Origin of the sequence: Limosilactobacillus reuteri subsp. porcinus (assembly GCF_036621895.1) — a bacterium.
GTDB lineage: Bacteria > Bacillota > Bacilli > Lactobacillales > Lactobacillaceae > Limosilactobacillus > Limosilactobacillus reuteri_J.
On the sequence record NZ_LN887421.1, the window covers coordinates 1 to 57,279 of the forward strand.

Sequence of the window (57,279 nt, forward strand, 5' to 3'; positions counted from 1 at the left end):
ATTTTTGAAGAAGAACCGGGTTGGTTTAGTATACTCTTCTTTTCTAAATATTTTTCTTGACTAATCGTAGGAAAAAGGAGTGGGACTAAACTCGCTTGCGAGTTTAGTCCCACCCCCCGCAAGGATGGCTAGGTGTTCTGGACGTTGATTTATCAACGTTCAGAATCCAGCCAGCTACTGCGTTCTGGCAGTTTATACTTTAAAATGGTAAAGAGGTTGGATTATTTTTCCAGCCTCTTTTTTAACAGAGAAGATATTTAATTACTTTTTAGTAACTTCCATGACGATATCAATAGTAGTTACCTTTTCACCAGCATCTTTCAATAATTTAATATCGAAGTCTTTACTGTTAGTAACTGTTACCATGACAGTATCATCAAGGCCAGCTTTCTTGATTGCCGGGTCCCAGAATTCCATTAATTCGTCACCTTTGTTAAAGTGTTGATCCTTATCAAAGTAACTAATGAATCCAGTACCACGAAGCTTAACAGTATCAATACCAACGTGGATCAGTAACATAATACCATTGTCAGATTCAAGCCCGATTGCGTGACGAGTAGAGAAAGTTGCTCGTACTGTTCCGCTAAATGGAGCAATTACTTTACCATCAGATGGTTTTATAGCGAATCCTTTACCCATGTTCCCAGAAGCAAAGTTTTCATCGTTAACGTCTTTTAAGTTAACAAGTGTACCGGCAACTGGTGATGTAATATCAGTAACGCCAGGTTGTGGGGTAGAAACAGATACTGTTTGAGGGTTGTCGCTGTCAGCATCTTCAAGGTGATCTCCCCAAGTCTTTTCAAGTTCAGCAACGATCTTGGCGTGCATCTTTTCATCAAGTTTAACCTTTTTTGCAAAGATAAATACACTAATGAGGATCAAGATAGCAGGGGCCAGGAACATTACTAGCTTAAACTTAGCAGCACCTGCAGCAGTAACTGTTGCTGCAGTGGCACCAGCAGTCATTCCAGCAATAATAGTAGTTGGTCCAATAATCCATCCAGAAACAGCACCAGCGAACTTATCTAGCAGTGGACGAACTGATAATGTAAGTGATTCGTCACGGTGTCCTAATTTTAATTGACCATATTCAACAGAATCAGTAATAGTCATTAAAACAACTAAAAATACTAATGGTTGTGGAATGAAGAATAATTCTGCACCAACTAAAACTAAAATGAGTGATTTACCAGCAAATGCAAAGATTAATAAGCCAAGGAAAAGTACTGAAACTGACCCGTAAAATAATTTACGCCGACTAATTTTACCAGTAAAGAGAGGGAAAGTAAGAACTGAAATAACACCAATAACAGTGTTTAATCCACCTAGAATAGAGAAAGCCTTTGAATCACCTAAAATATAAGTAAAGTAGTAAAGCTCCATACTGTTAACTAATGTGATTCCTGTTGTATAGAATAGATATGAGAGAGCTATAGCGAATAATTGGTCATTTTTGACAAGAATTTTATAAACGTCTTTTAGTTTAGTTTGTTCTTTGTTTTCACGAAGCAATGACTTTTCTTCATGAGTACCAAGCCCGACACCAACAGCAGTAATAGCAGCAACAGCAGCGGCAATTGCAGCAAAAATAAACCAACCACGATCATCACCGGTACCGCCATTTTGATTTGCTGAGAAGAATAAAACCATTGGCATAATAACAAAACCAACAATATTTCCTCCAACAGTAGAACCAACCCGTGCAAAAGTAGCTATTTTATCACGTTCATGTGAATCAAATGATAGCGCAGGAATCATTGACCAAAAGGCAACATCATTAAATGAATAGAAGATATCCATAATGATATATAAAATAGCAAAGATCAATAGGTATAGGTAAGGATTAGAAAGACTTAAACCGCCCATTGGGGTGAATAAGATGGCTAAAATAATTGCTGAAATGATTCCACCACCGACAACCCACGGCTTAAATTTACCCCAACGTGTGTTAGTACGATCAATTGCGTTTCCAATTAATGGGTCAACTAACAACTCCACAATTCGTAATACAGCGATAATTGATGTAACCCATAGAACCATGTGATTGTTGAATGCTTTGTTACTAGAATTGAATAAGTGTCCAGTAACATACATAATGAAATACGTTGAAAGTAAAGCATAAAAGACATCATGCCCGAAGGCTCCCATTGAATAGGCAAAACGGGAACGGGCAACATGCTGTTTACTTTTTGCAGTATCGATTTTTGTATCCATGTTAACTCCCCTTTTCTACAACAACATATAATAATATCTTACACGAATAATAGTAAGCGTTTTCATAGAAAAAGTCAATGCAATTTTAGTAAAGTTTTACGAAAAAGGAAGTAATATCAAAATAATTATTGGTTGAAAGCGATTGCTATAACTTGGGCCTGAATAGTTTCTAACCCATCAGCATTTAAAATTAATATACTTATTTACAAGGCGTTTATTTGCATGAAGATCGTTGACAAGAAAATCATGGATTGATGTAATGTTTATTCCAGCATGACGTAAATGGAGGATTGTCATCGTAATTGCTAACTGTTCTGTTTTAGCAGCCGAAAGAGTAGTAGGGGCTGTTTCGATGACACCTTGGTAATAGCCGCTCATAAATGTTTTATTCATTATACTCACCTCTATGCTAATCAAACCACGTTTCTATTTTCTTGTTAAGAAATTTAAAATAAAAAACGACCGAGAATAGATCTCAGTCGTTAAATCAAAATTTATTTGATTATTGTTCTTCGTACCAGCTGTAGTGGAAGTTACCAGGACGGTCAGTACGTTCGTAAGTGTGAGCACCGAAGTAATCACGTTGAGCTTGAAGCAAGTTAGCAGGAAGCACTTCTGAACGGTATGAGTCGTAGTAACTGATAGCAGCACTAAGTGAAGGAACAGGAATACCAGCCTTAACAGCAAGAGTAACAACGTCACGAGTTGCCTTTTGGTACTTCTTAGCAATATTCTTGAAGTAATCATCAAGAAGCAAGTTCTTCAAGTCTGGGTTCTTAGTGAAGGCATCAGTAATGTTTTGTAAGAATTGTGCACGAATAATGCATCCTGCACGCCAGATTTGAGCCAATTCACCATACTTAAGGTTCCAGTCGTAACGTTCGGAGTCGATCCGCATTTGTTCGAAACCTTGTGCGTAACTCATAAGCTTACCGAAGTAAAGAGCTTGACGTACCTTTTCAATCATTTCCTTCTTGTCGTCGATTGAAATAGCTTCAGTTTCAACAGGCAATTCCTTGCTTGCTTGTACACGTTCGTCCTTCATCATTGAAATGTAACGAGCGTAAACAGCTTCTGTAATAACTGATTGAGGAGCACCACCATCAAGGGCAGTCATTGAACTCCACTTACCAGTACCCTTGTTAGCACCACGGTCAAGGATCATGTCAACAATAGGCTTGTTCTTGTCGTCACCAAGGTCATCCTTACGAGTAAGGATATCAGCAGTAATATCAACAAGGTAACTGCTTAATTCACCCTTGTTCCATTCAGCAAAGGTCTTAGCAATGTCATCAACAGGCATCTTTAATACGTTACGCATGATGTTGTAACTTTCGTCGATTAATTCTTCATCACCGTATTCGATACCGTTGTGAACCATCTTAACATAGTGACCAGCACCATTTGGTCCAATGTAAGCAACACATGGCTTGCCATCTTCTTCAGCCTTAGCAGCAATCTTAGTAAGGATTGGAGCAACTAAGTCATAAGCTTCTTTTTGACCACCTGGCATAAGTGAAGGACCGTGAAGGGCACCTAATTCACCACCGGAAACACCCATTCCGATGAAGTTGATACCAGACTTGTCTAACTTAGCGTTACGAGCCATAGTATCGTGGAAGTTAGTGTTACCACCATCGATTAAAACATCACCCTTGTCAAGTAATGGCAATAATTCGTCGATAAGAGCATCAGTTGGCTTACCGGCCTTAACCATCATAAGAATCCGACGAGGCTTTTCTAGTGAGTCTACGAATTCCTTAACAGTGTAGCTAGGTACTAACTTCTTATCGCTGTGGTCACGCATCATATCGTCAGTACGGTTACGGTGACGGTTGTATACACCAACCGTGAAGCCACGACTTTCGATGTTTAGTGCAAGGTTCTTACCCATAACAGCTAAACCAACAACACCAATTTGTGCTTTTTGATCAGACATTAAAGTCACTCTCCTCAATACTTATGTAATATAATTCACAACCTCGATTATAACAAAAATTAAAGATAGTGCAAACGCTAAATATCAATTTTTATTATAAAAAAATAATTTACAGCAAGAATGCTATAAATTACTTTTATTAACTAATGATTTAAACGATAAACCCACTTACGTCCATCACGAGCCAAGAGTTCGTCAGAAGCTGCTGGACCCATGGAACCAGGAGTGTAGTTAGGGAATTGAGGCTTTTCAATATCCCAAAGCTTACGGATAACATCGACGAACTTCCATGCATAAGCAATTTCAGCCCATGAGGCAAAGTTTGTGTGGTCACCTTCAAGTGCATCATGGAAAAGACGTTCATATGGTTCTGGAGATTCCTTCTTATCAGAATCACTTTGCAAGAAGCGTAAATCAACAGGTTCTGTTGTGAAGCCTTGACCTGCGCGCTTAGCATTTAATTGGATTGCAAAACCTGAGTTAGGTTCAACAAAAATAGTTAATACGTTTGAGTTAAGGGATTGGTCACTTTCAGAACGTGGGTTAGCAAAGATATCGATTAATGGCTTCTTGAAGACAACATCAATACGAGTAAACTTGTCTGCTAACTTCTTACCAGTCCGAACGTAGAATGGTACACCAGACCAACGATAGTTATCAAACATTAACTTAGCAGCAACAAAGGTTTCAGTACCAGATTCTGGATCAACACCATCTTCATGACGGTAAGCGTTAGTTCCTTCTCCAGCATCATATTGTCCACGGACAAAGTTAGCAGCTGCTTCTGATGGCGTGTAGAGGCGAAGACTACGAAGAGCCTTAATCTTTTCAACTCGAACATCAGCATCAGTAAATGCAACTGGTTGTTCCATTGCTAATTGAGCAACGATTTGCATGATGTGGTTTTGCACCATATCACGTAATGCACCAGATTGGTCATAGTAACCGGCACGTTCTTCAACACCAAGCTTTTCACTTAAAGTTACTTGGATGTTATCAATGTAACGATTATTCCAGAGTGATTCAATCATGGTGTTACCAAAACGTAATGCTTGAATGTTTTGAACCATTTCCTTACCAAGGTAGTGGTCAATCCGGAAAATTTGATTTTCACTAAATGTTTGTGATAATTCATCGTTAAGCTTCTTAGCAGATTCAAAGTCACGACCAAATGGCTTTTCAATAACAAGACGGTTAAAGCCATTGTCAGTTAATAATCCTTGCTTCTTCAAGTTCAATGCAATAGTACCGAAGAATTGTGGTGCCATTGACATGTAGAAGAGACGGTTGCCTTCAGCGCCAAATTGTTCATCTAATTCGGCAAGGCGTTGCTTAAGGATTTTGTAATGTTCTGGTTTAGTAACATCATGTGACTTGTAGAAAAAGTGTTTTGAGAATGCTTCTGCTTGGTCATCCTCAGTTTCTGGAATGTTGCTAATAGATTCACGAACGATTTGTTGGAATTCTTCGTCAGTCAATGGACGACGGGAGGTTCCTAGTAATGCAAAATGGTCAGCTAGGTAACCCTTTTGATATAACTTGAACAAAGCAGTATAAAGTTTACGCTTTGCAAGGTCACCAGTCGCACCAAATAATGTAATGACAGCCTTATTTTCTGTAGCCAAAATGTTCACTCCTTCTGAAATTTCAGAAAATTCTTATACCGTGACAATTATATACTCTTAAAGCACAATCTGCACTATCAAAGGAAACGTTTTCTGAGAAGATGTCTTAGAAAATTAAAATGGACCACTACTGCTAAATGGCTTGTTGATTAGTCTTTGGCAAACGCTTATCAATTAATGGTCTAGATCAAAAAAACTTTTAAAAGAAATTTGGAATCGGTTATAATTATAGCTTATGAAAACAAAACTAACTAAAAAAGCTGGGAAAAATTCCGCAGCTTTGAAAGATATCTTAAACAAATTGTTTACGTTCTGCTATTACACCACAGACTGTGAAGAAGATAGCTGCAATAGCAATCACGATTAAACTTGCAAACCAATTATGTGTTTGTGAATAAAGGTTTCCAACAACGATAGGACCTAATGCAGAAATTAAGTATCCTACTGATTGGACCATTCCAGAAAGGTTTCGGGTATCGGCAGAACTCTTAGTCTTTAGTCCGAACAAGGTCATTGCAAGAACGAAAGTAGTAGTTGTACCGGCACCAAGAAATAGGGCAACAAATATATAGTAAACAAGAGAATTTACAGGGAAGAACATCATTCCAGTTCCAATTAAAGAAATGATTCCTGCAAATAGCATAATTGGTTGCCGATTTTTCATCTTAGTGGCAATCACTGGGATTACAAAGGCGAATGGCATTGATAATAGCTGTAGTAATCCAGCAACTAAACTTGCATTATCACTGCTTAATCCAGCGTCCATGGCAATTGTAGGTAACCAGGCAACGATACTATAGAATACGAAACATTGTCCCCCGAAGAATAAGAGTAACCACCATGCATTTGCATTTTTCCACATGTTAGTTCCACGCTCAGTAGAACTGCTTTCTTTAGTGGCACGTTGATTATAGCGTAAGTTTGGTACCCAGATAATTGCTGCAATTAAAGCAACAATACTAATAATGATAACAGCGGTTTGCCAACTAGTAGCATGGGTGATTGGAGTAATTGCGTAAGCGCCAATTGCAGCAAATAAAGTCATCGCGACATTATACATCCCGGTCACACTTCCGATTTGATTAGGAAGTGTGTCAGAAATAATCGCAGGTAATAAGACGTTAATACAAGTGATGGCAGCCCCGATTAATATTGTTCCGATCATTAACGAGGAGAAATTTAAAATTCGTAGGTAAGAACCAATAAACATTAAAATCATTGCTAATTCAATCGTTAGTTCATTACCAATTTTTTGAGCGAGTGCTGAAACTACTGATGATAATAATCCAAAACAAAGGAGGGGAATAGTGGTTAAAATTCCTAAGCTAGTAGTTTCTACATTAAAAGTTTGTGCAATATCTTTAATGACAGACGGTATTGCTGTAATCGGCATCCGCATACAGATCCCAAGGAAGAATAATCCAAGGATTAGAAGCGGACTATGTTTTTTGAGTTTTTTCAAAAAATCCATCCTTTCATCTTAAAATTAGCTTGATAATAGACTAGACAATTATATCATAATGGGGCCTTAGTTATGATTAATATACGGTTAGAAGTAGCTAATCCAATTGGAAGCTAGTTTGACGGAAAGCGATTCAAAATATATAATCAACAATGAATATTTTTGGAGGAACACTATGACGGCTATATACCCATACCTAACATTTGAGAATGCGAAGGAAGCAATGGCTTATTATGAACAAGACTTTGGCGCTCAGATTACATATCACGAGTCTCTGACAAAAGAGCAGGCGGAAAGTCTTGGATTACCAGTTGATCAATTGAACCAGACAACAATGCGTGGTGAATTTATGATTGCTGGACAAAAGATTATTTGTGCAGATGCAACGATGGGCAATCCCCAAACGTCTACACTAATTTCAATTTTACTCGATTTTGAAGAAGAGGAAGATAAAGCACGTGATTTGTTTAATCGTTTAGCAAAATCAGACAATCAACGTGTGACGGTACCATTTGGTGATTGGATCCTAAATAATGTAATGGGGCAGATTGTAGATAAGTATGGGATAACATGGCTGATAAGTGCTAATAAACAAGGCTAAAAATAAAAGCGACTTGGATTTCCAAGTCGCTTTTATTTTAGAAGTTAGGCGTTAACTTCGCTCCACCGTTTAGCTAAGATAGTATAAATTCGCTCAATATCTTGTGAAGTGCCTCGTAATTCATAGTCTGCGAGAAATGGTGCGTCAAAGTCTCGCGCGTATTTACGAGCAGTTAAGCAATATTGTTCGTTAAAATTCTTATTACCACTACCTACAACGCCGACACATTTTTCTGCGTTATCGTTGTAGGAAATATATTCACCTAATGCATTTGTCATAATTTCAGTGAAACCAGAATCGATCCCGTTACCACCATTTAAATATGTGGGTACGAAGGCAAAGAAGGGTTCTGTTTCATCGACAGGAAGCGTTTGATCGCTAACTTCTTTTAATTCAATAAGTGGACAATCTTCACTAATACTGTGCTGTTGTTTAGCATATCCCTGCATCCGCGTTAAGAAGGAACGGGTATTTCCCTCAAGCGAGATATAAATAATATTCATTGGTGCCATGTGAATTTCTTCCTTCTAGTTTAGATTTACTTTAATATTACAAAATTATTTTAGTAGAATTAAGTGTTAAATAAAAGGATAATTTTCTTATTGCTGCCAAAATGTAAAATTTTACTTTGATAAAGTGGTAACAATAAAACTATCAATATATGAATGACGATAATCTTGAATTTTTAACTCAAGGTTGGCTAGTTTGATCGTTTCTCCTTCATGAATATTATGATAATTATCTAACACATATCCTGATAAAGTTACTACATCGCTATCTTCAGAATCTTTAAGTTCAACATGGAAGAAGCGTTCAAAATCATAAATGGTCGTTTTTCCATCAATCCGGTATTGATTTTCATCAATTTTAGAAATCATGTTATCTGAAACCTTGTCGATCTCGTCTCTTACTGTTCCAAATAGTTCTTCATAAATGTCCTTGTCAGTAATAATTCCGCTAGTACCCCCATACTCATCAACAACGACTACCATGGGCACCCGAGTACTAATCATTAACTTAAGGACTTCGGTAATTGAGGTAGTCTCAGGAGTAGTAGGCATATGGCGAAGAACTTTTGCTAAAGATACATCTCCGTTGATTTGCTTTTGCCGAATTAGGTCGTAGTTAAAAACATAACCTAAAATCTTATCCTTATCATTATCAGCAACTACCGGTAAGCGGCTATATTTCGTCTTAAGATATAGTTTAATCGCGTCATTTACGGTTTTATTTATATCAATAACTGTTAATTGAGTACGATCGATCATAATATCTTTAGCAACCTTATCGTTAAAGTCAAAGGCTCGTTCCATATATAGCAAGTCATTGTGCTCAAGTTCACCGCCTTTAACAGCGTTTCGAGATAGGCTAATAATCTCACTTTGCGAAAGGACGTCTTGGCTCTCGTCAGCTGGCTTCATGCCTAACATTTTAACAATTCCGTTGGCAGAACTATTAAGCAACCAAACGAAAGGATAAAAAGTAATGTGAAAATAGTGCAGTGGGGTGGTAACGAACATCAGGGTCTTAATTGGAATATCAATACTGATGTTTTTGGGTACAATCTCTGTTAAAACTACTTCGAAATATGTTAGAAGAAGAACTCCCACAATGGCACTTACAACATGGATGACACTATTGTTTAGTGACCAGCTTGGTAACGAAAGTGCATCAGCTAAGAGTGCTTCAATCGTTCCTTCACCGACCCAACCGAGAATAATTCCACAAATTGAAACTCCTACTTGAGTGGTCGAAAGGTATTCTGTTAGATTGGTGACCATTTTGATTGCGCGGTTTATTTTGGTAGATGGTTTATCGCGCTTTGCTTGCATTTCTTCTAGGGCTGTTACCCGTGCTTGCACTAAAGCAAATTCGGCTGCCACAAAAAATGCCGCAAAGATAAATGTAATAATTATAATTACAAAATTAGTGAATAGTTGGCCCTCATTCAAAATAACATTCCTCATTTCGATTGATAAGTACAATTTATGTATATTATTTTACCATTCAAATAAGTCGTTATAAATTAAAGCATATTAAAAAGAAAGACATGTTTATTTCGTTCATTACCTAAAAAATGATAAGATTAGTAAAGGTAGATAGCTTAAGAAAAGAGGTTATATAGTGAGCAGTATTACAATTAATGATTTAGTCTATGATGCTAAATCAGGAGATCAATTAGATAACGTTTCATTAGAACTAAAGTCACCACAAGTAGTCGGAATTTGCAGTAACGATACAGGCGCAGCAACTGCATTAGAAGATTTATTATCTGTTCGTGGAAAAATCTTAAATGGGGATGTAACAATTAACGGGGTTCCATTCAAAAAATATAAGCGCCAAAGCAAAAATGAAATCGGCCGAATTGATGATGTGGTTTTAAAAGGAAAGACAGTGGCAAAAGCTGTTGACCACGCATTACGTCATCGTAAAAATGCTTTGAAGCCAAAACAAGCACTCCAAATGCTTAAATCATTGAAATTTGAACCTGATCAAATGATTGCTTCATTAAACGAGGCACAACAACTAGAACTGCGGATAGCACTTCTCCTTGCTTGGCAATGTCCAATCGTAATTTTGAGTGATGCCTTTGATGGCTTAGAGGAAAATAAACGGCAAATGATTGGTCACCTTGTTAAAGACTATGCTCAAAAGGTCGATGCCTTAGTGCTTTTCACAAGCAAAAATATTTCAACATTGATGCGGTTTGCTCATACTCTTTATTACTTTAATGGCAGTCATTTGACTTCTGCACGTGATTTGTCGATGAATGATGGAGTAGATTGTACTGTGACAGTAATAGGAACTGGTTTCCCAATCGACAATGCAGTAAAGTTAGGGGCACACATGTTGGAAGAAGCAGGTAATGAGACCCGTTTCCTTTTCACTGGAAATATTCAAACATTACTGCCATTACTAGAGCAAAGCACCATTACTGATGTCAGAATTGAAGATGCAACGATTGAAGATGAATTGATGGCTTACTAATAGATTTGGAGGTTGTGATGGGTCGGATAGTTTTTATTAGTCACCGGCATGACGATTTAGTACCAACTATTATCAAAAGGGTTCCAGAAGCAGTTGCTCTTACTAGTTTTAAATTTGAAATTCAGCGTGGGGATATATTATGTTGGCTTCCCACTGTTAATGAGTATGTAGATGATGAAGTCCAAGAGTTAGCCGAATTGATTGATCACTCACTGTTTTTACCGTCAAAAATAGTAATGCTTTCGATTGCAGGAACAGCAGATGATGCGACAAATCAGCAACTACAGAAATGGTATGGGCAACAGGCAACTCAGACTGTCCTTGCTCATCAATATGCGGTTAAAATGATTGATGAATTTGAGTTGCCCTATACTATTATTAGAGCTTTGCCAATTACTAATGAAGAAACTTCACTTAAGGTTGTTAGTGAAGGCAATCCTTTAGAAGGTAAAGAGATTGGATTAGGACAAGTAGCACAGATAATTGAACAGGCAGTTACTACCGATGATTTTCGGAATCAATCGATTGGAATTGCACCATAAGAAAGCAGGTTGTGATATGGATAAATTAGAAGAATATCAACGATGGCAAAATAATTTAGCACGGGTGCGGTTTCCACGATGGAAAGAATTACCTACACTAGGTTTATATGTTGACCAGGTGGTGGCGATTGTAAATGAACAATTAAATCATTTAGGAATTGAGCCACTTACAAAATCAATGGTAAATAATTATGTGAAAAAGAAAGTTATTCAAGCACCGATTAAGAAAAAGTATGCCGTTAACCAATTAGTAGATCTTTTGCTTATTGGATTGTTAAAATCGAATTTTTCACTGGATGATATTCGTGCAGGAATTGCTCAGGTTACTATGAATTCTTACCCGCAAGCTGCCTATGACCGCTTTGTTGAAATTTTGAATGCACTTTTAGCTGGAGAAGAAATTCCAAGCAATAATGTGATTAATACACAAAATGATCGCTTAATGACATTAGCACTGAAATCAATTTTATCGCGAATGGATGCAGCTCAATTATTAACAGCCATGCAAAAAGTTGCTCAGCCTGCGCCGTTGGAAAATAATTAAAGCTAATTATTTTGTTGCAATTACAACAAAAAGAACTTAATATTGTAGTTAAGGAGAATTTTTATCAATGATTGATATTTTACGTGAAATAGGGATGATTGATCGAGCACTCGATTCGATTGCCAATATTGAGTTCAAGCAAATCGACTTAGCACGTGGTCAATACCTGTATGTTGTTCGTATTTATGAGCATCCAGGAATTATTTCAGAACAATTATCAAACTTGATAAAAGTAGACCGAACAACGATTGCCCGTGCTGTAAAAAAGCTTGAAAAAAATGGCTTTATTGAAAGAAAAAGTGATCCAACGAATAAGAAAATTAAACGACTTTATGTTACTCAAAAAGGAAAAGAGATTTATCCTTTTATTATTCGTGAAAACCAATTTTCAAATAGTGAGGCATTGAAAGGCTTCTCGGAAAAAGAGGCTCAGCAGGTTCATGACTATCTAGTTCGTATCCGCCAAAATATTGATGGCGATTGGGATACCGTAAAGCATGGGGGCAAACGTCAATATTAATTTATAAAGAGGAGATTATTTTTATGAAGCAAGTGACGATTGATCCAAGTTTTTGGGAAATTTTTCCAGATGCACAGGTAAACATCTTGTTTGCAAATGGCATTGATAACCATGATACTGATGACAACTATGATGAACGAAAGAAGCTATTAGCAAATGCTACTCATGAGGCTGATAAGTTTCTAACCAATGAGACTTTTCGTTTGAATCCAGTTGTTGATCAATGGCGTCAAGCATTTCAACAATTTAAGAAAAAGAAAGGTGCGCGCTCATCAATTGAGGCCTTATTGAAGCGTGCCAATCAAGGACGGAAATTTGAACCAATTGAACCTCTTGTGGATGTCTACAATAGTATTTCTTTGAGCTACGGTGTTCCAGTGGGCATTGAAGATCGAAATAAGATTGCTGGCAACCTTCATCTTGGTGTTGCAAAAGGTGGCGAAGCATTTCGGCCAGTCGGTGCTGAAGAAGATGAACCTGCTTTGGCGGAGGAAGTTATTTATTATGACGATGAAGGTGCTGTTTGTCGTTGTCTAAATTGGCGTGAAGCTCAACGAACAATGTTGACAGAGGATTCTCAAAATGTAGTTGCAGTTATGGAAGCAATTAATCCAGAACAAATTGAACGCGCTAATGAAGCGATGGAAGAATTGAGTAAGTTAATTAACCAGTACTTTGGTGTAAATACATCGCAAGTTTATCGACTAACTAAGGACCAACCTGTTGCTGATGTTCCAGATAACTTATAAAAAAATGAGTGAAAAATGCTACGGTTTTTCACTCATTTTTTTGAATTGTTATTCTGTTTCTTGCATCAGCACTTAACAATTTATAAAGGGCTGCAAATAAAGGAACAGTGAACATCATTCCAAGAATTCCGGAAATTCCTCCACCAATAATAACTGCAGCAAATACCCATACACTTGGGAGACCAATTGATCTTCCAACAACTAGTGGATAGGTAATGCGGTTATCTAACTGTTGAAGGAGAATAATAAAGATCAAGAAAATACCGGCTTGAAGTGGAGAAACGGCGAAAATGATAATTACTCCGACACTCGCTCCAAGGATTGCCCCAATGATTGGAATTAATGCACCAAATGCAGTTACAACTCCGATCATTGAAGCATATGGCATTCGTAAGATCGTCATCCCAATAAAACACGAGATTCCAAGAATAGCGGCATCTTTACATTGCCCAACAATATAGTTACTGTAACTTTCATCAAAAACTTTCAGAACTTTAATTATTTGTGTCTGGTATCGGCTAAAGTATGTTGAAAGTAATTTAGTAAATTGACGTTGCAACATCTCTTTATAAATCAAGAGGTAGATTGAAAAGAAAAACGCAATAATTGCGGTTGTGGCAACTGAAAATACAGACGAGGCTGTTGAAATAACCGTCCGGAAAGTTCCACCAACACCAGATGTAAGGTATTTACCAATTTTATCCCATTGAATTTTACTGGTATCAAAGCTATTGATGAAGCCCTTAAAATCACTGCTATGTTCAAAGTAATCAATAAAATGGTTGATAATGTGACTATGATTTGCAATAAGTAGTTTTACACACGTAATAAGTTCGGGAATTACCAGAGCAAAGACGATGGTGATTATTAGGAGGATTGTTAAGTAGGACATTATTATTCCAACTGGCCGCCTGAATTTTTGCAAACTTGGTTTCTTAAATAAATGCGAGTAAAGGTATTCATACTGTCCTAATAATAGGTTAACGATATAGGCGACTATTCCTCCTATTAAAAGAGGCATGGTTGCCGAAAAAATTGTTTGGATAAATTTAGCAACAACTTCCCAGTAAGTGATTGCTAAGTAGAGGATAAATAGGGCTAATACTAAAGAAATATGACGGTGATTAATATATTGCTTCACGATTAAACTCCTCTATTATTAAGCTTTTGGTAAAGTTTAACTAAATAATTATGACTGTCAATTTGTTCACGACAATTATTTTGATCGTGTAAGTTAATTTCATAAATACTAGTAGCAGCTGGATTTAAGTGAGGCAAAACGTTAGCCCAGTCAATTTTACCGGTGCCGAGAGTAAGACTATCATGAGTTTCGCCCATTGAATCAACTAGGTGGTAATGAACGGTACGATCTTTTAAATGCGCTAGGGATACGGCCAATTTCTGATTATTCCCATGAAGTTCAATAAAACAATGGGATGTATCAAAGGCAAGTCGATAATCATGTGCAAGAATTTCATCTTCTTGAAGGGGATCGCCATAAGCAAAAACTGGCGCAATTGAGTTTTCAAACATGATATGCTCTCCACCAGCATCTGCAAAACGATCCAACCGCTGATAAACAGCATTTCGGGCGTCTTCTACACTAGGGTAGAGTGAAACAAAGTAACGTGACTCAGGACCAGCATAACCACCATGAACCAAAACTTGAACATCAAGATCATCAGCTAAATAAAGGAGCTTTTCAGTTGTAAATTCGATAAAGCGATATAGGTCGGGGTACTGCTTTTCAGGGGCCACTACTTCTGAATGATGATCCTGAAACTTCATTGGGTGATGTAGAACAATATTTTTAATTCCAGCATCTTTAACGTATTGAATAGCATCATAGAGGCGTTGGTAGCCTTCATCAGTAAAGTCATCAGCATTAGTATAAAATTCATAAATAGTAGGATTATACTGTAAGCGATCCTCAATTTGGCCTAGTTGACTGCTTCCTTTTAATCCTAATTGTGGTAAAAACATAAAAATTTACCTCCTAAAACTAACTACTATTTATCTTACCAGATTTTGAGCAATTTCTTATGGTAAGATACCATATTGAGGAGGTGTTTCACATGGAACAATGGTTGCCGCGTCAGCCATTAATCTTGACACCAACTATTCCATTGATGTGGACAGTGGGATGGCTTTGTACAATGTCAGCATATATTATTTTAGGTGGAGAACCCCCATCCCCAAATCAGTTGCAGGACTCTGTTTTACTGGTTTCAGCTGTCATTTTAGTGATGAATATGTATAACCTGATATTAATTTATCAACGAGCAGAAAAATATCGAAATCTGTCCCCTTATGCACCAAGGGCTTTGTTGTTAGCTATTGTTTTAATTATTTCGATTGTATTGGCCTGGGGACAGCCTAAAGTAGTATTAATTCCTAGCTATTTAAATATATGGGTCATGATATTTATCGTTTTAAATTGCTTGCAAGCTCTTTTGGGACAATTTTTTGCTCTCCTGGAACGACCGCAATCACGCCGAAGATTTGCTTCGATGTATTGGCCAATAGTAGTTTTATGCACTGCAGGGATTGTAACTCCACCAAGTTTAGAACTACACAATGGTTGGACTTTGCCGTTCATTATTAGTGATTGTATTTTACTCAGTTTCTTTATTGTAAGAAGTTGGCAAGAGATCCCGAGAATACTTATTAAGGTTCAGGCTAATAATAGTATTATCTATGAAATGTTAGTTGGAATTAACCTTGCAACAATAATTTCAACAGTGGTGAGTGGAGTCCTTTTTATTATTTTTAACTTTAATAATATCGAAATAAGCATCGTGGCAGCTTGCTTTACTCTTAGTCCAGCGATAAATGGAATTAGTGGATTAATAATAGGAGCAATGCAACGTTACAATAATGATTATCGATATGGACATGTTAAAGGACATCCGCAAAGATATATTTACTGTGGGATTTTCTTGGTGATTATTTTCATAGGACTAGGTTTTATTTTAAGAAAAGCTAATAATTTCTGGTAAGGAACATGATTTTTTTGTGTATTAATTTGTAAAATATTGCCGTTATTGAACAGTTAATACAATAAAGACAATAAAATGCATAATTAATGTGTTAGCATTATATGTATAGAAAGCGCATACAATTTGGGAATAATATAAAAAGGTTGGTGTTTAGACATGCATGGATTTATTGGAGAATTTTTTGGCACCATGGTTTTAATCCTATTAGGAGCAGGATGTTGTGCTGGTAATAGTTTGAATAAAACATATGGGAAACAAAGTGGTTGGTGGTTTATCTGTATTTCATGGGGCTTAGCAGTTACAACGGGAGTTTATGTTGCAGGATTTCTGGGTTCATTAGGGCACTTAAATCCCGCTGTAACAATTCCTTTTGCTATTTTTGGCTTATTCCCATGGAGTAACGTTATACCTTACTTACTTGGTCAATTTCTTGGTGCGTTTGTTGGTGCAGTATTAGTAATTATTCAATTCTATCCACAATTTAAAGCAACCCCAAATGAAGAGGAAGGAAATAATGTTGGTATTTTTGCTACTCGTCCAGCGATAAATAGTCCAATTTTTAACTTTTTCTCAGAAGTGATTGCGACCTTTGCATTTATTTTCATCTTATTAAATCTTGGTAACTTTACACAGGGATTGAAGCCATTTATCGTAGGAATGGTTATTGCAGTTGTTGGTACATGCCTCGGGACAACTACTGGCTTTGCATTAAACCCAGCTCGTGATTGGTCACCACGGTTAGCATATACTATTTTGCCAATTCCTAATAAGGGTGTTTCAGAATGGTGGTATGCATGGGTTCCAATGTGTGGCCCAATTGTTGGGGGCCTTCTTGCTTGTGCTTTACAAACGGCGCTAGTTTAGTGAACCTAGAGAAAAGGAGGCTAATTAATATAGCCTCTTTATTTAGTTTAAATAAAATATGAAATATCTCGTAGGAGAAGATTAATGAAAAAAGAATTTTTAAAAAGTAGTAATGAACAATTAAAAAAATTTGCCGAGATTGTTAATGGGGATAAGCCTTTACGTAAAGTTACGGCTGATGAAAGGCTAAAGGTCGGTGTAGATTTAGGAACTTCTTCAATTGTTTTAACAGTGCTGGATTCCAAAGATAAGATTGTATACGGAGCGTATGAATATGACCATGCAGTTCAAGATGGTATTGTAGTTAATTTCATGGAATCAGTTAATATTTTAAGACGCTTAAAAGAAAAAGCTGAGAAAGTATTAGGACGTGAACTTAAAACGGCATGTGGTGCTATTCCACCGAAGACAGGAGAGAAGAGTGCCAAAGTGGTTGCTAATGTTATCGAAGAGACAGGCTTGCTTTGTACAGGTGTTGAAGATGAACCGACAGCAGCTGCGAAGTTCTTAAGATTGTCAAATGGTACAGTTGTAGATATTGGAGGAGGAACAACTGGGATTAGTATTTTTAAAGATAACAAGCTCATCCATGTTATTGATGAAGCAACAGGTGGATTTCATATGACGCTTGTTCTTGGAGGAAGATATAAAATAAAAAATGATGAAGCAGAAAAATTAAAGCGTAACAAGAATAAAGAATCTGAAGTATATGCTGTTATTAAACCTGTAGTTGAGAAAATGGCAGCAATTGTTCAAAATATGGGAGTAGAAATTATTGATCCAGTAATAGTGGTAGGAGGTGCAACTAACTTTACTGAATTTACAACAACCTTTAGTAAAGATTTAAAGCGTAAAGTTTATAAACCGCTTTATCCTCAATTTGTTACGCCACTAGGGATTGCAATGTTTGATGATTAGAATAAATAAGAGGCTGGGCACCTCAACCTCTTTTTAATTTTAAATAATTTTTTCAGTATAAATCCATTGAATTACTGAACGATCAAATACATTAATCTCACTAGCTGGAATAATAGGTTGAGAACAATCTACTGTATAGACCCAACCTGCTTTATTACTAACATCATTCAGATCATTTATTGAATAGATATATGGATACCCATTTAAATCACGGGCTTTAAAGGAAATATCATTTTTATTGAAAAAATCTTTTGAGATTTCATAAACGGACTTATTTGAGCGCCATTGTAAATCTCTTGGAATAGTATAGATTTTCTTTATTGCGGAATTATGTTTTCGATACTTTGATGGTGTCATTCCTACTTTTTGCTTGAAAGTTTTAGTAAAGTAACTCGTCTGTGAAAAACCAACTTGATGAGCCAATTTATTAATTGGTGTATTTGAAAAAATTAATTTTTCTTGAGCAAGTGCAATTTTTTGTAGATTTATATAGTTAATAAAATTGTCATTAAAATAATTTTTAAAGATTCGACTTAAGTATGATGGTGAGAGATAAATCCTTTGAGAAACGTTTTCTAAAGTAAGCGATTTTTCTAAATTGGAATTAATGTATTTAAGCGCCATGGTTATATTTTTTTCAATATCACTTAGAGTACCATCATTTCTGTTATTAAGAATAGGAGGATTAGTAACGTTAGCTATTGAATCATCTCCAGAAATATTCAAAATCCCATTAAGGACTTTGATTAGTGAACTTAGCTTAGGAGCCTCGAATGGGGTAAGGACAGCTATGCAGTCATTGGAACTGTCAATAAAATTTTTGCAAGAAATTTCAATATATTTACTACATAAATCAATAGTGTCTGATTCTATATGTGATTCATCAAGAACAAAGAAACCACTTAAAGATGAACTTATAACTAGTGGAAAAACAAAGTAATTTTTAAAATCGAGTTTTCGTAAATGTTCAAGTGAAATATTTGAGTCAAAAAGAAGGGTGTTGCAATCAACAATTGCTCCGGTAATGCTTGTGAAAATTATATTATTATTGGTTATTTCCTGAAATGTTTTTGTTACCTTTTGAATGTCATTCAAGAATTTTGAAGAATATTCGTACATTTGAATTTCGCCTACTTTTTACCAAATTTTTAAGAAAGGTGCCGTTTACCTCTATATATTAGCATACATTTACACATAAAAACGCTTTCTTGTAAATTTTGTAATACATAATAATAAATTATTGTTCTTTTTAAGTATCATACATTTTTTAAGATAATATATCATAAATATCATGTTATAGAATTAACATGTACCAAATTGTAAGCGATTTCTCATTATCGCTATTTGTTTTTATACTTAGGAGGCATTCTTATGGGACAAGAAGCACTTGGTTTAATTGAAACCGAAGGACTTGTAGCTTCAATTGAAGCTGCTGACGCAATGGTAAAAGCTGCTAATGTTAAATTAATTGGTCAAGAAAAGATCGGTCATGGATTAGTAACGGTAATGGTTCGTGGAGATGTTGGAGCTGTTAAGGCTTCTGTTGACGCCGGAGTACAAGCTGCCGAAAATATTGGAGAAGTTGTTTCGAGTTACGTAATTCCTCGTCCTCAATCTGAAGTTGATAAGCTCTTACTACATCATGGAGAATAATTTATAAAAAATTAAAGCCCTTATACAGACGGCTAGGTACAGGAATCTGTATTAAGAACTTTATTGTTAAGAGCTTTTATAGTCAGGAGGAAAAATAATGAATGATTTTCTGAATTCTACTAGTACTGTACCAGAGTTTGTTGGTGCTAGCGAAATTGGAGATACAATTGGAATGGTAATTCCGAGAGTTGACCAACAACTATTAGATAAATTGCACGTTACAAAACAGTACAAGACTTTAGGTGTTTTGAGTGATCGTACTGGTGCTGGCCCACAAATTATGGCAATGGATGAAGGAATTAAGGCTACTAACATGGAATGTATTGATGTTGAATGGCCGCGAGATACTAAAGGTGGAGGAGGCCATGGATGTTTAATTATCATCGGTGGTGATGATCCAGCAGATGCGCGTCAAGCTATTCGGGTTGCACTTGATAATCTTCATCGTACATTTGGTGATGTTTATAACGCCAAAGCAGGTCATCTTGAATTGCAGTTTACGGCTCGTGCTGCAGGTGCTGCACATCTTGGATTAGGTGCAGTTGAAGGAAAAGCATTTGGCTTGATTTGTGGTTGTCCTTCCGGAATTGGTGTCGTAATGGGAGATAAGGCTTTAAAGACTGCTGGTGTTGAACCGCTTAACTTTACTTCACCAAGTCATGGTACAAGTTTCTCTAACGAAGGTTGCCTAACTATTACCGGTGACTCAGGGGCTGTTCGTCAAGCAGTTATGGCCGGACGTGAAGTAGGATTAAAGTTATTGTCACAGTTTGGTGAAGAACCAGTTAATGATTTCCCATCATACATTAAGTAGATCTAAAAGGAGGACTACTTTATTATGAAACGTCAAAAACGATTTGAAGAACTAGAAAAACGGCCGATTCATCAAGATACATTTGTCAAAGAATGGCCAGAAGAAGGTTTTGTTGCAATGATGGGGCCAAATGACCCTAAGCCCAGTGTAAAAGTTGAAAATGGTAAGATTGTAGAGATGGATGGTAAAAAGCTCGAAGATTTTGACTTGATTGACTTGTACATTGCTAAGTATGGAATCAATGTTGACAACGTTGAAAAAGTTATGAATATGGATTCTACCAAGATTGCACGGATGCTTGTCGATCCTAATGTTTCTCGTGATGAAATTATTGAAATTACATCAGCTTTGACTCCTGCTAAGGCTGAAGAGATCATTAGTAAGCTTGATTTTGGTGAAATGATTATGGCTATCAAGAAAATGCGTCCACGTCGTAAGCCTGATAATCAATGTCACGTTACCAATACTGTTGATAACCCGGTTCAAATTGCTGCTGATGCTGCTGATGCTGCCCTTCGTGGATTCCCTGAACAAGAAACCACGACAGCAGTGGCACGTTATGCACCGTTCAATGCTATTTCAATTTTAATTGGTGCACAAACAGGTCGTCCTGGTGTATTGACACAATGTTCTGTTGAAGAAGCTACTGAATTGCAATTAGGTATGCGTGGCTTTACCGCATATGCCGAAACCATTTCAGTTTACGGTACTGACCGTGTATTTACCGATGGTGACGATACTCCATGGTCTAAAGGATTCTTAGCATCATGTTATGCATCACGTGGTTTGAAGATGAGATTTACTTCAGGCGCCGGTTCAGAAGTCTTAATGGGTTACCCAGAAGGTAAATCGATGCTTTACCTTGAAGCTCGTTGTATTTTACTTACTAAAGCTTCAGGTGTTCAAGGGCTTCAAAATGGTGCCGTAAGTTGTATTGAAATTCCTGGTGCTGTTCCTAATGGTATTCGTGAAGTTCTTGGTGAAAACCTATTATGTATGATGTGTGACATCGAATGTGCTTCTGGTTGTGACCAAGCATATTCGCACTCCGATATGCGTCGGACTGAACGGTTTATTGGTCAATTTATTGCCGGTACTGACTACATCAACTCTGGTTACTCTTCAACCCCTAACTACGATAATACCTTCGCTGGTTCAAATACTGATGCTATGGACTACGATGATATGTATGTTATGGAACGTGACCTGGGTCAATATTATGGTATTCACCCTGTTAAGGAAGAAACCATTATTAAGGCACGTAACAAGGCAGCTAAGGCTCTTCAAGCAGTATTTGAAGATCTTGGATTACCAAAGATTACTGATGAAGAGGTCGAAGCAGCAACATATGCTAACACCCATGATGACATGCCAAAGCGGGATATGGTTGCAGATATGAAGGCTGCTCAAGATATGATGGATCGTGGAATTACTGCTATTGATATTATCAAGGCATTGTACAACCACGGATTTAAAGATGTCGCTGAAGCAATTTTGAATCTTCAAAAACAAAAAGTTGTTGGTGATTACCTTCAAACATCTTCTATTTTTGATAAAAATTGGAATGTCACTTCTGCTGTTAACGACGGAAATGATTATCAAGGACCAGGTACTGGATACCGTCTATATGAAGACAAGAAAGAATGGGATCGAATTAAAGACTTGCCATTCGCCCTTGATCCAGAGCACTTGGAACTTTAGAGAGGAGGTAATCTGCTATGGCTGATATTGATGAAAACTTATTACGTAAAATCGTTAAAGAAGTTTTAAGTGAAACTAATCAAATCGATACTAAAATTGACTTTGCTAAAAGTAATGGCAGCACTGTAACAGCAACTCAAGAGGTACAACAACCAAATAGTAAAGCTGTTCCAGAAAAGAAACTTGACTGGTTCCAACCAGTTGGAGAAGCAAAACCTGGATATTCTAAAGATGAAGTTGTAATTGCAGTTGGACCTGCATTCGCAACTGTTCTTGATAAGACGGAAACTGGTATTCCTCACAAAGAAGTGCTTCGTCAAGTTATTGCTGGTATTGAAGAAGAAGGACTTAAGGCGCGCGTAGTTAAAGTATATCGGAGTTCAGATGTAGCATTCTGTGCTGTCCAAGGTGATCACCTTTCTGGTTCAGGAATTGCTATTGGTATTCAATCAAAGGGTACGACAGTTATTCACCAAAAGGATCAAGACCCTCTTGGTAACCTTGAATTATTCCCACAAGCACCAGTGCTTACTCCCGAAACTTATCGTGCAATTGGTAAGAATGCTGCTATGTATGCGAAGGGTGAATCTCCAGAACCAGTTCCAGCTAAAAACGATCAACTTGCTCGTATTCACTATCAAGCTATTTCAGCAATTATGCATATTCGTGAAACCCACCAAGTTGTTGTTGGTAAGCCTGAAGAAGAAATTAAAGTTACGTTTGATTAAGGAGGCAGAATGATGAGTGAAGTTGATGATTTAGTAGCAAAGATCATGGCTCAAATGGGAAATGGTTCCTCTACTAATAGCTCTACAAGTACTTCAACTAAAAGTACTAGTAAAGAAATGACAGCAGACGATTACCCACTTTATCAAAAGCATCGTGATTTGGTAAAAACACCAAAAGGACATAATCTTGATGATATTAATTTACAAAAAGTAGTAAATAATCAAGTTGATCCTAAGGAATTACGGATTACACCAGAAGCCTTAAAACTTCAAGGTGAAATTGCAGCTAATGCTGGACGGCCAGCTATTCAAAAGAATCTTCAACGAGCTGCAGAATTAACACGAGTACCTGACGAACGTGTTCTTGAAATGTATGATGCATTGCGTCCTTTCCGTTCAACTAAGCAAGAGTTATTGGATATTGCAAAGGAATTACGGGATAAGTATGACGCTAATGTTTGTGCAGCATGGTTTGAAGAAGCTGCGGATTATTATGAAAGTCGAAAGAAGCTAAAAGGCGATAATTAAGCTTTTTAGTCAGAGTAGGGAGTTTTATATATGTCAACTGAAAAAGTAATTGGTGTTGATATTGGGAATTCTTCCACTGAAGTTGCATTAGCAGATGTAAGTGATAGTGGGCAAGTTCACTTTATTAACTCTGGTATTGCTCCTACTACTGGGATTAAAGGTACTAAGCAAAATCTAGTCGGAATTAGGGATTCAATTACTCAAGTTCTGAATAAATCTAATCTGACAATCAACGATATTGATTTAATTCGAATCAACGAAGCTACGCCAGTTATTGGTGATGTTGCAATGGAAACTATCACAGAAACAGTTGTAACAGAATCAACAATGATTGGACATAATCCTGATACACCAGGCGGTATAGGAACAGGAGCCGGGATAACAGTTCGTTTACTCGACCTCTTAAAGAAAACTGATAAGAGCAAAAACTATATTGTTGTAGTTCCTAAGGATATTGATTTTGAAGATGTCGCTAAGCTTATAAATGCATATGTTGCCTCTGGTTACAAAATTACAGCAGCAATTCTAAGAAACGACGATGGTGTCTTAGTTGATAATCGGCTAAATCATAAAATTCCAATTGTTGATGAAGTTGGTATGATTGACAAGGTTCCACTAAATATGTTGGCAGCTGTAGAAGTTGCTGGTCCTGGGCAAGTAATTTCACAGCTTTCAAATCCATATGGCATTGCTACATTATTTGGACTAACTCCAGAAGAGACTAAGAATATTGTTCCGGTTTCACGTGCCCTTATTGGGAACCGTTCGGCTGTTGTTATTAAAACTCCAGCTGGGGATGTTAAAGCACGTATAATTCCGGCAGGTAAGATCATAATTAATGGTGATACTGGAAAAGAAGAAGTTGGAGTTTATGAAGGTGCCAACGCCATTATGAAAAAGGTTTCTAGTTTCCGCCATATTAACAACATAACTGGTGAATCTGGAACTAATGTTGGAGGAATGCTGGAAAATGTTCGGCAAACAATGGCAGATCTTACAGGAAAGAAAAATAACGAAATTGCAATCCAAGATTTACTTGCTGTTGATACTCAAGTACCGGTTGAGGTCCGAGGCGGTCTAGCTGGTGAATTTTCAAATGAGTCAGCAGTTGGAATCGCGGCGATGGTTAAGTCAGATCATCTTCAAATGGAAGTTATTGCTAATCTTATTGAAAAAGAATTTAATACTAAGGTTGAAATTGGCGGTGCTGAAGTTGAATCTGCCATTCGCGGAGCACTTACAACGCCAGGAACGGATAAACCTATTGCAATTCTTGATTTGGGAGCGGGTTCAACAGATGCTTCAATTATTAACAAAGAAGATGAGACTGTTGCAATCCACTTAGCCGGTGCTGGTGATATGGTAACGATGATTATTAATTCTGAACTGGGATTGAACGATATTCACCTTGCAGAAGATATTAAACGTTATCCATTAGCCAAAGTAGAAAATCTTTTCCAAATCCGGCATGAAGATGGTTCTGTTCAATTCTTTGAAGATCCATTACCGTCTTCACTATTTGCCAAAGTTGTAGTAATTAAACCAGATGGATATGAACCAGTAACAGGGAATCCAAGTATTGAAAAAATTAAGCTAGTTCGTCAGAGTGCAAAGAAACGAGTTTTTGTTACTAATGCATTACGAGCACTTAAGTATGTTAGTCCAACAGGAAATATCCGTGACATTCCGTTTGTTGTAATTGTCGGTGGTTCAGCTTTAGATTTTGAAATTCCGCAACTTGTTACCGATGAATTAGCACATTTTAATTTAGTTGCTGGTCGAGGAAACGTTCGTGGAATTGAAGGACCACGAAACGCTGTTGCAACTGGATTGATATTAAGGTATGGCGAAGAAAGAAGGAAGCGTTATGAACAACGATGATTCACAACGTCCCTCAATTGTCGTCGGACTAGAAAATGGAACAATGATTCCGGAGAGTGCCAAGCCACTGTTTTACGGAATTGAAGAAGAACAGATCCCAGTCTCGGTTAGAGAAATCAATGTAGATAGTGCTGTTGCAAGAGCATATCAATCAGCTCTTGCATCACGACTATCTGTAGGAATTGCTTTTGAAGGAGATCATTTTATTGTTCATTATAAGAACTTAAAGGAGGATCATCCTTTATTCGATATGATAGTCGATGATAAAAAGCAATTACGGATTTTAGGAGCAAATGCAGCGAGATTAGTAAAAGGAATTCCTTTTAAGGAAATGGCAAACAGGTGATTTAATTATGAAGTCTTTGGGCTATGTAGAATGTAATGGATTATCTGGCGCTATTGTTGCTGCTGACCGGATGCTAAAGACTGCAGATGTTGAACTTAGTAGTATTCAAAATACAAAAGGTAATGGATGGGTCACCTTACAAGTTTCTGGTGAACTGTCAGCGATAACAGTTGCAGTTCAAGCTGTAAAAGACTATTTACCTGATGTATATGTAACATCAGTGGTAATAGGTCGTCCAGCAACAGGGTTGAACTCCTTGGGTAAAACAGATTTATTACAACCAAATCCAGAAAAGAAGCAAAATGAAAAGATTGCTGAAAAGAGGGCGGTTGCTAAACCATCCTCAACTACAGAAGAGGAAGTAAAGAAGAGTGAAAATTCTGATGAATCTGGGGTTCAAGCTGAGCAATCATTAGATGAGAAAGAAAAAGTTGAAGATTCAGAATTGTCTAATGATAAACAAGATACCAACTCTGATGACAATGAAGTCACATGCAATATGTGTGGAGATCCAAAATGCCCACGGAAATTAGGAGAGCCACATAAGAAATGTATCCATTACAACGATTTAAAGAAAAAGTAGGAGGAAATAATTATGAATAACGCTTTAGGAATGATTGAAACACGAGGATTAGTTGCATCTATTGAAGCTGCTGATCAAATGGTAAAGGCTGCCAACGTAACATTAACTGGTCAAGAAAAGATTGGTAGTGGATTGGTAACTGTTATGATTCGTGGTGATGTCGGTGCCGTAAAGGCTGCTGTTGATGCGGGTGTACAAGCTGCTGAAGGTGTCGGTGAAGTTGTATCATCTTACGTAATTCCTCGTCCACATGAAGAAGTTGAAAAGATTTTACCAGGTGGCTTAGACTCAAACGCTGAATAATAAATTTTAATAAAAAGGAAGATTACGTATGGATGAAGAACATTTAAGAGCACTTATCCGGACGATTGTTAGAGAAACACTTAATCCTAACCTAGTTCCAATTGGTGTTTCAAATCACCATGTACATTTGACGGAAGAAGACTTTCAAAAGCTATTCCCTGGTCAAAAGATTGAAATGCTAAAGAAACTTCGTCAACATGCGGACTTTGCTGCAAAGCAAACAGTTGATTTGGTCGGACCTAAGGGCACCATTGAACATGTTCGTCTAATGGGACCTTTCCGTTCACACTCACAAGTAGAAATTGCTCGTTCTGAAAACTTTACACTAGGAATTGATGCACCGATTAGAATGTCAGGTGATCTTGATGGCACTCCTTCTATTAAGGTTCGCTCACCATATGCAGAAATTGAAATCCAAGGTGTAATTGTTGCAAAGCGACACATCCACATGAGTTTAGAAGATGCCAAGCGCTTTGGCGTAAAACTCGGAGATTCAATGCAGGTTGAAGTAGACGGCGATGGGGGGCGTAAAACTATTTTTGATGACGTAGTTGCTCGTCCTCGTGAAGACTTTGTTCTTGAAATGCACATTGATACTGATGAAGCCAATGCTGCTAACGTCGGACTAGGCAATAATTCTTTCGGAAAAGTTATTATTAAGAAGAAAAATTAACTTTTTAAGAAACTACCAAGGGGGTGAATAGATGGATAACCTAGTACAACAGGTTATGCAACGATTAGAAGAGCGAAAGCATACAAGTGTGAAAGTTACTTTTAATCATCAAGTTGCCCCACCTAGTGAACAGATTTTTTTGAGAAACGGAAAAGTTATTCTAAAAGATGTTTCGATTGAGTTAATAACGGACTTATATTCAATGGAAAAGACTAATACCTGGGTTAAATGGGTATTAGAAGGAATTAGCTATGATGTTAAGTTTTACTTTTTAATTAATGAACAGATGGTTAATTTCATTCCACGGATGATGATTTTGGACTGGCCGATTTTGTTTGTTGTAAATAACGAATCGCCAATGATTGCCAGTTATAATCGGGTTATTACCAGAGGAGAGATCGCTGCTAAACCAGATAAATCGATCCTTGTTAGATATCAAAAACAACGTATTACAGATGAAGCAGTTGATATCTGTAATTATAAAAAAATTAAAATAAAGATTAGGACTGAAGAAAATTGTATATGGCGAGAGTAGTAGGTAGTGTTGTTGCAACCCAAAAGGATCCATCCTTGGTTGGAAAAAAGCTGATGATAGTTCAACAGATTAATTCGGACCAACAACCAGTTCGATTTGAACAAGTTGCCGCTGATACAGTAAATGCTGGAATTGGCGATAATGTATTAATAGTCCGTGGTGCCGGTGCAAGACGTGCTGATAAAGAACGCGATGAGGACCAGGTAAGGGACGTTAATGACTGTACGATTGTTGGAATAATTGACCGTTTTGACAAGTAGTGTGCATTGGAGGCATCAAAATGGCTATTTACACAAAAGGTGGTGACAAGGGAGAAACAAGTTTATTCGATGGAACAAGGGTACCTAAGGATTCATTACGAGTTGAAACTTATGGAACCTTTGATGAATTAAACGCTAATATTAGTTTGGCAGATAAGTTCTGTGAAAGTGAACGTAATAAGAAACTTTTACAAGAGATCGAATATAAAATGTTTTTCCTTCAAGGTGAGATAGCGACAGAGAAACGGCAGTACTTTACTGATAAAAGTAAGATTATTACCGATGAAGATACTCGAAAACTTGAAAAGGTTATTGATAAATATACATCGGAACTGCCACCTGTTCATAGTTTTATCTTACCTGGTTCAAGTACTGCGGGTGCACAACTTCATGTTTGTCGAACAATCTGTCGTCGAGCAGAACGACTATTTGTACGACTATCAAAGAATGTAAAATTTCGTCCAGAGCTAGAAAGATATATTAACCGTTTATCGGATTTCTTATATATTGTAGCGCGTGATGAAGACTATGAAGATTTATTAAATAGTGTAACTGATGACGTATTAAAAATTTATAAACGTTATCAAGAAGAAAAGGATGTGCGTTAAGAATGAACGAGGAACAAATTAGTAAGATTGTTGAAAGCGTAATCAATAATAATGCTTCTAAAAATCTATTTGATCGGCACAAAATGGAAAAGGTAATCGATGCGGCTGTAGCTCGTGCTAATGAATTGGGTGTTGGTGTAACAATCGCCATTATGAAGGCTGATCAAGTATTACAAATGAGCTATCATATGCCAAATGCTAACTTGGTAAGTTGTACTTTAGCTCCTAAGAAGGCATGGTCAGCATTAGCAATGAAGGAACCTACTAAGGATATTAGTAAGGATATCCAACCAGGTGCTGGATTATACCAAATGGAAACTATGCTTGATGGTAAGTTAGCATCTTTTGCCGGTGGTATTCCATTAAAGATTAACGATGAAATTATCGGTTCAATCGGTGTTAGTGGTGGATTGGTTGAAGAAGATCAATCAATCTGTGAAGCTGCTGTTGCAGAATTTTTGAAGGAGAGTAAGTAAATATGCAGATTAATGATATTGAAAGTGCTGTACGCAAAATTCTTGCCGAAGAACTAGATAATGCCAGCTCTTCAAGCGCAAATGCTGCAGCTACTACTGATGATGGTCATCGCGGAATTTTCACTAATGTCAATGATGCAATTGCTGCTGCCAAGGCTGCTCAAGAAGTATATCGTGACAAGCCAATTGCTGTTCGTCAACAAGTAATTGATGCCATTAAGGAAGGATTCCGTCCATATATCGAAAAGATGGCTAAGGATATTAAAGAAGAAACAGGAATGGGAACTGTAGAGGCTAAAATTGCTAAGCTAAATAATGCCTTGTACAACACTCCTGGTCCCGAGATCCTTGAACCAGTTGTTGAAAACGGTGACGGTGGAATGGTTATGTATGAACAGTTACCATACGGTGTTATTGGTGCAGTTGGCCCAAGTACAAATCCTTCAGAAACTGTAATCGCTAATGCAATCATGATGCTTGCTGGTGGTAATACTCTCTACTTTGGTGCTCACCCTGGTGCAAAGAATATTACTCGTTGGACAATTGAAAAGATGAATGACTTTATTGCTGATGCAACAGGCCTTCATAATTTAGTTGTAAGTATTGAAACACCAACAATTGAATCTGTTCAACAAATGATGAAGCACCCTGACATTGCAATGTTAGCAGTAACTGGTGGCCCAGCTGTTGTTCATCAAGCAATGACCAGTGGTAAGAAAGCGGTTGGTGCTGGTCCTGGTAATCCTCCTGCAATGGTTGATGCTACTGCTGATATTGATTTAGCTGCTCATAATATCATTAAGTCTGCTTCATTTGATAATGATATTTTATGTACTGCTGAAAAGGAAGTAGTTGCAGAAAGCAGCATTAAAGATGAATTAATCCGTAAGATGCAAGATGAAGGTGCCTTTGTAGTTAACCGTGAACAAGCCGATAAATTAGCTGATATGTGTATCCAAGAAAATGGTACTCCTGATCGTAAATTCGTTGGTAAGGACGCAACTTACATCCTAGACCAAGCTAATATTCCTTACACAGGTCATCCAGTTGAAATTATTTGTGAACTCCCTAAGGAACATCCATTGGTAATGACCGAAATGCTTATGCCAATCTTACCAGTTGTTTCTTGTCCAACATTTGATGATGTATTGAAAACTGCTGTAGAAGTTGAAAAGGGTAACCACCATACGGCTACTATTCACTCCAACAACCTTAAGCACATTAACAATGCTGCTCATCGTATGCAATGTTCAATCTTTGTTGTCAATGGTCCATCCTATGTTGGTACTGGTGTTGCTGATAATGGTGCTCACTCAGGTGCTTCAGCATTAACAATTGCTACACCAACTGGTGAAGGAACATGTACTGCACGGACATTTACTCGTCGGGTTCGTTTGAACTCACCACAAGGATTCTCAGTACGTAACTGGTATTAATGGGAGGCATAATTCCAATGGAAAAATATAGTATGCCAACCCGGATTTATTCGGGAACAGATAGTTTGAAAGAACTGGAGACACTTAATAATGAACGTATTTTATTAGTTTGTGATTCTTTCTTACCTGGTAGCGATACCTTAAAAGAAATTGAGAGTCACATTAATAATAGCAATAAGTGTGAAATCTTCTCTGATGTTGTCCCTGATCCACCACTAGATAAGATTATGGAAGGGGTTCAACAGTTTCTTAAGCTTAAGCCAACAATTGTGATTGGCATCGGTGGTGGGTCAGCCATGGATACTGGTAAAGGAATTCGTTTCTTTGGCGAAAAGTTAGGTAAATGCAAGATCAATGAATATATTGCTATCCCAACAACAAGTGGTACTGGTTCAGAAGTTACGAATACTGCGGTTATTTCTGATACAAAAGAACATCGTAAAATTCCTATTTTGGAAGATTATTTGACACCTGATTGTGCTTTACTAGATCCTAAACTAGTTATGACTGCTCCTAAGAGTGTAACTGCATATTCAGGAATGGATGTTTTAACCCATGCACTTGAATCTTTAGTTGCTAAGGATGCAAATTTATTTACAGTTGCATTATCAGAAGAAGCAATTGATGCGATTACTAAACACTTAGTTGAATGTTATCGTCACGGCGATAATGTAGATGCTCGTAAGATTGTTCATGAAGCATCAAATATTGCCGGAACTGCATTTAATATTGCCGGATTAGGGATTTGCCACTCAATTGCACACCAATTAGGAGCTAATTTCCATGTCCCACATGGTTTGGCTAATACAATGCTATTACCATATGTTGTTGCATATAATGCTGAACACAGTGAAGAAGCATTGCATAAGTTTGCAATTGCTGCTAAGAAAGCTGGAATTGCTGCTCCTGGCGTAGGCGATCGTCTTTCGGTAAAGCGACTAATTGCTAAAATTCGGGAGATGGCACGTCAAATGAATTGTCCGATGACTCTTCAAGCATTCGGTGTTGATCCTGCTAAAGCTGAAGAATTAGCTGATACTGTTGTTGCAAATGCAAAGAAAGATGCAACATTCCCTGGTAATCCAGTAGTTCCTTCGGATGATGATTTAAAGATGGTTTACGAAGCAGTAATTCGTTAATTTAGTTTATTTGGAGTGATTTGATGTCTAAGAAAATACTTGCAATTAATTCTGGTAGTTCTTCAATTAAGTTTAAACTTTATTTAATGCCAGAAGAAAAATTATTAATTAGTGGCTCTGCTGAAAATCTTGGTTCTTCTACAAGCCAGCTTTCGTACAAAACTGACAAAACGAGTGAAACTAGACAAGTTCCGCTAAAAAATCACTCAGAGGCAATTGATCAGATTATTGATATTTTAATGTCTAGTGGTGTGGTTAAGGATAAATCTGAAATTTATGGTGTAGGACACCGAATTTCACATGGTGGAAGCTACTATACTCATGCAGTAGCAGTCACTCCAGAAGTAGAAAAACGAATTGATGAATTAAAAGTGCTATCTCCATTGCATAATCCTAATGGTTTAGCAGGAATTAAAGCATTTGAAAAATTTCTTCCTGATGCAAAAGAAGTTGTAACTTTCGATAATTCGTTCCATCATACTATTCCTAAAAAAGCTTATATGTATGCTTTACCATATGAGTTTTATGAGAAGTACCAAATCAGACGTTACGGTTTTCATGCTCCTTCTCATCAATACGTTTCTGAAAAAGCCCGCGAACTTTTTGGCAAAGAAAAGACTCGCCGGATGATTACATGTCACCTAGGAAATGGTTCAAGCATCTCCGCAATTTTGGATGGTAAATCTGTTAACTCTTCAATGGGATTTACCCCATTAGCTGGTGTTGTAATGGGAACACGATGTGGTGATATTGACCCAGAAATTATTCCATTTCTTGAGGAAAAACTTAATATTGATTCTCATGAAATACGCCGGATAATGAATGAAGATTCTGGATTGAAGGGACTTTCAGGTATCTCAAATGATGAACGAGAAATTGAAAGTGCAGCTAAAAACGGCAATGAACGTGCACAATTAGCCTTAGATGTATTCGTTCATTCAATTCAACAATACATCGGTGCATATACAACTGATTTAGATGGTTTAGATACTTTAGTGTTTACGGCCGGTATTGGTGAACATGCGGCATATATTCGAAGTCAAATTTGTAAGAATCTTGATTATCTTGGAGTCAAAATTGATGAAGAGAAGAACAAAAATAATGAATTAAGTATTGAAGCTGCAGATAGTAAGGTTAAAGTAGCGGTTATTCCAACTAATGAAGAAATTATCATTGCTCGTGATGTAATGAAGGTAACTCAACAACAATAAGATGGGGATGGTGTTATGGCTAGGCAAGATATCAAACGGACAATTCAGGAATATGTTCCTGGAAAACAAGTGACATTGGCACATATTGTTGCTAATCCCACACCTGATATCTATGAAAAATTGGGAATTCAGACCCCTAAAAATGCGCTAGGAATATTAACAATAACACCTAGTGAAGCCTCAATTATTGCTGGTGATATTGCAACGAAATCTAGCAACGTAACATTAGGGTTTATTGATCGTTTTAGTGGTTCGGTTGTAATTGTGGGAGAAGTTTCCGAAGTTGAGTCGGCCTTACGTCACGTTGTTGATAAACTACAAACGTTACTGGGATTTGATGTTCCTGAAATTACACGAACATAGTATTAGAAGTGTATTCATTTACTTTAACGTGTAGTAGGTGAATACACTTTTTAGAAAGGAGGGAGATGCAATATGGCGAATCATCAACGAATCTTAGAATTTGAAAATGGTTTTAATTTTCGGGATCTTGGTGGTTATAGAACTACTAATGGCAAGAGTTTGAAATGGAATAATCTTGTTCGTTCTGCGCATCTCTCCTATTTTACGCATGCTGAGCAACGAAAGCTTTATGGATATGGTATTAGAACAATTATTGACTTCCGTTCAACTTCCGAAGTGGCTTTGTATCCCGACCAATTAACATCATTCATGAATTATATCCGGATCCCAGTCTTTGATAACGATCTTACTGAAAGTAATATTAGTGTTACCGAAGCACGAAAAAGCTTTTCAAAGGATTCTCAAGCGGGTCTTAATCGCATGATGGAAGTATATTGTCAATTTGTTACTGACGAGAAAGCACAAGAAGCATTTCACACTTTTATTAAAAAATTATGTCTACATTCAGCGCAGGGTGGTGTTTTATTTCATTGTTCTGCTGGGAAAGACCGCACTGGTTTGGGAGCAATTTATTTATTAAATCTTCTACAAGTTCCAGCAGATATAATTTATCAAGATTATATTTTAACTAATAAAGCATCAACAAAAATGATAAAAGAACGGTTACGCTATGCTGTGAAGAATGACTTGGGTGATAACTATCTTCACTCAATTTACGATCTTTCAACGGCAAATAGGTGTTATTATGATCAAGCAATCTCTCTCATTAATAATAAATATGGTGGAATGACTTCTTACTTAAAAGATGTGTTACAAATTAGCAATTCAATGGTTGAACAACTAAGGTACTTATATCTAACAAAGTGAGTTTAAAGCTTAGTAAAATTTAAAAGTCATTGATATAATAATGGCTAAAAAAGAGGCTAAAATTGAATAGCCTCTTTAATATACATAATTATTATGGGTGGATGGTAAGAATGACAACTTTTTTTTAATTCGTCACGGGGAAACATATGCTAATCGATTGAACTATATTCAGGGTACATTAAATGATGAGTTAACAAGCCTAACTAAACGGGGAATGCTGGAAGCAGCAAATTATCAAAAAATATTTGATAATAATCAAATCGATTATGTTTATACAAGTCCATTAAAACGAGCTGTGAAAACTAGTGAGATCATTTGCGCGACGACTAATATTAAGCTCCGAGTGGATGAACGTCTAGCAGAAATATCTTATGGTAAATGGAATGGGGCAGATATTAGTAAATTAAAACAACAGTATTCGATGTATTTTGATGTTGAAACAAATGATGTGCGACCACATTCAATTTTGATAAATCAAGGTGAGACATTTGAACATGCTCGTACGCGAATATGGTCGTTTTTATTAGATGTATCTCACAGATATCCGCAAAAAAGTATTTTAATAATTACACATGGTTGGATAATAAAGAACATCATTTCATTATGCCTGGAAAATATTGATGGGACGGCATTCAAAAATCCCAATAATCTAAGTATTAGTAAGATTCAATTGAATCCAGCCTTAAAGCAACAACGAATATGTTATTATAATCGACCATTTATAGGGACGATGGTGTTATGAGCCTTATTGCAATTCTTTTAATATTTGTAGGACTTAATATCGATACATTTATTGCATTATTATTTCTTTTGCGAAACTACAATTACCGGTTACCAATTCTTGGCTTTGGAGCAGCAACCTTTATTTTATGGATCTTGGGCGTGGCTTTAGGAAAAGGACTAGCTTTCCTTTTTCCCGATTGGATCACAGGATTTATGGGCATTGTCTTGATCTTTATAGCGCTCTTTGAACAAGATGATGAAAAAAAGACAACTAATACTGGCTTTTTCTCATTACTTCTATTTTGCTTAAGCCTTGGTGGGGATAACCTTGCTGTTTATATTCCATGGGTGGTTAATCTTAGCTGGAGTCAGATTATATATGTAGGAATAATTTTTGAAATTTGTTCTGTCCTATTAATTCTATTAGGAAAACTATTTATTTCGGTAAAACCTGTGGCGTATTTACTAGAAAAATATGGTAATTATGGAAGCAAAATCGTCTATATTTTAGCAGGTTTATATATTATTTGGAATAGTCATTTAATTAGTCATCTTATTAGAATCTTTAATTAAGTTCAGCGACTAGCTTATCAATATTAATATTTTCAATTGCTGAAACAGGAATTACCTTTTTTACCCCAGCACTTAATAGAAGGTTTTTGGAATATTCAATGTCGGCGGGATCTTTTACAAGGTCAATCTTTGTAATTACCCCTAGAGTAGGTTTGGAAAACATTGAACAGAAACCGGCTGGGAAAACAAGTCGTTTATCAACAGCGCTTTGCAATAAGACAACAATATCAGCATCCACCGAGGTTACACGCAACGTGCTCATCATATTGTGGTGTTCCATATATTCACCTGGTGTATCAATAATATTTGATGAGAATTCAATTGCTTGTGTTTTATTATATTTGATTTGTTGGTTCTCTAACCGTTGCGTAAGAGTTGTTTTGCCACATGCGATTGCTCCAATAAACATAGTTCGTTTCATAATTAAATACCTCCACCCAATTCTACAAAAATATACTATTCATCTGTATTATAATAAAAACGGTTACACATAGCCATAGATATTAAAAGATTAGTGAGGAATTATAGATGCTAACAGCACACGTAGTTTATGCCACAATGACTGGTAATAATGAAGAAGTAGCAAATATTGTATGTGATAGTCTAACTAATTTAAATGTTAAAGTTACGGAGTCTGAGATATCGCAAACTGATGTAGCGGATTTTATGAAGGCCGACATTTTAGTTGTTTGTGCTTATACGTATGATGAAGGGGCAATGCCAGAAGAAGGACTTGATTTTTATGATGATCTACAATCAACAGATTTAACTGGCAAAGTCTATGGTGTTGCAGGTTCTGGCGATAAATTTTATGGTGAGTATTTTAATACGACGGTTGATCATTTTGATGATGCCTTTAAAAAAGCTGGTGCCACATCAGGCGCAGAGAAAGTAAAGATTGATCTTGAACCGTATGAAGAAGATATAGAACGTTTGAACGAGTTTGCGAAAGAGTTAGTAAAAACAGCCTCGAAGTAAATGCAGAGAAGGGATGATAAAATGGCAAAGGTTGGCGTATTGATTGGTAGTTTAAGTACCAAATCCTATAGTAGAAAAGTTGCAGAGTATTTTACTTCATTACCAAGTAACTTACAATTTGTGGAACTAAAGTATTCTATGTTGCCATTTTATAATCCTGACTTTGAGCATCAGAATACGCCAGTTGAATGGCAAGCTTTTCGTAAAGCAGTTGATAGCATGGATGCATTATTAATAGTGACGCAGGAATACAATTATTCGCTGCCTGGGGGATTAAAGAATGCACTAGATGTTCTTTCCGTCCCTTCACCGAATCAACATTTACTAGGGAAGCCTGTTTTGGCAATTACTGATTCAGCAGGAGAAAAAGGCGGAATAATAGCTAATGCTCATCTTCATCAAGTGCTCCGTTACCTGGGAATGAAAGTAATGAATTGCACGATTGCGATTGGTAATGTTCAATCAGTTTTTAAAAATGGTGATAATCATAATCCTAAATTAGCTGAAAGATTACGAGATGATATTAAAGATTTTGAACAATTTATCAATGAAAGCAGCTTATCACATCAATCGTGTGTCGATATGACTTATAAGTTTAGCTATCAACCTGGAGAATTAGCTTTACTAAATGATGAAGGCGAGAAAATTACGACAATTGAGTTAAGAAATCTAAAAAATAAGGTTATTGCAATTGAAGAGGTTCAAGTTAATAAAAATTATCGTGGTCAAGGATTAGCTAATGAAATTATGACTTTACTAATGTGGTTGGTAGAAGGAGCTGACAGTAAGATAAAAGCTAATTGTTCATTTGCCAAAAGTTATCTTGAAACTCGTCCACAATTTAATAATATTGTTGAGAAATAAAAAGAACCGAGACTTTTTCATCTCGGTTCTTTTTTAATGGAAAACATCTTTACTGTTTCGATATAACACATCTGGTTGTTGTTCTAAGTAGTTAGCATATCGAGCTGCTGCAAAAAAGTAATCTGAAAGACGATTAATAAAGATTAGCACGTCTTGGTTGATTTGTTCCTCTCGCATTAATTGAACAATTTGACGTTCAGCACGCCGCGTAATAGTCCGTGCTACATGAAGAGCAGATGCTAGTTGCGTCCCACCAGGAAGAATAAACTTCTTTACTGCTGGAACAGTTTGGGTATAACTATCAATTTTTCCTTCTAGCCAAGCTGTTGGTTGTTCTTGTTTAAATGCAAAAGAATGACGTTCATCATCTACTGGAGTTGCTAAATCATGTCCGCAATCAAATAATAACTGTTGAATTTCCTCTAATTCATCGGCTAATACTTGAGTATGTGAATTAATTAAAGATTTTGTATAGCCTACCCAAGAATTTAATTCATCAACTTCCCCGTATGCTTCAACCCGTGGATCACTTTTATAGAGGATTTGCTTACCAATAATCCTAGTTTGTCCCTTGTCGCCATTTCTTGTATAAATCTTCACCGTTTATCCGTCCTCTCAATTATTTTTGTTTTATTTTAGCCTAAAAAGGCTGGCTTTAATAACGCTTTCATGGGAATTTATTAAATAATACTAGTTTTTTTAAAATCCAACAAAAAACTTGTTATTATAAGAACTGAATACTAACTAAAAAGAAAAATTATAAAAAAATACAAATAATATAACAAAAAAATGCCAAAACATTGACCACAAGAAAAGATGGTTAATGTTTTTTTTACTTCTTCAAATACTAATGATGCTTATTCGTCTTATGTGTTGTTAAGTATTGAACTATTGATCTGAAAATCGTAGTTTTATAGATGAAAAATAGAGAAAACGGTTTCTTTAAATTGGTAGGTGATTTTTTTGGAAAATAATATCCATCACGGGGGAGATATTGAGCAAGTTGCTACTCAACTGAATATTCCTATTGAAGAAGTTAAAGATTTTAGTGCAAATATTAATCCTCTGGGTTTTCCATCAGATTTATGGAATGTGTTAGTCCAATCTTTTGCTAATATTGAAGTTTATCCCAACCCAGAGTATCCAGAATTGAAAACAGCAATTGCTAATCATTTTCATGTTAATAATGATGATGTATTTGTCGGTAATGGGGCATCAGAAGTATTAGATGAAACAATTCAAGCTGAAAAAGCGACAGATGCATTAGTTTTAGCGCCTACGTTTGGTGAATATGAACGATTTTTTAGTCGTATTGGGATAAAAGTTCATTATTATCAATTACACGAAGAAAATAATTTTTTATGTGATATTCCAACGATGATTGAACAACTAAAAGCACATCGTGAAATTACAATTATTTGTTTGGCAAGTCCTAATAATCCTACTGGTCAAATAATAGCGTCAAAGGATCTTCGTAAATTAGTTGATTTTTGTAATCATCATCACCGCCTTTTGATCTTAGATGAAGCTTTTATCGACTTAACAGTTAATGAACAAGAAAGTTTTATTAATGAACTTGAACCTGAGGATAATGTTTACATTATCCGAGCAGCCACTAAATTTTTTGCAATTCCAGGTTTAAGGCTAGGATATTGCATTACCAAAAATGAAAAATTGAAAAAGTTACTTAAAGTTCAAGAAAATACTTGGTCAGTAAACGGAATTGCAGATGTTTTTGGTCAAAATATGTTTAGAGCGAAGAAATATATTAGATTAACGCATGACTGGCTAAATACTCAGCAACCAGCATTATATCAGGCGCTACAAGGAATATCTGAAATAAAAGTTTTCCCAAGCGCTACTAACTTCTTTTTATTTAAAAGTAATGATTTGACATTAAGAGAAAAAATGATTAGGCACCATCTTTTGATTCGCCAATGTGATGATTATGTTGGACTGGGGTCACAATATTACCGAGTAGCTGTTAAGGGACCACAGGATAATGTTTTATTAGTTAAGACGTTAAAACAAGTGTTAGGACGTGAGTCGGGATGAAAAAATTTCTAATTGCTGGTGTAACAAGTGGATCTGGGAAAACTACTGCTGTTTTAGGTATCTTAAAAGCTTTAAATAAAAAATATAAAATTCAGTCATATAAAGTTGGTCCAGATTATATCGATACAAAATTTCATACAAGAATAACTAACCTGCCAACCAGAAACCTTGATAACTATCTCGTACCTGATCCCCAAGTTTTGAACTATATTTTTACCACTGATACGGAAAATATTGATTTAGGAATCGTTGAAGGTGTGATGGGACTTTATGATGGCTTAGGAACGGATAAAGATGCTTATTCAACGGCTAGTATTGCCAAACAATTAAATATCCCAGTTATTTTAGTTATTAATGCTAGAGCAACATCAACATCAGCGGCAGCAATCTTAAAGGGTTTTATTGATTTTGATGAAAAAGTACCGATAAAAGGCGTAATCGTTAACAATGTGATGAGTGAAAATCATTACAAGCTGGTTGCTGGTGCAATTCATCGTTATCTCAATCTTCCTGTTTTAGGATATTTACCCCATGACGTAACAGTGAGTTTACCTTCCCGCCAATTGGGGCTGGTTCCTGATGATGAGTTACCAGACGTTGACAGAAAAATAACAAAAATTGCTGAAAGCGTAAAGAAGCATGTTAATCTAGATAAGCTACTTTCGCTGGCCGCACCAACCCCTAAAATATTTGCGGATCCATTTGATATTCAGCGAGTAAACCTTCGCCTAGGGATTGCTAAGGATGAAGCATTCAATTTTTACTATGCTGACAATTTACGATTGCTGAAAAAAACTGGTGTGAAGCTAGTACCATTCAGTCCCATTAATGACCAGCACTTGCCTAAGGTGGATGCCTTATATTTCGGTGGCGGTTATCCCGAAGAATTTGCTTCAGAATTAGCAGCAAACCAATCTTTAAAACAAGAAATTCGTGAGTTTTCATTAGCAGATAAGCCAATTTATGCTGAGTGTGGCGGACTAATGTATCTCGGCAAGGTATTAAAGCAAGGGGAAAATGACTTTCCTATGGTCGGGATCTTTAATGGTGTAAGTGAGATGACACCACGGCTTAAGAAATTTGGCTATTGTGAGGCCTATCCGCAGATAAATTGTTTGTTAGGAAATAAAGATCAAAAAATAGTTGGGCATGAATTCCATCATTCTACGTTTAAACAGTTAGATCAACAATTAAAACCGGTTCTAATAATGAAGAAAGTTCGTGATGGTCAAGTCGTTGATACCTGGTCAGGCGGATATCAGGTTAGAAAGACATTTGCAAGCTATTTACATGTCCATTTTTATCAAGATGCAAAGTTGTTTACTCAATTTCTAAGTAATTTAGGAGCTGATCTACAATGAACATTCTCATTATGGTTTTGCTTGCATTTTTCCTGGACCTCTTACTTGGAGATCCTCACTCATGGCCTCATCCAGTTAAATTGATTGGGCACTTAATTGCATGGCTAAAAAAGTGTTTCAACCGTCCCAATTATTCATCAAGAAAGAAAAAGTGGCTCGGAGCATTAACCTGGTTAATAACGGTGGGTGGCTCAGGATTAATTACGTATATTGTCATGAAAGTTACAACAGTTAACTATTATTTGTACATGATTGTCGGAACTTACCTGAGTTATACCTGTATTTCCGCTCGTCAACTAGCGATTGAAGCAGAGAAGATTATGAAGAGCCTTAAGCAAAATAACTTGAAGAAAGCTCGCCAGCAGGTGGGAATGATTGTAGGACGTGATACTAATCAATTAAGTGCTGAAGAGGTAACAAAAGCAACGATTGAAACAGTTGCTGAAAATACTAGTGATGGTGTAATCGCGCCACTGTTCTTTTTGGTAATTGGTGGTCCAGTTTTAGGAATAATGTATAAAGCCATAAATACTTTAGATTCGATGATTGGTTATCAGAATGAAAAATTCCGCGCTTTTGGGGAGGTATCTGCCCGAATTGATGACATTGCAAATTATGTTCCAGCACGAATCACATGGTTATTACTGATCATTAGCAGTTGGTTGTTACGTGATGACACTCGGGAGGCAATTGCTGTAGGTGAACGTGATTGTGAGAAGCATTTAAGTCCCAATAGTGCTTTTAGTGAAGCAGTTGTTGCAGGCGCCTTACATTTGCAATTAGGTGGTCCACATTATTATTTTGGCGAATTAGTTAAAAAACCGTACATCGGTAATGATCATCTTATAATTGCTGCAAATTGGCATTTAAAAAGAACAATTACAATGTTATACCTTACATCATTCCTGGGATTATGTGGATTTGAACTTATACGATTCTTAATAGTTTGGAAGTGAAGAAAATGGAAAAAGAAAGCTATATTACAGTACCTCATAAAATAACAGACAGAAGTTTTCAAATCATTCAAGAAGAGATCGACAAAATTGACCCGCATTATAAATTTGATAGTCCATTACAAGAAGCAGTAATCAAAAGGGCAATTCATACGACAGCAGATTTTGATTATTTGAAAAATTTGAAATTTACGCATGATGTATTAAATAAATTAAAACATGTCCTATTAAATCAAGGGGTTATCTATACCGATACCACAATGGCTTTATCAGGAATTAACAAACGGCGCCTTGATAAATTAGGTGTTGATTATCATTGTTTAATCCGGGACCCGCGGGTAATTCAATTAGCCCAAGAAAAGGGAATTACCCGTTCAATGGCGGCTGTTGAAATTGCTGCTAACGATCCACGAGAAAAGATATTTATTGTTGGAAATGCACCAACTGCCCTTTGTGAAATCATTGAACTTGTTAATGACGGACAACTTAAAGTGGCTGCGGTAATTGGTGTTCCGGTTGGTTTTGTTGAAGCTGCTGAGAGTAAGCAAGCTTTGTATGAATCAGATATACCCGCAATTGCTGCTCTCGGTCGAAAAGGCGGAAGTAATCTTGCTGCAGCCCTTATAAATGCGGTGATGTATAACATGGATATTAAGAATTTAGGTGATGAGTATGGCCGTCACACCAAATAATAACGCTGAAGATAATTTTGTTTATTACAACGGGCGAAAATTACGAAAGGGTTTTACAACTGGCACTACAGCTACTGCGGCAACTGTAGCTGCTATCAGGACTTTGCTGAATCAAGAACCACAAGAAACGGTTACTGTTCATGCCGCTAATGGAAAGGTTGCAATCTTTGATGTCGAGCAAACTGACTTCGATAAAAAAACAGCCAGTTGCGCCATAAAAAAAGATGGTGGTGATGATCAAGATGCAACAGATGGAGCGCTTATCTTTGCCACAGTCAGTTTACGTTCCGATAATGAAATTCATTTAGACGGTGGAAAAGGAGTCGGACGTGTAACTAAAGAAGGACTAGCGAATAAGCCGGGGATGCCAGCGATTAACCCAACACCACGGCGAGTGATTAAAGAAGCGGCCCGAAAAGAGTTAGGGCCTGATCTTGGTGCAAACATCGTTATTTCTGTACCAGAGGGCGAAAAAATAGCTAAATTAACCTACAATCCGCGACTTGGAATTGTTGGTGGAATTTCCATTCTAGGAACCAGTGGAGTTGTTACTCCGATGTCTGAATCCAGCTGGAAACATTCAATTTCAATTGAAATGAATATTCATCGTAAGCGAGGCGATAAAGCAATTGTTTTAGTACCAGGAAATTATGGTGAAGACTTTGCTAAAGATGAGCTAGGAATTGCTGATGATAAGATCGTCCAAATGAGTAACTTTGTTGGTTATGTTCTCCATGAAACACAACGCTTAAAGTTCAATAAAGTTTTAATCGTTGGTGATCTTGGCAAAATGATCAAAGTTGCTGCGGGAATTTTCTCAACTCATAGCAAAGATGCTGATGCACGAGCAGAGGTTATGGTTGCAAATCTGGCATTAATGGGTGGCGTGCCGACTGAATTTCTGCGAAAAATTAATAACTGCTTAACTACTATTTCTATGATTAAGCTTATTAATCAAGCTGGCTATCAGGATGTTTATCAAATTATTGTTGACAAAATTAAAAAGCGGACAGAAAAACTTTTAGCCCACCGAGAGCCACATGTTGAAATCGATGCAGTGATTTTTTCACGGGAAAGTGGCTTTTTAGCGGCAAGTAAACCAGTACAAGAGATTAAGGATGAGTGGCAATGATAGTGGTATTAGGAATTGGTCCTGGTAATGAAAATTATCGTTTACAAGGGATGACAAAATATTTGGCTAAAGCCGATGTTGTAATTGGTTCAAAACGGCAATTAATGACAATTCCTGCAGTTCCTGCCAACAAGAAAATGGCTTTACCACGGTTAGCAGCATTGAAGACTTATTTTGAAGAACATCCAGACCAAAATAATGTGTTATTAGCATCGGGAGATCCACTGTTATATGGGATTGGAACTTGGATAACGGCCAACATCCGTAATCAAAAAATAAAAATTATTCCCGGAATTAGTTCCATTCAGTACATGTTTCACCATTTGAAATTGTCGATGAATGATTGTTATTTGACAAGTAGTCATGGGCGAATCCCTGATTTCGACTTCTTATTACAACATTCTAAAGTCGGTATGGTTACTGATCAGCAGCTGGGCCCCTTTGAAATTGGTCAAGAGATAAAAAAACGGGGATTACACCGCAAAATTTATGTTGGGGAACGACTAAGCTATCCAGATGAAAAAATAACGCAATACGATGAAACAACGATTGAGCAACGAAAATATGAAATGAATGTGGTGGTTATTACAAATGCGTGATGATGAATTTTTAAGAAATAAGGTTCCGATGACAAAATCAGAAGTTCGAGCAATCAGTATTGATAAGTTGGAACTTAGTGATAAGAATACCTTTCTCGATATTGGGGCTGGAACAGGTAGTGTCAGTATTCAAGCAGCTCGCGAATTTCCAAATTTAAATGTAACAGCAATTGAAATGAACGATGCGGGGATTGACATTATCAAACAAAATATTAATAAGTTTAACTTACATAATATCAACTTAATCAAAGGGATCGCCCCTCAAGATATTCCTAATCAGAAATATGATGCAATTTTTGTTGGTGGTAGCGGAGCACAATTAGATGGAATTATTAAGTTTGCTAGCACACATTTAACTGTTAACGGAACAATAGTCCTGAACTTTATTTTGTTTGAAAATGCAATGCAAGTCGAAAAGCTATTAACAGCAGCAGGCTTCAAGAAAATTGAAATGGTTGAAGTTGGTGTATTGCGTTGGCACCAATTAGGGAAAGGACATTTCTTTAAACCAAATAATCCAACAATTATCGTTAATGCTAAAAATATAGAAAGGATTGATTAATTATGGCAATTGTTAGTTTTGTAGGAGCTGGTCCGGGTGAAACAGATCTTATTACGTTAAAGGGATACAAGTTATTGGCAGCAGCTGATGTTGTAATCTATGCTGGATCGTTAATTAATAAGGATCTATTAAATTACTGTAAAGCAGATGCCGAAAAATATGATAGCGCTAAAATGACACTAGACGATATTGTGGACCGGATGGAGGAAGCAGTAAAAGATGGAAAGTCAGTTGTCCGGTTACAAACTGGTGACTTCTCAATTTATGGTTCGATTCGCGAGCAAATTGAAGAAATGAAGAAACGGGATATTAAGTACCAATGCGTTCCTGGTGTTAGTTCATTCCTTGGTGCCGCGTCAAGCATGGGCGTAGAATATACGGTTCCCGAAGTAGCGCAAAGTGTAATCATTACGCGGATGGCAGGACGGACACCTGTGCCAGAGAAGGAATCCTTAAAGTCGTTAGCTCAACATCAAACTTCAATGGTGATTTTCTTATCTGTTCAAGGCATTAAGAAAGTTGTTTCGCAATTAGAAGAGGGAGGATACTCAGAAGACACGCCAGCTGCTGTTATTTATAAGGCAACTTGGCCAGATGAAAAGGTCGTTAGGGGAACATTAAGTGATATTGCTGAAAAGGTGCATGATGCTGACATTCGACGAACAGCCTTGATTATGGTCGGTAAGTTCTTAGGTGATGAATATAATTATTCTCATTTATATGATGCAAGCTTCAGTACAATGTTCCGGAAAAAGAGTAAGTAATTATGAAAAACCTTGCTGTGATTGCTTTAACCCAGGGTGGTGCTTCGACGGCAAGAAGTTTGAAAAGCCGGGTAAAAAAACAAGGATATAAGGTAGACCTTGTTTTACCCCAACGCTTAGCTCGAGATGATGAAAATTATTATTCACGAGGTGCTTTTACCGCAACAATCCACCATCTTTTTAAAAAATATGATTGTATCGTTTGCATTATGGCAACAGGAATTGTCGTTCGTGCATTGGCTGATGTGATTATTGATAAAACAGTTGATCCAGCAGTTGTTGTAATGGACGAAAAAGCACGGCATGTTATTAGTTTACTTTCTGGGCATGTCGGTGGAGCTAATGAATGGACAAGGTTAATTGCTAGATTAATGAGATCAGAACCAGTAATTACAACCGCAACTGATACGGAAAAGGTTCAATCATTGGATGTTTTGGCTAAAAAGGTCAATGGATGGTATCCCAACTTTAAAGAAAATACAAAAGCGATCAATCGTCGTTTAGCAGAAGGAAAAGTTGTGGAACTCTTTATTGAGTCGTACTTAACACAATATATTAACCAGTTCAGTGGATTTAAGGTACTAACTAGGATTAAAGATCATGAACCGGGAGTGCCATTAATTATTGTTTCAGATCATACTGGTTTTTCAAAAAGTTCTGATGTAATTCATGTAGTTCCCCGGGTAAATGTCTTAGGAATTGGGTGCCGAAAGGATATCACAATTGCAATGGTGCAGCAAGCATTTACAGAATTTTGCCAACAACACCAATTGTTGTGGAAATCATTCGTTAAAGTAGCATCAATTGATATTAAAAGGCATGAAGGAGCAATTCAATATTTAGCAACAACTTTAGGAATTGCAGCTGAATTTTATCCAGCTGCAGAATTACAAGAAGCTAGTCAAAATTATCCAGAATCTGCTTTTGTAAAAAAGACAGTGGGAGTTGGTAATGTTGCGTGTGCTGCTGCTGATTATGCTAGTGGAGAACGGAATGTAACACAACGGTATGCAAATCATGAAATTACGTTGGCGCTTAGCCGCTTACATGAAGTTTAGGAGGAATTGAAAATGTTATATGTAGTTGGATTAGGACCTGGATCAAAAGAATTGATGACCGAAGAAGCACGAGAAGTAATCGAAAAGACACATACAATTGTCGGTTATGCAACTTATGTGCGGTTAATTGAGGATATGATCGATGGAAAAGAACTTGTTGTTACCGGGATGCGGGGCGAAATTGAACGGTGTAAAAAAGCCCTTGAGATCGCCGCAACCGGAAAAGATGTTGCAATTATTTCTAGCGGGGATGCTGGAATCTATGGGATGGCTGGTTTGATTTTGGAACTTGCCGGTAAAATGGATCAACATGTTGATATTAAAGTGATTCCGGGTGTTACAGCAAGTATTGCAGCTGCTGCCCATTTAGGTGCGCCACTAATGAATGATTTTTGTCATATCAGTTTAAGCGACTTGATGACACCATGGGAAGTTATTACCGAACGTGTCGATGCTGCAGCTAAAGCGGATTTTGTAATTTGTCTCTACAATCCACGGAGTAAGGGTCGTCCACACCATTTACGAAAGGCCCTCGACATTATCTTGAAATATAAGTCACCAGATACAATTGTTGGAATTGGGAAAGATGTTGCACGACCAAAAGAAATCGACAAAGTAACGACGATTGCTGATCTTGATGAAACAGAAATTAATATGACTTCAATTGTAATTGTAGGTAACAAAAATACTTATGTTGAAGATGGACGGATGATTACTCCACGAGGTTATACACTATGATTTTACTATTAGGTGGCACAACTGAAAGCTTGGAGGTAGCAGATAAATTAAGCGATGCAAAAGTTCCATTCATTATCTCGGTCATTAGTGATTATGGGGCTGAGTTAGCGGCGAAACATGGGGAAAATGTTATTAAAATTACCTTCACTACTGAAAATTTCCCCTCATTTTGTTGTGATCACCATATCAAACTTATTTTAGACGCAACCCATCCCTTTGCCCGAGTAATTTCAGAATTAGCAATTAATGAAGCGAAAAAACTTAAGATTCCATATTTAAGATTTGAACGTCCAAATAATTACAGTAAAGATGCAAATCTTAAACTGGTTAATTCATTAGAAGAAGCTTGTCAGATATTAAAGAAGGTAAAAGGGAAAATATATTTGTCAACTGGTAGTAAAACTGCCCCCACTTATGCTGAGCAGTTAGGAGTTGATCGTTTGCATGTCCGCGTTTTACCGACAGCTAAAGTACTGGAAAAACTAACTAATGCTGGGTTCATCGCTTCACAAATTGATGCCATTCAAGGTCCGTTTTCAATGGCCTTAAATATAGAATTATTTAAACATGCTAATGCAAAAATTGTGGTGACAAAAGAGAGTGGTCGCCAAGGTGGGGTTCAAGAAAAGATAGCTGCTTGCCAGCAGTTAGGAATTCCCTGCATAATTATTCGTCGGCCACAAATAGACTATCCACATATGGTTTCGAGTTTACAGGAATTGAAGAAGTACTTGGAGGAGAACGATGAATGGTAGAGTAACACTTCTAGGTGCTGGACCGGGTAATCCAGAATTATTAACGTTAATTGGCAAGCGGCGATTAAATGAAGCGGATGTTGTTTTGTATGACCGGTTAATTGATCCTTCATTATTAGCATTTACAAATAATGAGGCGGAATTGATCGATGTTGGAAAATTACCCCTACATCATAAGGTTAAGCAGTCAAAAATCAATGAAATGTTAGTTGATTACGCTAAGCAAGGTAAAAAGGTCGTTCGACTAAAAGCTGGAGATCCTTATGTCTTTGGCCGGGGTGGTGAAGAGGCACAGGTATTACAACAGTTTGGTGTTAATTTTGAAGTTATTCCAGGGATTACTAGTGCAATTGCTGGGCTAGCTGCAGCAGGGATTCCCATAACTCACCGTGACTATGCTTCAAGCTTTCATATTATCACTGGTCATCATAAAAAGAATGGTCAGCAACTGGACTGGGAAAATATTGCTCACCAAGAAGGAACAATCGTCTTTTTGATGGGAATGGCACAACTCCCTAATATTTGTCAACAGCTAGTCGAACATGGTAAGTCATCGCAAACATCTGTAGCAATAATACAGTGGGCTACTCAATGGCGACAAAAGATGGTTATTGGCAATTTGGAAAACATCAATGAATTGGCTGCTCAACATCAACTTTCATCGCCAGCATTAATTGTTGTAGGTGAAGTTGTTAGATTAAGTAAGCAATTAAATATCAATAAACCATTGACTGGTGTGCATTTATTAATTCCCTTTAGTGAACATCAGCGTCTTTTCAATGTATTAGAAGATTTAGGTGCAACTGCTGACTTTTACCAGCGTGCTTTAATCAAGCCATTAAAAGTAAATCTTCCGTCCGTTGATGACTATGATGCGATTATTGTGGATGATGTCCCTGCTTATCATCAATTTGTTACCCTATTAATAAAGAATGAAATTGATGTTCGGCAACTTATAGGTAAAAAAATTATTGCCGGTAATCATCGAGTGGCTCAGGCATTACAGAAAACAGGAATCCTAGCAATAAAAGACATACCACAAGATATACCAGCGAAAAGAACCATTGAGATTGGTAGCAGTAAACCAACGTATAATATTGGGACTTTTCTTAGCTTATATGGAAAAAATAAACGGTCGCTTGCATTACCGTTTGACCTTGAGGAATTCAGTGCAGTCATCTTTCCAAGCACTGCTAGTATAAATGATTTTTTGTCTTCATTAAGTAAAGAACAGCTATCCCAGATATCAATGTTAAAAGCATTTACAATGGGGGAAAAAGTTCAACAAGCTGCAAATCAAGCTGGCTTTGGTCATGTGATTATGTGTCCACCAGACATAAAGAAAACTGTTATTCAGGTCAAGGAGGAATTTATACATGACTAAAAAAGCAATTTTAGCAGTAAGTTTTGGAACAACATTTCCAGAAACACGACAAAAAACAATCGGGGCAACAGAAAAAGCGATTGGGGATGCATTTCCGGACTATGACGTCTTCAGAGCATTTACATCTAGGATCGTTCGGCAACGAATTGAAAAAAATGAGAGGATTCAAATTGATGATGTTGATACAGCATTATCAAAATTATGTGATGAAGGTTACACAGAAGTATATGTTCAATCTTTACATGTTATTCCGGGGATTGAATATAACTTAGTATGGGACGCAGTTAATCGTTATAAAGAGAAGTTTTTGACGATTAAAGTAACAGCACCTTTATTAGAGACATTTGAAGACTTTCAACACTTAGTTGCATTCCTGCAGAAACAAAGTGAATATTTACCATCTGGGAAAGCCGTTTTATGGATGGGACACGGAACCGCGCATAGTGCTTTTACAACTTATGCTTGCTTAGATCATATGTTATATGGTTCCAAAAGTTATGTCGGTGCAGTGGAGAGTTATCCAGATATTAATGACGAAATTAAGCGTCTTCGTCATGCCCATATTAATAAGGCTTATTTACAGCCATTAATGATGGTTGCAGGAAATCACGCTCATAATGATATGGCTTCGGATGATCCTAAGTCATGGAAAAGTATCTTAAAGGAGAATGGAATAACTGCCCATCCTGTATTGAAAGGATTAGGCGAATTCCCAGAGATTCAAAATATGTTTATTACAAAGCTAAAGACGGTTATTAGAGAAGGTGGTCAAAATGGCTAGTTTTTATGGGATCGGAGTTGGTCCTGGGGATAGCGAACTTTTAACGGTAAAAGCAGTTAATACAATAAAAAAACTTGATATTTTGTATGCTCCCCAAGCTCATAAGGGTGGCAGAAGTGTAGCTGAAAATATTGCTGCATCGTATTTACCAGCGAACTTAAAAATAAAACGACGACACTTTCCAATGACTAATGATTGGGAAAAGAAGATAAAAAGCTGGCAAGAAATTGCTGAAGAGATTGCTAAGGATGTTGAAAATGATAATAATGTTGGTTTTTTGACCCTTGGTGATCCATCTGTTTATAGCACTTTTAGTTATATTGCCGAAATGTTAGCGGAGCGGATTGATATTCAGACGATTGCGGGAATCTCGTCATTTAGTCAAATTGCCGCAAGTTTCTCTGTACCCCTAATGTTAGATGAAGAAAGCCTTGAAATTATTCCAGCGACTGCTGATATTACACAATTAGAAAAAGCAATCGACCTTAACAATAATGTGGTAATTATGAAAATTGCTACTAGGTTTGCTCAAGTCTATAAAATATTGGAACAGCGTGACTTATTGAGTAAAACGATTGTTGTTGAAAATGCCTCAATGAAAAAACAAAAGAAGCAACGATTAATTGACTATTCAGTTAATGATAAACTTCCATATTTTTCTACGGCTTTATTAAAGAAGGGAAATAAAAATGTTAAAAGTAATTAAAAAATATCGCAAGTTTATTACTTTTCTTATGATTGGACTAGTTTATACCCTTGCTTATCCTGCTACAGCCCATGCTATGCACATTATGGAAGGGATGCTTCCGCCACGCTGGTGTATTTTCTGGTATGCGGTATCACTTCCATTCTTCATTTACGGTCTTTATCGAATGTACAAGATTGTAAATTCTGGTGTTCCTAATGCCAAGGTAATGTTGGCCCTTTGTGGTGCGTTTGTCTTTGTTTTATCCTCATTGAAACTACCTTCAGTAACTGGTTCTTGTTCGCACCCTACTGGAGTTGGCCTAGGAACAGTTTTGTTTGGCCCCGGAGTAATGTCAGTTCTTGGTGTTATTGTGCTATTGTTCCAAGCATTATTATTAGCACACGGAGGTATAACAACCCTTGGTGCTAATGAATTTTCAATGACAATTATTGGCCCAATTGTTGGTTATGCGGTTTGGAAATTATGTCGAGCAATGAAAGTTAGTCGTTCAGTTTCGCTATTTCTTTGTGCAATGTTTGCTGACTGGTCTACGTATGTAACTACTGCTTTTCAATTAGCAATTGTATTCCCTGATCCGAATGGTGGAGTAGCAGCAGCGCTAATCAAATTCCTAAGTATTTACGCTGTTACTCAAATCCCATTAGCAATAGCAGAAGGATTGCTCACAGTTATTGTTTATAACTTAGTAATCAGTAACGATTTATGGAAGGAGTCAGCCCTACAATGAAAAAACGAACAAAAACTAATATTATCCTAGCAATTTGTGTAATTCTTTTGGTATTAATTCCTTTCATCTTTGTTAAAGGAGAATATGGCGGGAGTGACGACCAGGGAACAGAACAGATAAAGAAATTTGATCCAAGCTATAAAGTATGGGCGCACCCCGTTTGGACACCACCGTCGGGAGAAATCGAAAGTTTACTGTTTACTGTGCAAGGTTCATTAGGGACAGGAATTATTTGTTATTTTATCGGGGCTGCTCACGGTAAGAAGAAAGCTCAACAAAATAAACAGACTGCAAACCAATAGTAAAGGCTGGTGAATTATTAATGTTGAGTATCGATAAATATGCTTATGAAAATCGAATTGTTAATTGGTCGCCAAAGTTAAAAGCTTTTTTATGGTTAGTAGGAATGGTTTTAGCTTTTCAACCGATTCAATGGATTAAAGTAATTGTTTTATTTGCAGTAGCAGGTATCACCATTTACGTAACTAATGTTGCATTTAAGCGTTATATTAATTGGTTTTATGCAATTATTCCTTTTGTAGTTTTAAGTATTATTGGAATCGTTGTAACTATTTCTTCTCAACGCTCTACGCTTATTGGACCGATAAAACTTGGGAATGTTTATCTTGGATTGGCAAAAGTAATGATGCCTAAAGCGGGGCAAGTAGCATTGCAATGTATGACAGCAATCGTTTGTACGTACTGGTTTGCGTTAACAACCCCGTTTATCCAAATCTTGCAGGTACTAAAAGCAATGCATCTGCCACGGGTAATGATTGAAGTAACAATGCTAATGTACCGGTTCATCTTTATCTTTATTGATGCTTTTGAGCAGATTCACCGTGCTCAAAAATTACGCTTTGGTTATGATTCAGTTAGCTTAATGATTCATTCATCTGGAATTTTAGCCAAAATGTTGTTTGAACAAGTCATTATAAATTACCAAATGATGACCAAAGCACTCGATGCCAAGCTATATAATGATGAGTTTTACCTTTAGGAGGAGCGATAATGATTGAATTAAAGCATGTCAGCTTTAGCTATGATGATAAGCATAAAATCTTGGACGATATTTCGATGAAGCTCGGCCAAGATAACCAATCAGTTATTGGCATCATCGGACATAATGGAGCGGGGAAATCAACGCTTTTCCTGAATTTGGTTGGTGAATTAAGACCAACAGCTGGTGAAATTTTAGTTGATGGGAAAAAGGTAGACTATTCCAAGAAAGGGTTACGTAACTTAAGGCGCAAGGTGGGGATTGTTTTTCAAAATTCTGATCAGCAAATCTTCTACTCAATAGTAAAAGATGACGTTGCGTTTGCTTTGCGAAATTTGAAAGTTTCTAATGATGAAATTAAGCAACGTGTCGAAAGAGTATTACGTGAATTAGATATCTCTAACTTAAAGGATCAACCTATTCAATACCTTAGTGGTGGTCAGAAAAAACGGGTTGCCATTGCTGGTATTATGGTGATTGGCTCAGAATGGATCTTACTTGACGAGCCGACTTCTGGCTTGGACCCAGATGGTAGGCTAAGAATGAAAAAGTTGATAAAAAAGTTAATTGCCAATGGTCAAAAAATAATTCTCTCCAGTCATGATATGGATTTTATGTATGAAATGTGTGATTATTTTTACCTTTTGGGGAATAACCGGATCCTTAAAGAGGGAAATAGGGAAAATGTTTTTAATGATGAACAGTTATTAAGGGAAAATAACTTGGAACAACCGTGGCTAGTTAAGATTCATCAAAAATTAGGATTGCCTTTATATACAACGGAACAGGAATTATTTGCCAAACAAGGTAAGTAAACATATAAAAACTCAAAGGCCGAACTTTATAAAAACAGCCTTTAGTACATAGATTAAATTTAGGGGAGGAAATGTCATGACAGTGCAGTCAATAATGTTTCAAGGAACGGCATCTGACGCTGGGAAAAGCTGGTTGGCCGCAGCAGTTTGTCGAATCTTGGCTAATCGTGGTCAAAAGGTTGCACCATTTAAGTCGCAAAACATGGCTTTGAACTCATTTATTACTGATAAAGGGGATGAAATGGGCCGGGCGCAGGTTTTTCAAGCAGAAGCAGCAAAAGTTAAGCCAGATGTCCGGATGAACCCAATCTTATTAAAGCCATCTACGGACAAAGATTCTCAGGTTATTGTAATGGGGAAAGTGTTGGAAGATATGGATGCGGTTAGTTATTATCGATTCAAGAAAAAACTAATCCCACAGATTATGGCAGCGTATAATACATTAGCTGCTGAAAACGATGTGATGGTCTTAGAAGGAGCAGGAAGTCCCGCGGAAATCAATTTAAATGAAAACGACATTGTTAATATGGGGATGGCGCGAATGGCTGATGCACCAGTAATCCTTGTTGCAGATATTGATAAGGGCGGAGTCTTTGCTTCAATTTATGGAACGATTAAATTAATGCCTCGAGAAGACCAGCAGCGAATTAAAGGAATAATTATTAATAAGTTTCGCGGTGACAAGTCCCTGCTAGAATCTGGGAACAAGATGATTGAGAAACTTACAGGAATTCCAGTGATTGGTGTTTTGCCAATGAGTAACGTTGATATTGATGAAGAAGATAGCGTATCCTTAACTCGTAAGCCACGACAAAAGGATAAGCAAAAAGACCTGGATGTTGCAGTAATCGATCTTGATAAGATCTCTAATTTTACGGATATTCATAGTTTGAAAATTCAATCGGACGTTTCAATCCGGTATGTCTTAACAGCAAATGAGCTTGGTACTCCCGACTTATTAATTATTCCGGGAAGTAAAAATACGAATGAAGATTTAGTAGCCTTACGTAAAAATGGCCTTGCAGATGCAATCTTACGTGCTCATCAGGACGGAAGTATGGTCATTGGTATTTGTGGGGGGTATCAGATTTTAGGACAAATGTTGTATGATCCCACAGCGATTGAGTCGCCAATTAAAGAACAAAAAGGTCTCGGGTTACTTGATACAGAAACAACTTTTAATGAAAAAAAGACAACAACTCAGGCGATTGCTAGGCGAAATAATTATATTTTAAAAGGTTACGAAATTCATATGGGAACAACAAAATGTGGTCCAAACTCAACACCATTCTCAACAATCCAGGAGACAAACGGTCAACCAGAAAATCGTGAGGACGGAGCAGTTAGTACTGATGGAACTGTAATCGGTACCTATCTTCACGGAATCTTTGATAATCCTTATTGGACGCGACACTTGTTAAACCGGATTCGCGCAGCAAAAGGGATGGCACCATTGGTAGATACTACTGTTTCGATTAGTAATTATAAAGATCAACAATATGAAAAATTAGCCCAACTATTTGCCCAGAATGTTGATATGGATAAGTTTAATCAAATATTGCAAGACTCAACGAAATAATAAAGGATGATAAATTATGCAATCTCCATATCCAATTATCTTAAACTTAACCGATAAAAATGTAGCTGTTGTCGGCGGAGGAAAAGTTGCATATCGTAAAATAAATAAGTTATTGGCAGCCGGGATTCGCCCAACTGTTATTAGTCCTCTTCTGTCACCTGAAATACAACCTACCCAAATTAATTGGATACCGGATAAATACCAGCGAAAATATGTTGAAAACATGGATATTATTATTACTTGTACTGATGATAGGGCAGTTAATGATCAGGTAAAAAAAGAGGCGACTCATTTTCAACTAGTGAACAATACTAGTGATAAGACTAATTCAGACTTTTATAATCTAGCAACGATTAAGACCAATGACATGTTTATTAGTGTCTCAACAATGGGAAAGTCTCCAAGTGCAGCTAAAAAAATGAAAAATGAGATTAAAGAATGGATAAGCCAAAAATTTCATAAGGAGTTTGAATAAAAATGTATTTGATGTGTGTAAGCTTAAATTATCATCAATTACCATTAGATTTACGAGAAAAGTTTTCTTTTACAAAAGAAGAAGTCCCCAAGGCAGATAAGCTATTAAACGATGAGAAGAGTATTCTGGAAAATTTGTTGGTCTCAACGTGTAATCGAACAGAAGTATATGCGGTTGTGGACCAAATACATACAGGTCGTTACTATATCAGACGCTTTTTAGCAGAATGGTTCCATTATACAATTGATGACTTTACAAAGTTTGTTACCGTTACGACAAAAGAAGCTACTGCTGAGCATTTATTTAAAGTAATCACTGGCTTGGATTCTTTAATTAAGGGAGAACCGCAAATACTAGGTCAGATGAAAGATGCTTTTCAGATTGCAACAGAGGAGGGAACTACTGGCGTAATTTTAAATCACTTATTTCGGCAAGCAATTACATTTTCTAAAAGAATGCATACAAAATACCGTGTCAGTGAATTAGCACAGTCGTCAGGTCAAGTAGGACTTCATCAGATTAAGACACAGTTTGGCTCGCTTGATGGTAAGACCTTAGCAGTTGTTGGACTAGGACAAATTGGAAAACATACTGCATATAATGCAAGCAACATGGGCTTTAGTAAAGTGTTATTGCTCAACAGGACAGATAGCAAGGCTGAGCAGGTGGCTACAGAACTGCAAGGAGTAGTTGAAGCACGTCCATTTGACCAGCTTGCAGCTGTCGTAAATAATGTTGATGCCGCTATTTTTGCAGCTACGGTTAAGCAACCGTTATTTAAGGCCAATGAACAAACGAGTACGATGATTGTTGACCTTGGTGTTCCACGAAATGTAGCAATTAACAGTACGAAATTAAAATATTATGATATTGATCATGTGCATATGATTTTAAACTCCAATGATGAAAAACGACGAGTAATGATTCAAAAAATTGCTAATGAAATTCCCCAAGAAGTTAATGGCTTTTATATTTGGGAAAAGCAGCTGCATATTGTTCCAGTGATTAGAGGCTTACGGGAGCATTCGTTGAGGATTGAAGGCGAGGCATATGATAGTTTACTCCGCAAGTTACCTGAATTAGATGCGCATGAACGAAAAGTAATTAGTAAGCATATGAAAAGTATTGTTAACCAAATGATCAAGGGACCAATTAAAGAAATTAAGGAACTATCAGTAACTCCAGGTGCTACGGCTGATATCGACTTTTTCTGTAAAATTTTTGGTATGGATAATTTGAAAGTAGAGAATCAAAATAATGACGAATAAAGTAATTGTTGGTAGTCGGAAAAGTAAACTAGCAATGGCACAGACAAAATTGGTAATTGCTAGTTTGGAAAAGCTTTTTCCAGAAATAGAATTTGAAATAAAAAACGTGATTACTGAAGGGGATCGCAACCGGCATGCTAGTCTTGCCAAAATCGGCGGGAAAGGTGTTTTTGTTAAAGAGATTGAAGACGAACTAAAAGATGGCACGATTGATTTTGCAGTTCATAGTCTAAAAGATGTGATGCCAGTCCTTCCAGAAGAATTAGTTCTAGGGGCATTTCCGAAACGAGTATCTTCCTATGATTGTTTAGTCAGCCGGCAAAATTTTTCATCTTTGAATGACCTTCCTAAAGGTGCACGCGTTGGAACTAATAGTTTACGTCGCCAAGGACAATTATTAAGTATCCGACCAGACTTAAAAATTATACCTATTAGGGGTAATATAGATACTAGATTAAAGAAAATAGACACAGAAACGCTTGATGGTATTGTTTTAGCTAAGGCGGGGCTAACAAGATTAAATGTTGATTTAAGCGGTTATCATGTTTTGAACCTGCAAAAATATATTATGCCAGCAGTTGGGCAAGGCTGCCTAGCAATTGAATGCCGAAAAAATAACGCTAGAATTCGCCAAATGCTTGATCAAATTAATGATGAAGAATCA

At 36.9% G+C, this 57,279-nt stretch carries 66 protein-coding genes (1 of these 66 only partly in view); 54 read left to right on the forward strand and 12 right to left on the reverse strand.

What is annotated here, in order from left to right; translation table 11 throughout:
* Positions 1–261: 261 nt before the first annotated feature.
* From AACL61_RS05985 to AACL61_RS06005, 5 genes are all read right to left on the reverse strand, one after another.
* Positions 262–2,214, reverse strand: a complete 1,953-nt coding sequence (locus AACL61_RS05985; RefSeq protein WP_085650352.1) for a sugar MFS transporter — start codon at positions 2,212–2,214, stop codon at positions 262–264.
* A 177-nt stretch (positions 2,215–2,391) separates the two neighbouring features.
* Positions 2,392–2,607, reverse strand: coding sequence for a hypothetical protein (locus tag AACL61_RS05990; protein WP_003669860.1), 216 nt, complete (start codon positions 2,605–2,607; stop codon positions 2,392–2,394).
* 109 nt (positions 2,608–2,716) lie between these two features.
* Positions 2,717–4,153: an NADP-dependent phosphogluconate dehydrogenase gene (gndA, locus tag AACL61_RS05995; RefSeq protein ID WP_339111130.1), complete on the reverse strand. Its 1,437-nt coding sequence runs from the start codon at positions 4,151–4,153 to the stop codon at positions 2,717–2,719.
* A 143-nt stretch (positions 4,154–4,296) separates the two neighbouring features.
* Entirely contained in the window at positions 4,297–5,778 is a 1,482-nt protein-coding gene (gene zwf, locus AACL61_RS06000) for a glucose-6-phosphate dehydrogenase (protein ID WP_102815873.1), read from the reverse strand.
* Between the two features lie 292 nt (positions 5,779–6,070).
* Positions 6,071–7,249 carry a CynX/NimT family MFS transporter gene (locus AACL61_RS06005; protein WP_102815874.1) on the reverse strand — a complete coding sequence of 393 codons (1,179 nt, stop codon included), beginning with the start codon at positions 7,247–7,249 and terminating at the stop codon, positions 6,071–6,073.
* A 166-nt stretch (positions 7,250–7,415) separates the two neighbouring features.
* Between AACL61_RS06005 and AACL61_RS06010 the strand changes: the two genes are divergently transcribed.
* A complete protein-coding gene (locus AACL61_RS06010) occupies positions 7,416–7,841 on the forward strand; it encodes a VOC family protein (protein WP_003669866.1) in 426 nt (141 codons plus the stop codon).
* A gap of 44 nt (positions 7,842–7,885) precedes the next feature.
* On the opposite strand, the gene nrdI is transcribed toward AACL61_RS06010, so the two are convergent.
* Complete coding sequence (gene nrdI, locus AACL61_RS06015; RefSeq protein WP_102815875.1) at positions 7,886–8,353, reverse strand: class Ib ribonucleoside-diphosphate reductase assembly flavoprotein NrdI; 468 nt, start codon at positions 8,351–8,353, stop codon at positions 7,886–7,888.
* Between the two features lie 111 nt (positions 8,354–8,464).
* Complete coding sequence (locus tag AACL61_RS06020) at positions 8,465–9,808, reverse strand: hemolysin family protein (protein ID WP_102815884.1); 1,344 nt, start codon at positions 9,806–9,808, stop codon at positions 8,465–8,467.
* A 157-nt stretch (positions 9,809–9,965) separates the two neighbouring features.
* Between AACL61_RS06020 and AACL61_RS06025 the strand changes: the two genes are divergently transcribed.
* From AACL61_RS06025 to AACL61_RS06045, 5 genes are all read left to right on the forward strand, one after another.
* Positions 9,966–10,829, forward strand: coding sequence for a P-loop NTPase family protein (locus AACL61_RS06025; RefSeq protein ID WP_098035514.1), 864 nt, complete (start codon positions 9,966–9,968; stop codon positions 10,827–10,829).
* A gap of 17 nt (positions 10,830–10,846) precedes the next feature.
* On the forward strand, positions 10,847–11,371 hold the full coding sequence (locus AACL61_RS06030; protein ID WP_102815876.1) for an NAD(P)H-binding protein: 525 nt from the start codon (positions 10,847–10,849) through the stop codon (positions 11,369–11,371).
* Positions 11,334–11,915: a DUF1836 domain-containing protein gene (locus tag AACL61_RS06035; RefSeq protein WP_102815877.1), complete on the forward strand. Its 582-nt coding sequence runs from the start codon at positions 11,334–11,336 to the stop codon at positions 11,913–11,915. The genes AACL61_RS06030 and AACL61_RS06035 overlap by 38 nt, the downstream gene beginning before the upstream one ends.
* Before the next feature lie 67 nt (positions 11,916–11,982).
* A complete protein-coding gene (locus tag AACL61_RS06040) occupies positions 11,983–12,435 on the forward strand; it encodes a MarR family winged helix-turn-helix transcriptional regulator (RefSeq protein WP_003664931.1) in 453 nt (150 codons plus the stop codon).
* A gap of 23 nt (positions 12,436–12,458) precedes the next feature.
* Positions 12,459–13,184, forward strand: a complete 726-nt coding sequence (locus tag AACL61_RS06045) for a B3/B4 domain-containing protein (RefSeq protein ID WP_102815878.1) — start codon at positions 12,459–12,461, stop codon at positions 13,182–13,184.
* A gap of 28 nt (positions 13,185–13,212) precedes the next feature.
* Here AACL61_RS06045 and AACL61_RS06050 read toward each other — a convergent pair whose 3' ends face one another.
* Both AACL61_RS06050 and AACL61_RS06055 read right to left on the reverse strand, forming a co-directional pair.
* Positions 13,213–14,325 carry an AI-2E family transporter gene (locus tag AACL61_RS06050; protein WP_102815879.1) on the reverse strand — a complete coding sequence of 371 codons (1,113 nt, stop codon included), beginning with the start codon at positions 14,323–14,325 and terminating at the stop codon, positions 13,213–13,215.
* Between the two features lie 2 nt (positions 14,326–14,327).
* The gene (locus AACL61_RS06055) at positions 14,328–15,167 is read right to left on the reverse strand and encodes a sugar phosphate isomerase/epimerase family protein (RefSeq protein ID WP_102815880.1); all 840 of its coding nucleotides are present in this window, start codon (positions 15,165–15,167) and stop codon (positions 14,328–14,330) included.
* 59 nt (positions 15,168–15,226) lie between these two features.
* Between AACL61_RS06055 and AACL61_RS06060 the strand changes: the two genes are divergently transcribed.
* The 3 genes from AACL61_RS06060 to eutJ all read left to right on the forward strand — a co-directional run bounded on the left by AACL61_RS06060 (position 15,227) and on the right by eutJ (position 17,965).
* A complete protein-coding gene (locus AACL61_RS06060; protein ID WP_102815881.1) occupies positions 15,227–16,183 on the forward strand; it encodes a hypothetical protein in 957 nt (318 codons plus the stop codon).
* A gap of 156 nt (positions 16,184–16,339) precedes the next feature.
* Positions 16,340–17,047 (forward strand): MIP/aquaporin family protein, encoded by a 708-nt coding sequence (locus AACL61_RS06065; RefSeq protein ID WP_102815882.1) that lies wholly within the window; start codon positions 16,340–16,342, stop codon positions 17,045–17,047.
* Positions 17,048–17,131: 84 nt separating this feature from the next.
* On the forward strand, positions 17,132–17,965 hold the full coding sequence (eutJ, locus tag AACL61_RS06070; protein WP_102815883.1) for an ethanolamine utilization protein EutJ: 834 nt from the start codon (positions 17,132–17,134) through the stop codon (positions 17,963–17,965).
* 39 nt (positions 17,966–18,004) lie between these two features.
* On the opposite strand, the gene AACL61_RS06075 is transcribed toward eutJ, so the two are convergent.
* Complete coding sequence (locus AACL61_RS06075) at positions 18,005–19,084, reverse strand: helix-turn-helix domain-containing protein (RefSeq protein ID WP_339111131.1); 1,080 nt, start codon at positions 19,082–19,084, stop codon at positions 18,005–18,007.
* Between the two features lie 252 nt (positions 19,085–19,336).
* Here AACL61_RS06075 and AACL61_RS06080 point away from each other — a divergent pair, with 252 nt between their 5' ends.
* From AACL61_RS06080 to AACL61_RS06180, 21 genes are all read left to right on the forward strand, one after another.
* The gene (locus AACL61_RS06080) at positions 19,337–19,618 is read left to right on the forward strand and encodes a BMC domain-containing protein (protein ID WP_102816774.1); all 282 of its coding nucleotides are present in this window, start codon (positions 19,337–19,339) and stop codon (positions 19,616–19,618) included.
* 97 nt (positions 19,619–19,715) lie between these two features.
* The gene (pduB, locus tag AACL61_RS06085; protein ID WP_102816773.1) at positions 19,716–20,432 is read left to right on the forward strand and encodes a propanediol utilization microcompartment protein PduB; all 717 of its coding nucleotides are present in this window, start codon (positions 19,716–19,718) and stop codon (positions 20,430–20,432) included.
* A 24-nt stretch (positions 20,433–20,456) separates the two neighbouring features.
* Entirely contained in the window at positions 20,457–22,133 is a 1,677-nt protein-coding gene (locus AACL61_RS06090; RefSeq protein ID WP_102816772.1) for a propanediol/glycerol family dehydratase large subunit, read from the forward strand.
* Positions 22,134–22,150: 17 nt separating this feature from the next.
* On the forward strand, positions 22,151–22,861 hold the full coding sequence (locus tag AACL61_RS06095; protein WP_102816771.1) for a propanediol/glycerol family dehydratase medium subunit: 711 nt from the start codon (positions 22,151–22,153) through the stop codon (positions 22,859–22,861).
* A 12-nt stretch (positions 22,862–22,873) separates the two neighbouring features.
* Positions 22,874–23,389 carry a diol dehydratase small subunit gene (locus AACL61_RS06100; RefSeq protein ID WP_102816770.1) on the forward strand — a complete coding sequence of 172 codons (516 nt, stop codon included), beginning with the start codon at positions 22,874–22,876 and terminating at the stop codon, positions 23,387–23,389.
* Between the two features lie 30 nt (positions 23,390–23,419).
* Complete coding sequence (locus AACL61_RS06105; RefSeq protein ID WP_339111132.1) at positions 23,420–25,270, forward strand: diol dehydratase reactivase subunit alpha; 1,851 nt, start codon at positions 23,420–23,422, stop codon at positions 25,268–25,270.
* Complete coding sequence (locus tag AACL61_RS06110; protein WP_180977154.1) at positions 25,233–25,616, forward strand: glycerol dehydratase reactivase beta/small subunit family protein; 384 nt, start codon at positions 25,233–25,235, stop codon at positions 25,614–25,616. The genes AACL61_RS06105 and AACL61_RS06110 overlap by 38 nt, the downstream gene beginning before the upstream one ends.
* A gap of 7 nt (positions 25,617–25,623) precedes the next feature.
* A complete protein-coding gene (locus AACL61_RS06115; RefSeq protein ID WP_102816767.1) occupies positions 25,624–26,199 on the forward strand; it encodes a BMC domain-containing protein in 576 nt (191 codons plus the stop codon).
* 12 nt (positions 26,200–26,211) lie between these two features.
* The gene (locus AACL61_RS06120; RefSeq protein ID WP_102816766.1) at positions 26,212–26,502 is read left to right on the forward strand and encodes a BMC domain-containing protein; all 291 of its coding nucleotides are present in this window, start codon (positions 26,212–26,214) and stop codon (positions 26,500–26,502) included.
* Positions 26,503–26,530: 28 nt separating this feature from the next.
* Entirely contained in the window at positions 26,531–27,175 is a 645-nt protein-coding gene (locus AACL61_RS06125) for a phosphate propanoyltransferase (protein WP_102816765.1), read from the forward strand.
* Between the two features lie 31 nt (positions 27,176–27,206).
* Entirely contained in the window at positions 27,207–27,710 is a 504-nt protein-coding gene (pduM, locus tag AACL61_RS06130) for a PduM family microcompartment protein (RefSeq protein WP_102816764.1), read from the forward strand.
* Complete coding sequence (locus AACL61_RS06135) at positions 27,692–27,970, forward strand: EutN/CcmL family microcompartment protein (RefSeq protein ID WP_012390621.1); 279 nt, start codon at positions 27,692–27,694, stop codon at positions 27,968–27,970. Before pduM ends, AACL61_RS06135 begins: the two co-directional genes overlap by 19 nt.
* Before the next feature lie 20 nt (positions 27,971–27,990).
* Positions 27,991–28,578, forward strand: a complete 588-nt coding sequence (locus AACL61_RS06140) for a cob(I)yrinic acid a,c-diamide adenosyltransferase (protein WP_102816763.1) — start codon at positions 27,991–27,993, stop codon at positions 28,576–28,578.
* Between the two features lie 2 nt (positions 28,579–28,580).
* Positions 28,581–29,054: a GlcG/HbpS family heme-binding protein gene (locus AACL61_RS06145; RefSeq protein ID WP_102816762.1), complete on the forward strand. Its 474-nt coding sequence runs from the start codon at positions 28,581–28,583 to the stop codon at positions 29,052–29,054.
* 2 nt (positions 29,055–29,056) lie between these two features.
* Complete coding sequence (gene pduP / locus AACL61_RS06150; RefSeq protein WP_102816761.1) at positions 29,057–30,490, forward strand: CoA-acylating propionaldehyde dehydrogenase PduP; 1,434 nt, start codon at positions 29,057–29,059, stop codon at positions 30,488–30,490.
* 17 nt (positions 30,491–30,507) lie between these two features.
* Complete coding sequence (locus AACL61_RS06155; protein ID WP_180977153.1) at positions 30,508–31,629, forward strand: 1-propanol dehydrogenase PduQ; 1,122 nt, start codon at positions 30,508–30,510, stop codon at positions 31,627–31,629.
* A 23-nt stretch (positions 31,630–31,652) separates the two neighbouring features.
* The gene (locus AACL61_RS06160; RefSeq protein WP_102816759.1) at positions 31,653–32,840 is read left to right on the forward strand and encodes an acetate/propionate family kinase; all 1,188 of its coding nucleotides are present in this window, start codon (positions 31,653–31,655) and stop codon (positions 32,838–32,840) included.
* A 15-nt stretch (positions 32,841–32,855) separates the two neighbouring features.
* On the forward strand, positions 32,856–33,203 hold the full coding sequence (locus AACL61_RS06165) for a BMC domain-containing protein (protein ID WP_102816758.1): 348 nt from the start codon (positions 32,856–32,858) through the stop codon (positions 33,201–33,203).
* A gap of 72 nt (positions 33,204–33,275) precedes the next feature.
* Positions 33,276–34,070 (forward strand): tyrosine-protein phosphatase, encoded by a 795-nt coding sequence (locus tag AACL61_RS06170; RefSeq protein ID WP_339111133.1) that lies wholly within the window; start codon positions 33,276–33,278, stop codon positions 34,068–34,070.
* Positions 34,071–34,167: 97 nt separating this feature from the next.
* Positions 34,168–34,812, forward strand: coding sequence for a histidine phosphatase family protein (locus tag AACL61_RS06175; RefSeq protein WP_102816756.1), 645 nt, complete (start codon positions 34,168–34,170; stop codon positions 34,810–34,812).
* Positions 34,809–35,366, forward strand: a complete 558-nt coding sequence (locus AACL61_RS06180; protein ID WP_102816755.1) for a cadmium resistance transporter — start codon at positions 34,809–34,811, stop codon at positions 35,364–35,366. Before AACL61_RS06175 ends, AACL61_RS06180 begins: the two co-directional genes overlap by 4 nt.
* Here the strand turns inward: AACL61_RS06180 and AACL61_RS06185 are convergent.
* Positions 35,359–35,787: a EutP/PduV family microcompartment system protein gene (locus AACL61_RS06185; protein ID WP_102816754.1), complete on the reverse strand. Its 429-nt coding sequence runs from the start codon at positions 35,785–35,787 to the stop codon at positions 35,359–35,361. The two genes, AACL61_RS06180 and AACL61_RS06185, sit on opposite strands and share 8 nt — an antisense overlap.
* Before the next feature lie 107 nt (positions 35,788–35,894).
* Between AACL61_RS06185 and AACL61_RS06190 the strand changes: the two genes are divergently transcribed.
* Together AACL61_RS06190 and AACL61_RS06195 are read left to right on the forward strand one after the other, a co-directional pair.
* Positions 35,895–36,344, forward strand: coding sequence for a flavodoxin (locus tag AACL61_RS06190; protein WP_339111134.1), 450 nt, complete (start codon positions 35,895–35,897; stop codon positions 36,342–36,344).
* Positions 36,345–36,365: 21 nt separating this feature from the next.
* Positions 36,366–37,208 (forward strand): GNAT family N-acetyltransferase, encoded by an 843-nt coding sequence (locus AACL61_RS06195; RefSeq protein ID WP_102816752.1) that lies wholly within the window; start codon positions 36,366–36,368, stop codon positions 37,206–37,208.
* A 33-nt stretch (positions 37,209–37,241) separates the two neighbouring features.
* Here AACL61_RS06195 and AACL61_RS06200 read toward each other — a convergent pair whose 3' ends face one another.
* Positions 37,242–37,808 (reverse strand): cob(I)yrinic acid a,c-diamide adenosyltransferase, encoded by a 567-nt coding sequence (locus tag AACL61_RS06200; RefSeq protein WP_102816751.1) that lies wholly within the window; start codon positions 37,806–37,808, stop codon positions 37,242–37,244.
* A gap of 354 nt (positions 37,809–38,162) precedes the next feature.
* Between AACL61_RS06200 and AACL61_RS06205 the strand changes: the two genes are divergently transcribed.
* The 22 genes from AACL61_RS06205 to hemC form a co-directional block, all read left to right on the forward strand.
* Positions 38,163–39,263 carry a pyridoxal phosphate-dependent aminotransferase gene (locus tag AACL61_RS06205; protein ID WP_229276451.1) on the forward strand — a complete coding sequence of 367 codons (1,101 nt, stop codon included), beginning with the start codon at positions 38,163–38,165 and terminating at the stop codon, positions 39,261–39,263.
* Entirely contained in the window at positions 39,260–40,624 is a 1,365-nt protein-coding gene (locus AACL61_RS06210) for a cobyrinic acid a,c-diamide synthase CobB (protein ID WP_102816749.1), read from the forward strand. Before AACL61_RS06205 ends, AACL61_RS06210 begins: the two co-directional genes overlap by 4 nt.
* Complete coding sequence (gene cbiB, locus AACL61_RS06215) at positions 40,621–41,580, forward strand: adenosylcobinamide-phosphate synthase CbiB (protein ID WP_339111135.1); 960 nt, start codon at positions 40,621–40,623, stop codon at positions 41,578–41,580. Before AACL61_RS06210 ends, cbiB begins: the two co-directional genes overlap by 4 nt.
* A gap of 5 nt (positions 41,581–41,585) precedes the next feature.
* A complete protein-coding gene (locus AACL61_RS06220; protein ID WP_102816747.1) occupies positions 41,586–42,269 on the forward strand; it encodes a cobalt-precorrin-8 methylmutase in 684 nt (227 codons plus the stop codon).
* Entirely contained in the window at positions 42,250–43,401 is a 1,152-nt protein-coding gene (gene cbiD, locus AACL61_RS06225) for a cobalt-precorrin-5B (C(1))-methyltransferase CbiD (protein ID WP_102816746.1), read from the forward strand. The genes AACL61_RS06220 and cbiD overlap by 20 nt, the downstream gene beginning before the upstream one ends.
* On the forward strand, positions 43,398–44,000 hold the full coding sequence (locus tag AACL61_RS06230) for a cobalt-precorrin-7 (C(5))-methyltransferase (RefSeq protein ID WP_102816745.1): 603 nt from the start codon (positions 43,398–43,400) through the stop codon (positions 43,998–44,000). The genes cbiD and AACL61_RS06230 overlap by 4 nt, the downstream gene beginning before the upstream one ends.
* Positions 43,993–44,562 (forward strand): decarboxylating cobalt-precorrin-6B (C(15))-methyltransferase, encoded by a 570-nt coding sequence (locus tag AACL61_RS06235; protein WP_102816744.1) that lies wholly within the window; start codon positions 43,993–43,995, stop codon positions 44,560–44,562. The genes AACL61_RS06230 and AACL61_RS06235 overlap by 8 nt, the downstream gene beginning before the upstream one ends.
* A gap of 2 nt (positions 44,563–44,564) precedes the next feature.
* Entirely contained in the window at positions 44,565–45,326 is a 762-nt protein-coding gene (locus AACL61_RS06240) for a cobalt-precorrin-4 methyltransferase (protein ID WP_102816743.1), read from the forward strand.
* Positions 45,327–45,328: 2 nt separating this feature from the next.
* Positions 45,329–46,384, forward strand: a complete 1,056-nt coding sequence (locus AACL61_RS06245; protein WP_102816742.1) for a cobalt-precorrin 5A hydrolase — start codon at positions 45,329–45,331, stop codon at positions 46,382–46,384.
* A gap of 12 nt (positions 46,385–46,396) precedes the next feature.
* Positions 46,397–47,122, forward strand: a complete 726-nt coding sequence (gene cobJ / locus AACL61_RS06250) for a precorrin-3B C(17)-methyltransferase (RefSeq protein ID WP_102816741.1) — start codon at positions 46,397–46,399, stop codon at positions 47,120–47,122.
* The gene (cobK, locus tag AACL61_RS06255; protein ID WP_339111136.1) at positions 47,119–47,877 is read left to right on the forward strand and encodes a precorrin-6A reductase; all 759 of its coding nucleotides are present in this window, start codon (positions 47,119–47,121) and stop codon (positions 47,875–47,877) included. Before cobJ ends, cobK begins: the two co-directional genes overlap by 4 nt.
* Positions 47,867–49,261: a uroporphyrinogen-III C-methyltransferase gene (cobA, locus tag AACL61_RS06260; protein WP_339111137.1), complete on the forward strand. Its 1,395-nt coding sequence runs from the start codon at positions 47,867–47,869 to the stop codon at positions 49,259–49,261. Before cobK ends, cobA begins: the two co-directional genes overlap by 11 nt.
* Positions 49,254–50,042: a sirohydrochlorin cobaltochelatase gene (locus AACL61_RS06265; protein ID WP_102816738.1), complete on the forward strand. Its 789-nt coding sequence runs from the start codon at positions 49,254–49,256 to the stop codon at positions 50,040–50,042. The genes cobA and AACL61_RS06265 overlap by 8 nt, the downstream gene beginning before the upstream one ends.
* Positions 50,035–50,748, forward strand: coding sequence for a cobalt-factor II C(20)-methyltransferase (locus tag AACL61_RS06270; RefSeq protein ID WP_102816737.1), 714 nt, complete (start codon positions 50,035–50,037; stop codon positions 50,746–50,748). The genes AACL61_RS06265 and AACL61_RS06270 overlap by 8 nt, the downstream gene beginning before the upstream one ends.
* Positions 50,732–51,478 (forward strand): energy-coupling factor ABC transporter permease, encoded by a 747-nt coding sequence (locus tag AACL61_RS06275; RefSeq protein ID WP_102816736.1) that lies wholly within the window; start codon positions 50,732–50,734, stop codon positions 51,476–51,478. Before AACL61_RS06270 ends, AACL61_RS06275 begins: the two co-directional genes overlap by 17 nt.
* Positions 51,475–51,780 (forward strand): energy-coupling factor ABC transporter substrate-binding protein, encoded by a 306-nt coding sequence (locus AACL61_RS06280; protein WP_099979807.1) that lies wholly within the window; start codon positions 51,475–51,477, stop codon positions 51,778–51,780. Before AACL61_RS06275 ends, AACL61_RS06280 begins: the two co-directional genes overlap by 4 nt.
* A gap of 20 nt (positions 51,781–51,800) precedes the next feature.
* Entirely contained in the window at positions 51,801–52,478 is a 678-nt protein-coding gene (cbiQ, locus tag AACL61_RS06285; protein WP_102816735.1) for a cobalt ECF transporter T component CbiQ, read from the forward strand.
* 11 nt (positions 52,479–52,489) lie between these two features.
* Positions 52,490–53,293, forward strand: a complete 804-nt coding sequence (locus AACL61_RS06290; RefSeq protein WP_102816734.1) for an energy-coupling factor ABC transporter ATP-binding protein — start codon at positions 52,490–52,492, stop codon at positions 53,291–53,293.
* Between the two features lie 76 nt (positions 53,294–53,369).
* Positions 53,370–54,872 carry a cobyric acid synthase gene (locus tag AACL61_RS06295; RefSeq protein WP_102816733.1) on the forward strand — a complete coding sequence of 501 codons (1,503 nt, stop codon included), beginning with the start codon at positions 53,370–53,372 and terminating at the stop codon, positions 54,870–54,872.
* Positions 54,873–54,888: 16 nt separating this feature from the next.
* A complete protein-coding gene (locus AACL61_RS06300) occupies positions 54,889–55,347 on the forward strand; it encodes a precorrin-2 dehydrogenase/sirohydrochlorin ferrochelatase family protein (protein ID WP_102816732.1) in 459 nt (152 codons plus the stop codon).
* 2 nt (positions 55,348–55,349) lie between these two features.
* Positions 55,350–56,615, forward strand: a complete 1,266-nt coding sequence (gene hemA / locus AACL61_RS06305) for a glutamyl-tRNA reductase (RefSeq protein ID WP_102816731.1) — start codon at positions 55,350–55,352, stop codon at positions 56,613–56,615.
* Positions 56,605–57,279 carry the 5' portion of a hydroxymethylbilane synthase gene (gene hemC, locus AACL61_RS06310; protein WP_339111138.1) on the forward strand. It continues 243 nt past the right edge of the window, so only the first 675 of its 918 coding nucleotides appear in the window; its start codon is at positions 56,605–56,607; its stop codon lies beyond the right edge, outside the window. The genes hemA and hemC overlap by 11 nt, the downstream gene beginning before the upstream one ends.

Bases quoted from the DNA above. Each gene is read 5' to 3' on its own strand.
- AACL61_RS06140 (WP_102816763.1), top strand. From the start codon at position 27,991: ATGGCTATTTACACAAAAGGTGGTGACAAGGGAGAAACAAGTTTATTC.
- AACL61_RS06110 (WP_180977154.1), top strand. From the start codon at position 25,233: ATGGCGAAGAAAGAAGGAAGCGTTATGAACAACGATGATTCACAACGT.
- cbiD (WP_102816746.1), top strand. From the start codon at position 42,250: ATGGCCGTCACACCAAATAATAACGCTGAAGATAATTTTGTTTATTAC.
- AACL61_RS06040 (WP_003664931.1), top strand. From the start codon at position 11,983: ATGATTGATATTTTACGTGAAATAGGGATGATTGATCGAGCACTCGAT.
- AACL61_RS06010 (WP_003669866.1), top strand. From the start codon at position 7,416: ATGACGGCTATATACCCATACCTAACATTTGAGAATGCGAAGGAAGCA.
- AACL61_RS06080 (WP_102816774.1), top strand. From the start codon at position 19,337: ATGGGACAAGAAGCACTTGGTTTAATTGAAACCGAAGGACTTGTAGCT.
- AACL61_RS06190 (WP_339111134.1), top strand. From the start codon at position 35,895: ATGCTAACAGCACACGTAGTTTATGCCACAATGACTGGTAATAATGAA.
- pduM (WP_102816764.1), top strand. From the start codon at position 27,207: ATGGATAACCTAGTACAACAGGTTATGCAACGATTAGAAGAGCGAAAG.
- AACL61_RS06185 (WP_102816754.1), bottom strand. From the start codon at position 35,787: ATGAAACGAACTATGTTTATTGGAGCAATCGCATGTGGCAAAACAACT.
- AACL61_RS06275 (WP_102816736.1), top strand. From the start codon at position 50,732: ATGTTAAAAGTAATTAAAAAATATCGCAAGTTTATTACTTTTCTTATG.
- AACL61_RS06005 (WP_102815874.1), bottom strand. From the start codon at position 7,249: ATGGATTTTTTGAAAAAACTCAAAAAACATAGTCCGCTTCTAATCCTT.
- AACL61_RS06035 (WP_102815877.1), top strand. From the start codon at position 11,334: ATGATTTTCGGAATCAATCGATTGGAATTGCACCATAAGAAAGCAGGT.
- AACL61_RS06065 (WP_102815882.1), top strand. From the start codon at position 16,340: ATGCATGGATTTATTGGAGAATTTTTTGGCACCATGGTTTTAATCCTA.
- AACL61_RS06145 (WP_102816762.1), top strand. From the start codon at position 28,581: ATGAACGAGGAACAAATTAGTAAGATTGTTGAAAGCGTAATCAATAAT.
- AACL61_RS06060 (WP_102815881.1), top strand. From the start codon at position 15,227: ATGGTAAGATACCATATTGAGGAGGTGTTTCACATGGAACAATGGTTG.
- AACL61_RS06230 (WP_102816745.1), top strand. From the start codon at position 43,398: ATGATAGTGGTATTAGGAATTGGTCCTGGTAATGAAAATTATCGTTTA.
- gndA (WP_339111130.1), bottom strand. From the start codon at position 4,153: ATGTCTGATCAAAAAGCACAAATTGGTGTTGTTGGTTTAGCTGTTATG.
- AACL61_RS06280 (WP_099979807.1), top strand. From the start codon at position 51,475: ATGAAAAAACGAACAAAAACTAATATTATCCTAGCAATTTGTGTAATT.
- AACL61_RS06125 (WP_102816765.1), top strand. From the start codon at position 26,531: ATGGATGAAGAACATTTAAGAGCACTTATCCGGACGATTGTTAGAGAA.
- cobA (WP_339111137.1), top strand. From the start codon at position 47,867: ATGAATGGTAGAGTAACACTTCTAGGTGCTGGACCGGGTAATCCAGAA.
- nrdI (WP_102815875.1), bottom strand. From the start codon at position 8,353: ATGGCACCAATGAATATTATTTATATCTCGCTTGAGGGAAATACCCGT.
- AACL61_RS05985 (WP_085650352.1), bottom strand. From the start codon at position 2,214: ATGGATACAAAAATCGATACTGCAAAAAGTAAACAGCATGTTGCCCGT.
- pduP (WP_102816761.1), top strand. From the start codon at position 29,057: ATGCAGATTAATGATATTGAAAGTGCTGTACGCAAAATTCTTGCCGAA.
- cobJ (WP_102816741.1), top strand. From the start codon at position 46,397: ATGTTATATGTAGTTGGATTAGGACCTGGATCAAAAGAATTGATGACC.
- AACL61_RS06165 (WP_102816758.1), top strand. From the start codon at position 32,856: ATGGCTAGGCAAGATATCAAACGGACAATTCAGGAATATGTTCCTGGA.
- AACL61_RS06045 (WP_102815878.1), top strand. From the start codon at position 12,459: ATGAAGCAAGTGACGATTGATCCAAGTTTTTGGGAAATTTTTCCAGAT.
- AACL61_RS06295 (WP_102816733.1), top strand. From the start codon at position 53,370: ATGACAGTGCAGTCAATAATGTTTCAAGGAACGGCATCTGACGCTGGG.
- AACL61_RS06090 (WP_102816772.1), top strand. From the start codon at position 20,457: ATGAAACGTCAAAAACGATTTGAAGAACTAGAAAAACGGCCGATTCAT.
- AACL61_RS06300 (WP_102816732.1), top strand. From the start codon at position 54,889: ATGCAATCTCCATATCCAATTATCTTAAACTTAACCGATAAAAATGTA.
- AACL61_RS06075 (WP_339111131.1), bottom strand. From the start codon at position 19,084: ATGTACGAATATTCTTCAAAATTCTTGAATGACATTCAAAAGGTAACA.
- AACL61_RS06235 (WP_102816744.1), top strand. From the start codon at position 43,993: ATGCGTGATGATGAATTTTTAAGAAATAAGGTTCCGATGACAAAATCA.
- hemA (WP_102816731.1), top strand. From the start codon at position 55,350: ATGTATTTGATGTGTGTAAGCTTAAATTATCATCAATTACCATTAGAT.
- AACL61_RS06240 (WP_102816743.1), top strand. From the start codon at position 44,565: ATGGCAATTGTTAGTTTTGTAGGAGCTGGTCCGGGTGAAACAGATCTT.
- eutJ (WP_102815883.1), top strand. From the start codon at position 17,132: ATGAAAAAAGAATTTTTAAAAAGTAGTAATGAACAATTAAAAAAATTT.
- AACL61_RS06030 (WP_102815876.1), top strand. From the start codon at position 10,847: ATGGGTCGGATAGTTTTTATTAGTCACCGGCATGACGATTTAGTACCA.
- AACL61_RS06290 (WP_102816734.1), top strand. From the start codon at position 52,490: ATGATTGAATTAAAGCATGTCAGCTTTAGCTATGATGATAAGCATAAA.
- AACL61_RS06055 (WP_102815880.1), bottom strand. From the start codon at position 15,167: ATGTTTTTACCACAATTAGGATTAAAAGGAAGCAGTCAACTAGGCCAA.
- AACL61_RS06115 (WP_102816767.1), top strand. From the start codon at position 25,624: ATGAAGTCTTTGGGCTATGTAGAATGTAATGGATTATCTGGCGCTATT.
- AACL61_RS06120 (WP_102816766.1), top strand. From the start codon at position 26,212: ATGAATAACGCTTTAGGAATGATTGAAACACGAGGATTAGTTGCATCT.
- AACL61_RS06170 (WP_339111133.1), top strand. From the start codon at position 33,276: ATGGCGAATCATCAACGAATCTTAGAATTTGAAAATGGTTTTAATTTT.
- AACL61_RS06270 (WP_102816737.1), top strand. From the start codon at position 50,035: ATGGCTAGTTTTTATGGGATCGGAGTTGGTCCTGGGGATAGCGAACTT.
- AACL61_RS06195 (WP_102816752.1), top strand. From the start codon at position 36,366: ATGGCAAAGGTTGGCGTATTGATTGGTAGTTTAAGTACCAAATCCTAT.
- AACL61_RS06265 (WP_102816738.1), top strand. From the start codon at position 49,254: ATGACTAAAAAAGCAATTTTAGCAGTAAGTTTTGGAACAACATTTCCA.
- AACL61_RS06245 (WP_102816742.1), top strand. From the start codon at position 45,329: ATGAAAAACCTTGCTGTGATTGCTTTAACCCAGGGTGGTGCTTCGACG.
- AACL61_RS06105 (WP_339111132.1), top strand. From the start codon at position 23,420: ATGTCAACTGAAAAAGTAATTGGTGTTGATATTGGGAATTCTTCCACT.
- cbiB (WP_339111135.1), top strand. From the start codon at position 40,621: ATGAACATTCTCATTATGGTTTTGCTTGCATTTTTCCTGGACCTCTTA.
- AACL61_RS06020 (WP_102815884.1), bottom strand. From the start codon at position 9,808: ATGAGGAATGTTATTTTGAATGAGGGCCAACTATTCACTAATTTTGTA.
- cobK (WP_339111136.1), top strand. From the start codon at position 47,119: ATGATTTTACTATTAGGTGGCACAACTGAAAGCTTGGAGGTAGCAGAT.
- AACL61_RS06155 (WP_180977153.1), top strand. From the start codon at position 30,508: ATGGAAAAATATAGTATGCCAACCCGGATTTATTCGGGAACAGATAGT.
- pduB (WP_102816773.1), top strand. From the start codon at position 19,716: ATGAATGATTTTCTGAATTCTACTAGTACTGTACCAGAGTTTGTTGGT.
- AACL61_RS06095 (WP_102816771.1), top strand. From the start codon at position 22,151: ATGGCTGATATTGATGAAAACTTATTACGTAAAATCGTTAAAGAAGTT.
- AACL61_RS06220 (WP_102816747.1), top strand. From the start codon at position 41,586: ATGGAAAAAGAAAGCTATATTACAGTACCTCATAAAATAACAGACAGA.
- AACL61_RS06160 (WP_102816759.1), top strand. From the start codon at position 31,653: ATGTCTAAGAAAATACTTGCAATTAATTCTGGTAGTTCTTCAATTAAG.
- cbiQ (WP_102816735.1), top strand. From the start codon at position 51,801: ATGTTGAGTATCGATAAATATGCTTATGAAAATCGAATTGTTAATTGG.
- AACL61_RS05990 (WP_003669860.1), bottom strand. From the start codon at position 2,607: ATGAATAAAACATTTATGAGCGGCTATTACCAAGGTGTCATCGAAACA.
- AACL61_RS06210 (WP_102816749.1), top strand. From the start codon at position 39,260: ATGAAAAAATTTCTAATTGCTGGTGTAACAAGTGGATCTGGGAAAACT.
- AACL61_RS06100 (WP_102816770.1), top strand. From the start codon at position 22,874: ATGAGTGAAGTTGATGATTTAGTAGCAAAGATCATGGCTCAAATGGGA.
- AACL61_RS06180 (WP_102816755.1), top strand. From the start codon at position 34,809: ATGAGCCTTATTGCAATTCTTTTAATATTTGTAGGACTTAATATCGAT.